The organism is Polaromonas aquatica, from assembly GCF_042659145.1.
Taxonomy (GTDB): domain Bacteria; phylum Pseudomonadota; class Gammaproteobacteria; order Burkholderiales; family Burkholderiaceae_C; genus Polaromonas; species Polaromonas aquatica.
On the sequence record NZ_JBHSRS010000015.1, the window covers coordinates 113,348 to 169,929 of the forward strand.

Consider the following 56,582-nt stretch of genomic DNA (forward strand, 5'->3'; position numbering starts at 1 on the left):
AACTTGCAATTCCCGCATCTGATGCTCCTTGCCCGGTTACCCAAAAACGCCATTCAGACAGCAGCCTCGAATGGCAACTGTCCACTCATTACATGCAATCCCGGCTCAAGTCCGCTAGTGTCGCGTGCCATACCCAAAGTATCGAATCGCCGCGCGACCGAGCGGCGTGACGCCCGTAACCATGGCGAAGGCCTGATGACTCTGCTCTAGCGGTCCAAAGCTGACCTCCAGGTATCCAGCGCCTCTCAGGACTTGAAGATCCTCAATGTCACTGGGCGCGAAAAATTGCATTGGCAATGCCCCGTCAACCAGGCGCTTGAGGATTTCCTGCGTCATAAAATTACCCGCTCCTTTCACGCAAATGGTCATTAGATAGATGGCCTGCCACTCCCTGGATTCTTGACCTGCATCAAGGTTTGTCCACCCTATCGCGAAAGCCACTTAACGTTTGAACACACAGATGCAGGGGCAGCAACGCAGGAGATATCTGAATGGAACATCCTCAAAGCGGGAGGGGTTTGGTGTGAGCGGCTTGCTCCAATGACCGTAATCAGCCCTCTCGGCGAATGATCGTTAAATGCCCGACGGGAGTTTGGATACCCTTAAGCGGCGTAGGCAAGTCACAAGAGCCCCAGTCATACGGCCATGTCACCAAAGTGCCGAATCGCGCATGTTCCGTAGCCGTTTCCGTGCATGTCGTCGTTGAGCGAACGTCCAGCACATAAACGCCAGCAACGCACCCAGAAACGTAAGTGCTACATCCACGCGTGAAAGTCGGTGTCCGACTATCGTGGCGCCCGCAAGGACGAGTGTTGCAGCACCAGAGATTACGGCGAGGATCAATACGGTAGCTCGAACCATGATGTGAATAACGGGATTTTCTGCTGGGTTTGGGTGAACGAGGGCGTACGTTGGGTTATGCCGCAGAAGGATTTATCCAGCAAGGTTACACATCCAAATTGGGGTTAACTTTGTGGATAACTGCTGGTACAAGCTGAAAACGTGGCGCCAGCATTGGCGCTCCTGGGTCATGCCTGTCGAATAAGCAGCCTCCAGTTTACCCATACAAAAGTCCCTTTGTTCTCCTTGTTCTCAGCAGGCCCCGGCATTTTGTGGCGTCAGGTAGAACTCAAAATAGCTACCGCGTTCACCGGCTTCATTCAGGAAAACACGCTGAGCTGTATCAAAAGCGCTGGGCCACTTTACAGCCAGGCTCGCCGTTTGAGGACTCAACTCAGCAGCATCACATGCATCGCGCCACGCGCGATGTGCCATCACAACCGCATGCGCGCCACCAAGGCCGCGCTCCAGCTCCTTGGCAAACAGCAGTTCAATCGCTATCTTCTGTCTAACTGGCAACTCCCTGGCACTGTGAAAGCGGACAAAATATGGTTGCTTCATGAGAACTCCCGTTGATGGCTTCAGCCGAGTCGCATGGACAGCGAGATTTTTTTCAGCCAGCGCTGGGTGACAAGACAGCAGGGCGGAGCGGTTCGCTACCGGGTCCTATGGCCGCCAGCGCCCCACCAAAGGCCTCGATCCGTCCGGCGCAACTGCCGTCGTCCACCTCGCGCGTTGTGAAGGCGGTGGCCAGCAGTGGTTCGCGTCCCAGCAGCGCACCGATCTCGGCAGCGGCATTCGACCCACCCTTACCGCCCATCACCGCCACTACGGCAGTCCTAGGCAACTGGTCGACGCGTTCGGCCACGAAACTGCGCATAGGTGCGGCCAGGCGATAAACCCATATCGGGGCAATCAATACCACGGCCTGGAAGTCTTTCGGGTCAGGCCCTACATAGAGTACAGGCGGCGTCAGGCGGAACAGCGAATCTGCGACGCATTTCAGCGTGCCTGGCACCCCCGCGCGGGACCGGGTTTCGGATATTTCACCCATGCGCCATCCCATCTGGCCGCATAACATTCGTGCCAGGCGACGTGAAGTTCCTGTATACGAATAGACGACTACAAGTACCTTGTCCATCTGAAACCCCTGTTGGTTCTACACTCCCGGTGTGCTCCCGCACAATGACCTCAAATCTCCTCTCGACCTTAATCCCGGTGGTTACCGCCGGGATTGATACAGATCAAGCAATCATCTATCTCACAGACCAGATGGAAAGGTTTCAGGTACCTCTCCATGGATCCAGCCGGCGTCCCTTTCGAGGGGCTCCAGCGCGCGCGTTTCGTCGATGTGGATCACGGCGTCGAACTGGTCCGCCAGGTGTGTATGAAAATAGTGGCTTTGTCGTTCCGTCTGGGGCTGGTAGATCACACCGATCGCGCGCTGCAGGCGCGGTTCTGCAAGCCACTCGCGCAGAGCGGCGTTGCCGCGCAGCCAAAGCCAGAATCGGGGCAGCCCTGTTTCGTGAAAGAGCGCTTCATAGCTACCGGGCAGGCCGTCTCGCACCCGTCTGCGTTGTGCCGATGCATCCCATTGCGTAGCCGCCGTCACGCTGCCGCGGTAGCTTGAAAAGCCAAGTAGCACAGTGTCTGAACCCCAATGTTGGCGTGCCAGCTGACCTACACTCCATTCGCCTCGTGCGCCCATCTCCGTGGCGGCTGCGTCGCCCAGGTGCGAGTTGTGGGCCCATACCGCAATACGCGGCGAAATGCCGTGGCCCTTCATGTGGCGTTCCAGGGCCTGCAGTGTCTCGACCATATGGCTGTCGCGCAGGTTCCATGACAAAATATGGCCATGGAACATGGTGCGGTAGTACTCTTCTGCGTTGCATACCAGCCTGGCGTTCTGTTGGGCAAAGAACGCCTCGTCGCTTTCCATACCTGGTAGGGGCGTGGTCTCGGCGAGACGGCAGTTCATTTCGCGCAGTTGCTGTATTACCTCGTCCTCGCAGCTAGGCCTAAGGCCATAGCTGGAGGCGTAACCATAAGCCTGGCTGTCCCTGTCGTAGTGATCGAAGCAGGCATAGCGCGACCGCGCCTGGGCGGCGGCCTGAGGATCGGCGACATCCAGGTAAGCCAGCACAGCTTCAATGGACGCAAACAGGCTATACAGGTCAATACCGTACAAGCCAACTTGCTGTGAACCCGGCAAGCCGCGGTTGTGCTCATGCAGCCATTCAACAAAATCCCGCACCACGGTGTTGCGCCACATCCAGGCAGGAAAGCGCTTGAAGCCCGACAGTGCTGCACTTGCGTTCCGGTCCTGCGACTGGCCGCGCACGTAGCGGTTGACTCGCCAAGCGTCAAGCGTTTGGTGATCTCGGCGCGTTCGACGTAGAACTCGTGCGTACTGTGCGAGGCTTCGCCCAGCAGAACGAAACGCGCGTTGCCTATCAGTTGCAGCAGGCCATCGTATTGGCCTGCACCGCCCGTCAGCGGTTTCAGATGCATGCGCAGGCGCTCCACCAGGGAGGCTGTCGCGTTGTCATGGGTTGAAGATAAGCCAGTCATTACAGGACCGCCGGGGGCGGGTCCAGTTCACGCTGGCGGTGTGCCTCTTCCAGCAGCGAGCACACCTCGTCGTCGCTTGCCTGAGGGAAATCCTGGTACCACAGGCTCACGGCACGAAAGGGCGAGAGCGCCACCACGCAGACCACCTCGTCCGCCACGTCGCGCAGGCTCTCGGTGGTGTCCTGTGCACCGACAGGTGCGGCAACCGTCAGGTAAGCCGGGTGTTGTTTGCGTATGGCCTGCACTGCGGCGCGCATGGTGGAGCCCGTAGCCAGCCCGTCGTCCACCACAATCACGTGGCGCCCGCGCACAGGTACCGCTGGGCGCTTTCTTCGATAGAGCAGCTCGCGTCGCTCGAGCTCGGCGCGTTCTCGTGCAATCACCTTGCTCAGTGCTTCCGGCCCCATGACCTCATTGGCCAGTGAATTCATGACGCACACGCCGCCACTGGCTATGGCGCCTATAGCGTATTCCTCATTTCCCGGGAGGCCGAGTTTGCGCACCACAAAAATGTCCATTGGAGCCCGGAGCGCTCGCGCAACTTCAAAGCCTACGGCCACGCCGCCGCGTGGCAGGGCCAGCACCAATAGGCCCGCCTTATTGCGATGACTTTCGAGCTGTTCCGCGAGTACGCGGCCTGCGTGATGGCGATCACGAAAAGGGGCATGACTGGTGGTCATGGCGCGTGCTTCAATCTGGTCAGGTATGTGCTGAACCATGCTGCGGCCAACTCCGCGACCTGATCCAGTGCGCCTGCTTCGCCGAAGAGGTGGGTGGCACCGGGTACGATGGCCAGGCTTTTTTTGCAGCGCAGGCGCCGGTGCGCTTCTTCGTTGATTTCAACCACGCCGTGATCGGCGCCACCGACAATCAGCAAGGTAGGCGCGGTGATGGCGTCAAGCACGGCGTTTCCCGCAAGGTCCGGCCGCCCACCGCGCGACACAACGGCCAATATGCCGTTCCCCAGGCGCGCCGCCGCTATCAGGGCTGCCGCACTTCCCGTGCTGGCGCCAAAGTAGCCCATCGCAGCATGCTGCAACTGCGCCTGGCTTGCCGCCCACAGCGTGGCGTCCTGCAGCCGTAAAGTTAACCGTTCGATATCGAAACGGTATTCACCAGTCTGCAGGTCGGCTTGTTCCTCCCCGGCTGTCAGCAAGTCAAGGAGCAGGGTGGCGATACTTGCATGCTGAAGACGCCTGGCAACCTGGCGGTTGCGGGCGCTGTGCCGCCCACTGCCGCTTCCGTGGGCAAAAAGCACCAGTGCTTCAAATGTGGGGGGCAGCAACAAGTCGCCATAGAGCACGGCATCCCGCGAGGGGATGCGCAACTCTATCGCTGGAGCTTCGTAAGCTGAATTGCTCATGCCGCATTTCCTCTCTTTCAGAGAAATCCTACCGCTGGGCGCGCCCGCGCAGCATTTCCAGCGTCTGGTACAGGGCGGGCTTGTTTCCCTCCCAGTCGTTGCAGAACATGGGGACTCGAGCTGGAGTTGCCTTTTCTGCCTTCCTTGAATGACAAGCCACTCAGGTTAGCGAGTGCCGGAATTTCCTGCCTGATCTGGATCAAGGAAATCTGAATCAAGACCCCGGCTATGTTGTTGCTGGCAGGATAGGTATGTGAAGCTGGTTTGCGATTTCTCAAATGCGTCTGGCCGCATGGACAGGAGAATCTGCATGTCCGCAGGTTGGGTCGGTTGCGGACGTTATTTTTGACCGGCTCCGGAGATGCCATCATGTATCAAAAAATTCTGGTTCCACTGGATGGCAGCCCTGCTGCAGAGCGGGGGCTGCACGAAGCAATCAAGCTGGCGACGGGCCAAAAAACAAGCTTGTATCTGCTGCACGTGGTAAACGATTTCGCGATGCTTGTGGAAATGTCCGCGGTCGTGAACTACCAGGAGATGTTGGAGCGCTCTCGTCAGTATGGCGAGGACCTGCTGGGCAAGGCGAAGGGCGCGGCGGCCAAGGCAGGCGTGCCAGCCGAGACACTGTTGCGTGAAGCCACGAACAAACGCATAGCCGAGGTAATCAACGATGAGGCGGTCAAGGCCGGTTGTGGGTTGATCGTTATGGGCACACACGGTCGCCGCGGGTTTAGCCGCTTGGCCATGGGTAGCGACGCTGAGTTGGTCGTGCGTTCCAGTCCGGTGCCGGTATTGCTTGTACGAATGGAGACCCCGACATCATGAAAACTGTCCTCTTGATGTGGCTGAAGCACTATACGCCGTGAAGGAATTCCCTCTTGCAACAACACTGCGTATTGCCGCAGTAACGGGTGAAATGATGCCGTTCTGTGGAACCTGGACGGAGACCTTCGCTTATTCCCTAGTCGCTATCGTCTGAAGCCGTACCGCGGATGACCAGAACCGGTACAGGTGCCAGTCTCAATATCTGCTCTGCGCCGCTGCCCAACAGCACACGCCCAATGCCCCGCCGGCCATGAGAGCCGACAACAACCAGGTCGGCATTCCAGAGCTTGGCTGCCTCGGCCACTGCCTCGCCCAGACGCTTACCAGGATCGTCGCACAGCACCTGGCTTGCCGCCACGCCGGCCGATTGGCTTACGGCCATGGCATCGGCCAAAATCTTGGCTCCACCTTCACGCATCATGCCGACAAGGTCGGCGGGGTAGTATCCATAAGGATCTATTCCGCCCAGATAGGCCATTTCATTTACCGCATGTAGCAGGCGCACGCTGGCGCCGGTTTCGCGTGCCATCTGCAAACCGGCGACAAGCGCCTTGGTCGAGGTTTGGCTGCCATCCACAGGAATCAGAATTCGTTTGAACATGATCGGTACTCCGGTTTGAACTTGCACTGCTGACAGTATTGCCCGTTCCAAACGGTGCCGTGTTGAGGTGTATCAAGCCATGGGTGCGCTGAAATGGACGGCGTCGTGAATTTTTGGGCTGCTTTTTGTGTTCAGTCCTGAAAAAATCAACGCCGGGTGATCAAGCACATCTATGAATACGTCTGGATATTCCGATTGAGGACACAAGATGTCACTTGAATTGGTTCATGCGTCTTCTGCGATTCGCATGACAACGCGCCCCTCGATGTCACCATGACGAATTCGATCGAAAACTGCATTGATGTTGTCCAGCCTGTCTTCGCTGCGTACCGTACGAATCCTGCCTTCGCCAGCGAACTCGAGCGCCTCCTGCAGGTCTTTTCTCGTGCCCACGATTGAGCCGCGTACCGTCTTCGCATTCAGTACCACATCGAAGATCGGCATCGCGAAGTCGCCTGGCGGCAGGCCTACCAGCGACATGGTGCCGCGTTTGTGCAACATGCCCAGCGCTTGCGAGAAGGCAGAGCGCGAGACGGCTGTCACCAGTACGCCGTGAGCACCTCGCAACGTGTGTTGCAGTTCCTTGGCCGGATCTTGCCGGACTGCGTTGATGACCATGTCGGCGCCCAGACTGGTCGCCAGTTATAGCTTGTTGTCGTCGATATCCACGGCGACGACATGAAAACCCATGGCCTTGGCGTACTGCACGGCGAAATGCCCAAGCCCGCCGATTCCGGAGATTGCCACCCAGTCGCCGGGTTTGCAGTCCAGAACCTTAAGCCCCTTGTAGACCGTCACGTCTGCACACAGGACTGGGGGCGATGTCGGTGAATCCGATGTTGGCCGGCAGATGCCCGACGTAGCCTGGATCGGCCAGCACATACTCGGCATAGGCGCCGTTGACGGTGTAGCCGATCATCTGTTGTGCGTCGCACAGTGTTTCCCATCCAGTGAGGCAGTGTTCACAGTAACCGCAGGCCGTATGCAGCCAGGGCACGCCGACACGGTCACCTTCCTTGACGTATTTGACACCCGCGCCTACGGCGGCAACATGCCCGACACCTTCATGGCCAGGAATGAAGGGGAGAGCGGGCTTGACCGGCCAGTCGCCCTCGGTGGCATGCAGGTCGGTGTGGCAAACGCCAGAGGCGACCACCTTGACGAGCACCTGGCCTGGCGGCACCTCGGGTACCGGCACTTCCTCGATCTGCAAGGGCTGTCCAAAGGCATGGACGACGGCAGCTTTCATCATACGCATGGCGGGCTCCTCAAAAATTGGGTAGAAATGAGCATGCGTTGGCCTTGGCATGCTCGCGACTACAATTGGAAAAACGCAATTCGTGCAGTTCGTTCTCCACATGATTCAGCGCATTGAGATGCTGATCGAGGCCGGCAGTCATTCCTTCAGCGAGAGCGGCACCGAGATCGCCTACTATGTCGATTTCCTGATCGAAATAGGCGCTGATAAGGCCTATATGCTCACGTGTCACACAGCGGAGAAAAGCGGCATCGGAACGAACGACCACGTGGAAGGCCGGTTTGCCTTCTCCGCTGCGAAAGAGGCTGCCGTCTGACAAGGCGAGCGAGAAGGGCGTGCGGACACGTTCACCCGGTGCATCTACCAGGGGTTGTAGATTCATCTTGGGCTGACTTGTTCGTTTACAACATCGTCAGTCCTGGCCAGGCGAGCCATGCTTTCTCCGGCGCGCCACCGCAATTCAGCCCTGAAAATTCCGTCTGGCTTGCCTTGACCCCGACTGATCCCGGCATTCTCCCCAGCGGCACTTACGCCATGGTGCACTAACTGTTCTGGTTTCGCCCGCATCATGCCGATATGCTCAATGCCTGTGCTTTCGCGTATTGATGCGCCCGCGTTACCAAGCACCACGGCTAGCGGAAAAAAAGATGACTGCGAATCGAAGCTTCATGGTGGTATGCGGCATTTTTCTTCCTTGCCAGCGGCCTGATAGGTACAAGGCTAGAGGTATATCGATGGTGGTCGCTTGCGCAAGATCAAATAACTGCGCTGTCTCTGTGCGCCCAATCGACATCGTCGGCGATTGATGCAGCGCAAAGCTGGAAGGTCCGCACAGGCGTAAGGTCATCCATACCATTTCCATGCCTTAAGGACTTTTTATGCAGACGCCAAAGTCAATATTGCTACATCTCGACGGTTCTGTACGCGCTGCAGAGCGCGTCAAGGCCGCCTGTTGGCTCGCTGATGACTTCGACGCACAAGTCATCTGCATGTCTTGCACGATGTCTGCGCTGATGCGTTACCCCTTTGCTCTGGAGGGCGCTGCTCAAGCCATATCGATCATGCAGGAACTGGACAAGGAATGCCGTGACAAGGCGTTTGCAACCTTTGTGGCTGCTGGCGCCGGGTCACCGCGCCTCACATGGGCCGAGCCTTTGGCCGACGCACCCTGGGGCTTCGTTCGCCGTGCGCTGTATGCTGATTTGATGATTCTGGGTCAGCGCGACCCGGATGATCCGGCTGCCGGCGAGCTGCCGGCCGACTTCTTGCCGAGTTTGCTCGTCGATAGCGGGCGGCCTGCGCTGATACTGCCCTATGCCGGAGCGATCGCGCCCATCGGGCGTACGGTGCTGGTCGCATGGAAGGAGACGCGAGAAGCGGCCCGCGCAGTGTCGGCAGCATTGCCCTGGTTGCGAAATGCAAACCATGTACATGTCGTTTGCTACGGTGAGTCGGCTCGTGAGTCCCTTCATGCGCTGCACGGCTACCTCGAAGTGCAGGGCATATCCGCAACGCTGCATCCGGGCGGCCCAGAGCAGGGTGATGCCGGCAGCAATCTGCTGTCGATGGCCGCGGACCTGGGGTCGGATCTTCTTGTCATGGGTTGCTATGGCCATAGCCGGGCGCGCGAATGGGTTTGGGGCGGCGCGACGCACACCATCTTGCAATCCATGACGCTACCGGTGCTGATGTCGCACTGAGCGCAGTCCTTCCGTACAGCATGCGTTGAAGGTAAAAACCTCCTTTACCAGTGATTGAGCTGGACTCCCTGGTTCAACTGGCTTTGGACCATTCCAAGCGGCGCATCACGATTGCAGATATGGTCCACGCCTTGGGCGATGGTAGCCTGAAGATGCTGATTCTCTTTTTTGCCTTGCCCAACAGCGTTCCTACTCTTCCTGGCACGTCAACAATCCTTTGTTTGCCCCTGCTATTCCTGACCATGCAGATGGCTCTATGTCAGTCGCCCTGGATGCCAGCCTGGCTGGCCAGACAATCTCTATCAAGAAAGGATTTCGCCACGCTTGTCTTGCGTCTGAAGACGCTGTCGACACGAATCGACAGGATCTGCATCCCACGACTGGGAAGGTATGTGGGCTGCGGTGCCATACGGGTGGCAGGTTTTCTGGGTATATTGCTTTCCGCGGTGCTGGTATTGCCTTTGCCGTTGGTGAATGTACCTTGCGGCATCGCATTGGTGCTGCTTTCACTCGGTAACTTATATAAGGATGGCCTTTTTTCGATACTGGGTTTCATCACTGGATTCGCCTCGCTTGGACTGGCAGCAGGTGTCGTGATTTTCTCCTGGCGTATCGGTCACCAGATTCTGTTGTCCTGGCGTTTCTAGGCATCAGAAGGAGCCAGACCTGGGTCTTATTTATCCGCATGGGGGAGCAGTTCCATATAGCCAAGCCACCATATCGGGATCCATCGCCAGGCGTCTATACAAGGCATGGTTTTTACAACTCCATGTCCATTGCATGCAACAGGACAGCCTGCAGCACAAAGCGCCGTTTGTCGGCTTCCGGGTTGTCGTCTCCGAGACAGGCTGCGATTCCGGCCGTTGGGTGCATTGGCGATGAAAGACCGTCGAAGACAGGTACATCGGCCCCGTAGGCCAGTTGCCGAACGTAATCGGAAGGCAATCCAAGGCATTCCACCGCGTCGTATAGCCGGCCAAGCATGTATGCGATTTTCTGAACATCTTGCGGGACGGCAAGGTCAGACAGGTCCAGGTGTACGTGTGCGACTTGTGCCCCCAGTTCGGTGACCGCGAGCTGAAATAGTGCTTGTGGCGCGTCAGTCTCCGACGTATAAAGCAGCGCGAAATTCTGACCTCGTAGCAAAGGCGGCGCCAAACCGGTTAAGGCATAGCGCTGCAGTACGCGCGCATTGGAGAAGACCTTGCTCGTGTATTCAGGCGGCAGCCCCCGGAAACCGTCGCAGCCAATGTTGAGAAGTTGTGCATTCACGATGCGTCAGCTTAATAAGAGCAGCCGCAGTTCCCTTGACATGAATCAAATACGTGACCTGTCAAGCCACATCTGACACAAAGCATTGACACAGTGTTACCGAGTGATGCGCACCATTGTTATGGTCTTGCCCGGCGCCCCCTAGCATGGGCTTTGTCACTTCATATCACCCACACAGGAGTTTGAGATGCTTGTTTCTGTTGCTGCCATTCCCGCCCCGTTGAAGTCCTTCGCAACGGCTGCTTCTACCCGCGCAACCAGTGCCCCCCATGCAATGCCCTGCATGCCCAGGCAAAAGCCGGGTCAAAAAATCTCCGACATGATGGCCCGGTTAAGCGGGCAAGTTGCCCCGCAACGCCGGATGGTTCATGCAGGCGATGTGATCTACCAGGCCGGCGAGCGATTTGGCCATCTCTACATTCTGAACTCCGGGTTCTTCAAGATTGTGAATCTCTCCGCTGATGGGCGCGAGCAGGTTGTCAGCCTCAAATTTCGCGGCGACTGGCTTGGTTTCGATGGCATAGCTGATGGTCATTACGTCTGCGACGCAGTTGCGATGGAGACCGGCGAGGTCTGGGGGTTCCGCTACGATGAGCTGCTTTGCGCCTGCGCCGTCCAGCCCATGCTGCTGGCCGTATTGCATGAGGCAATGAGTCGCGAAATCGCCCATGACCGGGACTCGCTGATGTCCGTTTGTACACTGCCGGCCGACGCCCGTGTTGCCGAGTTTTTGCGTCACTGGGTGGAGTCGCTGACAGAGCGCGGCATGCGCACGGACGAGATCACGCTTTGCATGACGCGCGCAGAGATTGGCAATTACCTGGGCATGACTCTGGAATCGGTGAGTCGTGCGCTTACCAGGCTGGCGCGCGACAAGATCATCGCCTTCGCCCGGAAAGGACGTCGCGAAGTGCGGATTCCCGACGCTGATGCCTTGTCGGCATTTGTTCAACGCTGCATCGCGCCAGTGCCCACATCAAAGCCATTACTGGTACATTGAATATCGCCTTGGCAGATGTTTTATGAACACTCAGCCTCCGGTTTTACGCCTGATCCATATGCTCTCTATCGCCTGCGCAAGTTCGGCGCGATTAAAGGGCTTGAGCAACAGTTCCCAGGCCGAAGGTGTGTCGCGGGCGGAGTCCAGCAACTCAGAGGAGAAGCCCGACATCAGAAGAATGGCGATGCCAGGAAAACGGTGTTGAACATGAGCTGCGAGTTCAGTACCACGCATGCCCGGGCCTAACGCAATATCGGTAAGTAGCAAATCGAACGGTGCGCTGGACCCCAACGCGCTCAGGGCTCGCTCACAGTTCACCGCGGTGGTCACTTTGCAATCCAGCAGGCCGAGAAACGCCTGTGTAATCTTGCTGACCTCGGGATCGTCCTCCACCAGCAGCACCCTCAAGCCACGAGGCACAGCCTGTTGGCAGAACTCCCGGACATCCGGGTCAACCGATGCACCACTCTTCCACGTGCTCGGGAGGTAAAGTGTCACGGCTGTTCCGGCACCGGGTTCGCTGTCAATGGTCACCACGCCCTTTGACTGTTTTACGAATCCATACACGGTACTCAGGCCCAGACCCGTACCGCGCCCCATGTCTTTTGTCGTAAAGAACGGCTCAAAGGCGCGTTCCTTGACTTCGTTCGACATGCCTGTACCCGTATCGGTGACCCTGATGGCAACAAAACACTCGCCATGCGCATCCGGCTCGTCCAATTGTTGGCGAGCCCATGTGGGCAGCGTGTCATGAACCTCCGCGCTGAAGCTGAGCGTTCCGCCCTCAGGCATGGCATCGCGCGCATTGATGGCTATATTAAGTAGCGCCGATTCAAGTTGACCGGGGTCTACCTGTATCGCGGGGCAGCAGGGCGGTGTAACCACCTCGATGCGTATGCGTTGGTCGAGTGTACGCCGCAACATCTCGGCCATCGATAGCAGCAGGGTATCCACGTCCACTGCGGTGGGTTGCAGCACTTGCCGGCGCGCAAATGCGAGTAGCTTGCTCGTCAGCTCGGCAGCGCGCCGACTGGCGCGCGCCGCTGCGTTGACCATTTGGGCTGCAGTGCGGTCCTTTGCGATGGTGCCGAGCTCCTCCAGTACCTGCAAGTTGCCCTGGATGACGGTCAGCAGATTATTGAAATCATGCGCAATACCTCCAGTCAGTTTACCCACGCTCTCCAATCGCTGAGCATGGATGAGGGCTTCCTCTGTCTGTGCCCGCTGAAGGCTGGTTGAAAGCAGGCTGGCCAGGGAACCCAGAAAGCGCAGTTCCTCATCGCCGAAGCGCTTCGGGTCGCGTGATCGCACGGCAAGGGTTCCAATGACGCGCCCGCGATCAAGCAGCGGCACCGCCATCGCGCTGACGAGGCCTGCGTCAAGGTAGGCCTTGGGTACGGTGAAGCGGCGCTCGGTGCGGTAATCCGTGATGATGACCGGCTGACCTTGGCGCAGGAGGAAGCCGGGGGATGTGCTGGGGTTGCTGGAGATGTAGGCACCGACCTCCTCGCCCCGTACCAGACCTGCTCCGCTGGCGACACGAAATTCCGCCCGATTTGGCTCGAGTAGCAACACCATGGCAGTCTCTACCTGGAGTGCTGCCGCGGCAATCACGGGCGCCTGGTCAAGTAGTATCTGCGTGTTTCGCATATCGACCGCAAGATGTCCGAACTGTGCCAAGTGCTCACTGTAACGCGCGCGTTGTATCGCTTCTTTGACGCGTGGGTACGCCCCGATGCCACGGATGGCCGCCACAACAAAGGGCAGTGCATGTATCTGCAACGGACTGAGGGCTATCTCTACCATGACCTCGCAGCCATCCTTACGCTTGGCCGTCAGCTCCATATGCGTACCCATGGGGCGCGGGACAGGCGCATGACCATAGGCTTCCCGGTAGGCCGCATGGCGAGGACGGTTCGTGTCGGGCACCAGCGTGTCCACGCTCATGCCGATCAGTTCCCCCATCGTGTAGCCGAGCAGCCCGGCGGCCATCGGGTTGGCCAGCGCAATGGTGCCCTTGTTGTCGACGAGCAGCAGTGCGTCCGGGTAGGCCGTGAATATCGCGCGAAAGACCGTTTTTTCATCTATACCGAGGGGAATGGCTGGAATGACCGGCACGGAATCCGAGGGGAGCGTCACGACAAGGCCCTTTCCACGGGCGGCACAAGAATATAGCCGGCACCTCGCACCGATTTAATGATGCCGGGATTATCGGCATCGACCTCGAGTTTCTTGCGCAATCGACCGATCTGTACGTCGATTGTCCGGTCGAAAGGCGCTGCTTCCCGGCCACGCGTCTGCTCAAGCAGGAAATCGCGCGAAAGAACCCTGCCCGGATGACGCGCGAGAACGCTCAGCAGTTCAAACTCCCCCGTGGTTAGCGCGACTTCCTGCCCCGCGTCATCGGTGAGACGCCGTGCGCCACAGTCCAGTTTCCAGCCGGAAAAGCACAGCAGGTCATGGGCAGAGGCGAGCGTCGCCATCGGGGTTGCAGGTGTCAGGCGTCTCAGGATAGCCTTGATGCGGGCAACCAGTTCGCGTAAATCGAAGGGTTTTGTCACATAGTCGTCAGCGCCGACCTCCAGGCCGACCACCTTGTCCACTGCATCGTCGCGACCAGTGACAATGACAAGGCCGCAGTGCCAGTGCTCACGCAACTGGCGTGCGATCGAGAATCCGTCCTCACCGGGCAGCCCCAAGTCCAACAGGACCAGTGCCGGTGCATCGGAAGCCATGAGAGCAATCAGAGACTCACCACTGTGCAACTGCGTGACCCGGTAGCCATGAGCATGCAGATAGTTCGCCAACAGGATGGTGATATCGACATCGTCATCCAGAACTGCGATGTGAATGAGGGCGTTCATTTTGAGTCACACACGTAGGCTGACCGCATAAACACTGGCTCGCGGACACTCCGACAATCCGACAATATACTGAAAAAGTATCCGTATTTGCAGATCTTTGGAGGTCATTTTCTGAATCCTTTTTCTTCGGATACCGCCAAGCTAACGTCTCCCGCAGCCAAGAGACAGCACCTCAACACTTCCTGGATGAAGGCAACCCTCATGTAATAGCTTACACCTGACCCACACTTTTGCGAAGAGGACCGCTTCCGCGGGAAACTGTGATCAAGCTCATCCGCACTCACACTTGGTCACAGTTGCGGGATTTATCCAGAGGGCGCAAGAAATGATCGCTCAGGTGAGATTGACGGGCAGGAGGCCTGGATGAGGACAACAGGATGACATGACTGGCGAGCCGGACCATCAATGCTTGAAGGGGTGATTTACTTCTCATTCGAGCGCTCGGCTTTTTTGAAGATGGTTTGCGCCAGGTCAATCCTGCTTATATCTTTGGAGTCATGCTGTGAACCTGTAAATCCATAAACAGGCGGAGTAGAAGCCATGAACATCAAATCCATCCTGATTCTTGCTGCGCTGGTGATCGGTGCTGCCAGCCACGCTGCGAACGAGCCCGCCGGTGCTCCTTCAACAGCCGCCGAAAAAGACGCGAAACAGCGGGATTCGGCCAACGTGACATCTGCACAGCGCGCATCGCAGAGCGCTCACCAAGCGGCCGTTGCAGCTGAAGCAGCTGCGCGCAAGGCGGAGCAATCTATTGGGGACTTTTCCCAAAGTGCCGCACAAACCATCAACAGGCTTGCACAAAAAACCGCCGAGATTGCGCGGCGTGCCCAGCAAAAAATCAGGGAGGCCACGCTGAAGTCCACCGGAGAAACCAGGGATGCCGCACTCAAGGCAGAGGACGCTGCGGAAAAAGCAGTGCTGGCGACCGAGGAGGCGGCAGGGAAGGCCGCTGATGCGGCGCGACAAGCGGCGACTGCAGCAAAGGAGGATGCTATCAAGGCCGCGCAAGCTACCCGAGAGGCGCTGCAGCGGGCGGGTGAGGCCACTCGGGCGGCAGCTCAGGCCACCAAAGAGTCCGCTGACAGGGCCATGGTCGCAGGCAGGAAACAAATGCAAAAGGGATCGGACGCCAAACAGTGACTTAAAACGGCAACAGCTAACTGAAAGCGGTGTCAGGAAATGCCTTGTGGATATGACGGCGATCAACCGCCACTTTTCTGTACAGCAGCGCCGTTCAGGGTGGCACAACTGGGGGGGCCTGTTAAGACAGATTGTGATCTGGTTGTGATGCGTACGCGCATCGGGCCATGATGCTGATGGTTCTCATTTTTCGAACAGGTGCTCCGTGACAACGACACAGCGCATTGCAGTGGTTACGGGCGGAACGGGCGGCTTGGGAGAGGCCGTGTGCAGACGGCTGGCCGACGACAGCTTTTCCGTTGTGGCCATGCATTCACCAGAAAACCTGCAGGTCGCTGCCTGGTTGGAGACGCAGCAGATACTAGGCTATCGCTTCACGGCGGTCGAGGTCGACGTTTCGCGTTTTGATGCCTGTGTCGCTGCAGTGGAATCCATCCACAAGCAGCATGGCCCCGTGTCGGTTCTGGTCAACAACGCAGGCATTACCCGCGATGCGGGTTTCCGGAAAATGACGCCGCAAGCGTGGGATAGCGTGCTGCGGACCAATCTCGACTCAATGTTCAATATGAGCAAACAGGTCATAGAGGACATGCTCTCTCTCGGATGGGGGCGCATTATCAACATATCGTCGGTCAATGGCCAGCGCGGCGCATTTGGCCAGGCCAATTACGCGGCATCGAAAGCAGGAATTCACGGTTTCACGAAATCGCTGGCTCTCGAATTCGCCAGCAAACACATCACGGTCAATACCATCTCTCCCGGCTATTTGCGTACGCGCATGGTCGAAAAGGTGCCACCCAATGTGTTACAGGAGCGAATTCTTCCTGAAATACCGGTAGGCCGACTCGGCGAGCCGGCGGAGGTCGCCGAGCTGGTCGCTTACCTTGCTTCGGAGCGTGCAGCTTTTGTCACGGGGGCCAACCTGGCGATCAATGGTGGTCAGCATATGTATTGACCTGATGCCGGCCATCCCTCATCCACATGAATGCCTGCTGTCGGCGTAGCTTTATTAAACGAATACGCATAGTTGTTTCGGCCAACGGGAATACAGGCTCTGTGGCTTGACCTCTGTCTGGTTGCCGCGTGATGGCGCAGCCAACACGCGGCAATGTTTACTGCACCGTCACTTTCTTCGAAGCGGATGTAGCTTTTTTCGGTAAGTCCAGGGTTAGCACGCCATCGGCATACCTGGCTTGCGCCTTGCTGTCGTCCACGTCCTGGGAAAGGCTGAAATTGCGTGAAACACTGCCGTAATAGCGCTCGCTACGTAGCATCTTTCCACCATCTCCTTTGGTTTCTTTTTCCTGCTTTATTTCCGCATCAATCTGCACAACATTGCCATCGATGCGAACATTGATATCCTCTTTTTTGACGCCAGGAAGATCTGCTTTGACCTGGTAGGCGTTGTCCTTCTCCGAAACGTCCAGACGCATCTGTAATGGTTGGACTCCCACGTCGAACTGGGTTGGGGAAAAGAATCTGTGCAGGGCTGATTCGAAGGATGCGGGAAAGCCGGGTTCAAGCACACGCAGATGGGTTGTCATGATGGTCCTCGTCATTTGGTTGGGTAATTTCAGAAAAAGCCAGTGCGTCAGGCGCTGACCTCCAGTTTGTCCACTACGCGGGAAACACCGCGCGCAGTGAATGCAGCACCGACGGCGGCATCATGTTCAGCCAGGGAATGCACCTTGCCGTTCAGTGTTACCACACCGCCGTCCACCTCGATGTCAATATGCTTGCCTTCACGCATGGCCTGTCGCGTCAGCGCCGCGGTGATATTGGCACCTATGTCCTTTGAACTCGCATGAGCCTTGATGGTGATCAGGTTAGTCAATCCCCGAACACCGACAAGCGGCCGGATGCAATGCTCGGCACTGGTGAACTGGTAGCTCCAGTCGACCTCGCCAGTCAAGGTTACCCAGCCATTCTCGACCTCTACCTTGACGCGCTCATCGGGCACCAATGAACTCCAGCGCAAAGCCGAGCTTGCAGCTTGTGCAATGTCGGAATCACTGCGTTTATGTTCAGCGGACAGTTTGACATCCAGTTCAAGGGCGATGCCGCGCACGCCGGCAACACGGCGCACAGCCCGTTCAACGGCGCGCTTTTCAGCGAAGGTGTCAAGGTGTCCGCTCAGGGTGACGATCCCGTTCTTGACCATGACACCAATACCGATGGGGTTGATAGACGGGTCCCACGCGAGTTCCGTAGTGACGTCTGCCTTTAGTTGAGAATCCGTTTTCATGAGTAGGCTCTCCTTGTGGAATATTGCATACCATTGCGGGACGCAATGGCCAACTCAACTTTATGCAAATGGCCGGTCATGTATTTGATATTGCGCAAACCAGTCGTGCAATGTGCTGCCCGCTGCGGGAAATTTGATGGGTCTGACGGACGGTGCTTGATGGCGTTTGCGATCCCTGGCTCGCATTTTTTTGCAGCCGGGTTTGACAATGATCAAGGCTGCCCGGCCGGGCCAAGCCGATCATTGTCTCCACTTCGAAAGGCATGAGCATGAAACCCGACTGGATACTGATCGCGAATGCAACCCATGCACGGCTACTGGAGCAAGAGAGGGGCAGCCCGATGGTGATACTCGAAAGCTTCGCGCACCCGAGTAGCAGGGAAAAAATCAGCGCCCTTGCCACTGATCGGGCTGGTCACGAAAGCACCGATCGCAGTTACGGCGGTGCAGTTTTCGAGCCACGCCACGATGCCAAGAGCAAGGAGCACACACTGTTTGCCCGGCAATTGGCAGATCAATTGGAGAAGGCTGCGACCCAGGGGAAATGCCGCTCGCTTGTCATATTTGCATCATCACCTTTCCTGGGCCAGCTCAAGGCCGAGTTGGGAGCGGTGACCAAGCGTCTTCTATCCACAACGCATGACCTGGACCTCACTAGTTTTGGCCTCAGCGAACTGGAGCTGCGCATAGGGCGCGTGCTCGCCCCCTGAGCGGCCCGCCATCGCCTACACATCGGGAAATATCCGGCGTCGACTTTGCCTGTTGCCTGCTCCCTGGCACAGGAAGTGGTGTGGGTATCTCCTTTACGCCCTCTTGAATACCAAATAGATCAGGCACCAGGCACGGCACAGCACGCAAGGTATGCCCAGCGGTGATATGGCGAAATCAAGCCATACCTGCGGGAAGAACCACCACGGAGAGCTCGCTCATCCGCAGAGCCCAAGGTGACCACACTGGGTGCAATAATCGCAGCCGTCCTTGCGGATCACGGCATGTGCACCACACTCACTGCATTTCTTTCCAGCCATCACCGGCGATGACAGGGCAGCCTCGACCAGAGGATCAACCACGGGTATCGATCCACCAGCGACCCGTGTGCCGGCGCGGCGAGCGATGATGTTCTGAACCGCGTAAGCAATGGCTGCCACTTCCGAGTCGTGCCATAGGGGAACGCGCGTGCCGTCGGCCTTTTCGTATGTTCCCAGGCGGACCGGGCCGCGGTCCCACGCCACCTTGCGCATGTCGCTGAGCGCACGTTCGAGAAAGCCGCCACGCGCCGCCAGCGAGAGCATGCGCATGCTGGCGGTAATCCATTGCTGCGATTCACCGCTCTGACCGACGGGCATGAAAAATTCGATGGCACGCTCAGCCATGCCTTCGCCCACGACGGCCGGTACGGGCAAGAAAGACACCACGATATACAGCGTCTTGCGCCCCTCCTGTGTCCAGTAATCGACCTTTTCAGCCACCGCCGCCAACGCGCCTTTGGGACGGCTCTCAATCACCGCCCGCATCGGGTCTGCCAACGGCATGGTGGTGGAGGCGGCGTGAGTTTCCAGCACTGAGCCGAGTATGGCATTCGGTCTGTAGGTGGCAAGGCCCTTGAGCTTTGCGAGCCAGGCCTGCTGATACAGGCCCTTGAAGTCCTCGTATGCATAGTCCGCCGGGACGTTAATAGTCTTGGAGATAGCCGTATCAACGAAGGGTTGCACCGCCTCCATCATGGCGATGTGGCTGGCTGCGGACATCTCCAGAGCTGAGACGAAGTAGGTGGGCAGTTGCTTTATATTGCCGCCGAGTTTGCGGAACAAGCGCCAGGCGTGATCTTCCACTGCGTAGTCGGTGGTGCCGCCGTCGGACTCGCGTTTCTTGCGCCGGTACACCCACGAGAATGGAGGCTCGATGCCGTTCGACGCATTGTCGGCAAACGCCAGGCTGACGGTGCCGGTCGGTGCAATCGACAACAGATGGCTGTTGCGGATGCCGTTCGCACGGATGAGCTGCTGCAGGGCTAGTGGCAAGCGACTGGCAAAGGTGCCGGCGGCAAGATAGCCTGTCGCATCGAACTTCGGAAACGCACCCTTTTCCTTTGCCAATTCCACCGATGCAGCATAGGCTGCATCGCGCATGCCTACGGCAATGCGCGCGGCCATCTCGCGGCCCTCCGGCAGGTCGTAGCGCAGGCAGAGCATGGCCAGTGCATTGCCCAGGCCGGTGAAACCGACTCCTATGCGGCGCTTGGCGGAGGCCTCGGCTTTCTGCTGCGGCAGCGGCCAGAAAGTGACATCCAGCACGTTGTCGAGCGCACGTACCTGGGTCGTCACCGACTTGGCGAAAGCCTCGAAATCGAAGTCCGGAGTACCACTGAAACCGAAGGGATGATGCACAAAATGCGTGAGGATGATGGGCCCCAGGTCGCAGCAGCCATAGGGCGGCAGCGGTTGCTCGCCGCAGGGATTGGTCGCCGCAATCTCCTCGCAGTAGCGCAGGTTGTTGTCCCGGTTGATATGGTCCAGAAACAGGATGCCGGGCTCGGAAAAATCATAGGCCGAGCGCATTACTGTGTCCCACAACGCGCGCGCCGCCACCGTCTGGTAAACCCACAGGCCGTCTGCACGCTGGAACGCGCCCTGCGAGATCAGTTGGGCGCCAGGTTTGGCCTTGTGCACCAGCTCCCAGGGATGTCCTTCGGCAAGCGCGTGCATGAAGGTGTCCGGCACGCCTACGGAGACATTGAAGTTGTTCCAACGACCCGGTGTACGCTTGGCTGTGATGAATTCGTGCACGTCGGGATGGTCGATGCGCAGCACACCCATCTGCGCGCCGCGCCGCGCACCAGCGCTTTCCACAGTGGCACACGACTGGTCGAACACATTGATATAACTGCACGGACCCGACGCCATCGACGCCGTGGTCTTGACCTCCGCACCGCGCGGTCGAATTCGCGAAAAATCGTAACCCACACCGCCACCGCGCCGCATGGTTTCGGCCGCCTCACGCAGCGCCTCGTAAATACCGGGAAAGCCTCCGTCGTCAGTGCCCTGGATGCAGTCACCCACCGGCTGGACAAAACAGTTGATAAGGGTTGCCTGTATGGAGGTTCCTGCAGCGCTCATGATGCGGCCAGCACCGATGGCGCCAACGCGCAGGTTTTCGAGAAACATCTCCTCGTGTTTTGCTCGTTCTGTCTCGGGCTCGACCGAGGCCAGGGCGCGCGCCACGCGCAGGTATACATCTTCCATGCCGGATTCGCCGGATTTGAGGTACTTCTCCTTCAGAACGTCCAGGCTGATGGGTTGGGTGACCGTCAGATCCTGAGACCGGCCAATACGATCACGTTTCATGTCCCGCGCTCCTTAGACAAGCTGTGCTGAACGGAATACCGCCCAGCAACCGATGCCCTGATTCTTGCACCGAACGAACCAGTTCGCCACTTGACGCCATCCACGGCCAGGTGGATGGTGCCTGGGTGAAATCAAGGCCATGAACAGACCTGGCGCCAGCCCCAAAGTCGACTCCGTCAGGCCAGTTGCTTGTGAATAGCTGCGTACTTCATGGACAGCCGCTCAACGACTCCGTAGCATTCCGGATCCCAGACCACTAATCGACAGGAGCGTTGTGCATAGGACCGCTGCATCACATTGGCGCGAAACCTACCGTCTGAGCGAACGTTACGAACTGGCCTTCTGGCAAATTAAGGGTTCGGGCAAGCATCACCGGATCCAGCGCACCACGAAAAACACAGGCAAGGCCTTCCGAGGCGCAAAACAGATACACGTTTTGTCCTATGAATGCGGCGTCCACGCCAGCATAGATACGCTGATCCTGCATGGAAAGGTTTGTCATCCGCTCCCCATGGGCAACATAAACGAGGTTCACCGGCGCCAAGGCGACAAAGTCTTGCGTTCCCGTGCGATCGCGAAGGTCCTCGGTGCTGCATGGAAGCAGGCGATGCCGTGCCGGTTCATAGACCCATGTTCCTTCTGCCGTTGTTACATAGATTTCGATCACCTTCACGTGTCGCCAATACGGAGCAGTTCTATTATCACCAGGGCGGTTGATCCCGAACGCAGCCCATAGCAAATCAGACAATATTTGAGGCTGCAGCGGCCTGGACTGGAATGTGCGTACAGAGCGACGCAATTTCAGTGCGCTCAAAAGTGGCATGCCGCCTTCCATGCGCGGCTTGGGCAGGACTCGCGGTGCATCATCCGGAATTCTTGCCCTGATGCGCGCCGCTTCCAAGTGTTGTGCCATCGATTCAAAAGGTGAGTCGATGGCATACGGGGTACTCACCTGGGGCACCAGTAATACAGGAATGGTACAGGCGCGAGATACGCGTTCTGCATCGCTGCCAAGCATCAGCTTCTGCAAACCGCGACGGCCATGCGTTCCCATGATTACGGCATCGTAGCCTTTGGCTGCTTCTTCACAAATTGCGTCTGCCGCTCGTCGAACCCTGGTTTCGCACAGAATCACACGAGCTTCAATACCGGCACTCGCGGCGATGATCCTGGCTTCTTCCAGCACTTCGTTACCGTGGCGGCGCAGCCCCTCCATATGAGTGAGGTACAGCGAAGGCGATGCCATTTGCATTTCACCAATCGCGGCATATTCATTCAGGATATACAGCAACGTCAGTTTGGTGGCTTTTCGATCTGCCAGGCCAATGGCGACGTGCAACGCATTCTCAGCAGTTGAACTTCCGTCGAATGGAACGAGGATGTTGCTGAACATTCTTTGCCTTTCCTATCGTGCCAGAACCTGGATACGCATGACCGAGGATGGCATAGACCGCGGATCCACCTTTGATGAAAGTCAAGTGCGAACCGGCAATGTGAGCCTGATTGGAAAATTTCTTTCGTCGCAGAAGTGGTCAGGGCGGAATTGAGGGGGTGAGAGTGCTTTCTCCAGCCGTTTCATTGGGACTTTCGGGGGCCTTCCGGGCATGCCTTCAAGACATTCGCTCACTGAATTTTCAGATCAGCTCAAGGTACCAGCACGGCAGCACCTAGCAGTCGACCCGCCCGCAAATCGTCCAGCGCTTCATTGGCGTTCTCCAGCGGATAGGTTGTCGTTACAACGCGCAAAGGCACCTTCAATGCGAAGCGGAGAAACTCCGCCGCATCGGCACGTGTGAGGTTGGCTACTGATAGTAATTGCCGCTCCTCCCACAGCAGCCTGTATGCGAAAGACGGGATGTCGCTCATGTGGATCCCGCCGCAGACGACGCGGCCACCCTTGCGCACCGCGCGTAGCGCGAGGGGTACCAACTCGCCGACAGGCGCAAAGATAATGGCAGCATCCAGAAGTTCGGATGCCGTCTCATCCGATCCGCCGGCCCACACTGCGCCTAACGAGCGGGCAAACTTCTGTGCCTGTATATCGCCGGTGCGGGTGAACGCGTGGACGTTCCTACCCTGGTGTAGCGCAACCTGGGTAATCAGGTGCGCAGCCGCGCCAAAGCCGTAAATGCCGAGTTTCAGGGCGTCATCGCCGGCCATACGCAACGATCTCCAGCCGATCAGCCCGGCACACATCAATGGCGCAACGTGAACCGCATCTGTCAGCACTGTCAACGGCAGGCAGAAAGCGGCTTCAGCGACCACATGCGTGGCGAAACCGCCATCGCGTCCGTGGCCGGTGAACAATGGCTGGTCGCAAAGGTTTTCGCGGCCCAAGCGACAGAAGGCGCAATGTCCGCAGGTGTGCGCGAGCCAAGGCACTCCGACACGATCGCCAGGGACCAGCTCAGACACACCATCTCCGATGCACTCGACAATGCCGACGATCTCGTGGCCAGGTACCAGCGGCAGATGCAGCAACGGTAGCTCCCCGTCAACGACATGCAGGTCGGTACGACACACCGCACACGCTTCGACACGCAGACGCACTTCACCCGGCCCCGGCTCGGGAACCGGGCGCTTCTCCAGGCGTAGCGCCTCGCCAGGTTTGTGCAGAACCATCGCGCGCATCATGGGCTGAATTCCAGTTTGGGGTCGGTGCGATCAATCCCTGCGGCATTGCACCATATCGATTCGAACAACCTATGTCTGTGTGCCGATGCCGTTTTTTTTTGCCAAGGGCAGGGCGTCAGGCTCCACATACCCTGATCAAAAGTGCAAACTCCACGCTACTTGATACACCAAAGTGCTTCAGAGGTATCCACATTTATTCAGGTTGCACCGGATGGTTATGTGCACCCGAACTGAGGCCCGACTGGCGGTCAGTGCGTGTTTGCCTGGTTTGCTGTGCCGTTCAGCGAGTTATGCAAGATCGCTTGCCAGGCCTCGAATGCCGGCTTCAGGCCATTCTCGGGTGCTGTATGGAGCAGATGAGTGCCGCAAGTCGCCATATCGACTTGCGTCTTGATCATCGCAGCAGCCAACTGCTGCCAATATTGGGTCGCGCCTTGCAGGTCAAAGCGCATCAACTCCGACTGAATGGCCAGCCAATCGGATGGTTCGCTCTGACTGCGCAGCTTCTGCGCGACCGCCTCATGATGCACCGAAGCATGATGCGCGGCTTGCTGCTGGATTTTCCGCATGGCTTCGGAGCCGCGAAATACGGCGCAGGCGCTTTCAGTTGCCAGAATAAGCTGTTGGCGACCAAGGTCGGCCAGCAGGTTCCAGGGCGCCGATCTGGCGGTCATAGTCTCGGTGGACGGGGCGGCGTGGGAAGTTTTTGTACTCATGAGGGCTCCTTTCGGGGTGGTTGGCGGTGACGGGATCAATGTCGCAGGGCTGGTGATCGCGCCTGCTCGTGAATGGATTGGCATGCGGTGCAATAAGGTGTTTCCGGTAGTGCCGAGAGCCGCCGCAGGTCGATCGCTTCGCCGCAATCAAGGCAACGGCCATAGCTCGAAGCTTTGCCGCGGCTGCCGTCTTCAAGGCGGCGGCGGGCCGCGAGAACTTGCGCCAGATCTTGGGCGGCATGCTCCGCTTTGGCTTCGCTGATCGTGGACAGTGACTGTTCCGTGGCCATATCCTTGAAGTCCATGACATCATGCGGCGCAGCTCGTTCCCCCTGGTCAGCCAGACTCCCTCCAGCGCGCAGGATGGCGCGTAATTCCGCCTCGCGTTGAGCAAGAAGCTGGCTGAATCGGGGGGCCAGGCTACTGTTGTATGTGTCCACAGGAATTTCCTCATTGGTCGTACTGAATGGTCCTACTTAAAGGTCATTTTCTGGCGCGCAAGCGTTCGGTCCTTGATCTGGCGCAAGTGATGGCGTGATCATTGCGTTAACCTGAAGTTATCAGGCGGGATGACCCATCGGAGTTCAAGGATATTCATGAGCGTACGCAATCTCGAAGCCCTGCTCCAGCCCGCTTCGGTGGCTGTGATCGGAGCCTCCGACCGTGAAGGCAGCTTAGGGGCGGTTGTGCTGCGCAACCTCAAGCTTGGAGGGTTTCAGGGACCAGTCTGGCCGGTCAATGCCCGGCATGCGAGTGTCGGAGGTGAGCAGGCCTGGCCAGATATCGAATCGCTGCCGCAGGCGCCTGACCTGGCCGTGATTTGCACACCGGCAACCACTGTGCCGGGGTTGATTGCTGCCTTGGGGCGCAAGGGAACACGTGCCGCCATGGTGCTCACGGCAGGCCTGAAACAGCCAGCAGGCGACGATGGTCTTTCGCTGGAGCAGCGCATGCTGGACGCTGCGCGGCCCTACCTGCTGCGCATTCTGGGACCGAATTGCATAGGCGCGCTGGTCCCTGGCGCCCACCTCAATGCAAGCTTTGCGCCGGGTAATGCGGAACCGGGCCGGTTGGCCTTTGTGACCCAGTCGGGCGCGCTGGCGACTGCCATGCTGGACTGGGCTAACAGTCGGGGTATCGGTTTTTCACATTTTATCTCGCTGGGCGACAGCGCCGATGTAGATTTCGGCGACGTGATCGACTACCTGGCCAGCGAGCCGGGGACCCGGGCCATTTTGATGTATGCGGAATCGATCAAGGCGGCGCGAAAGTTCATGTCGGCCGCGCGGGCGGCCGCGCGCAACAAGCCCTTGATCATGGTCAAGGCTGGACGGGCGCCTGATGGCGCCAGGGCCGCCGCTTCGCACACCGGTGCCCTGGCTGGCTCTGACGAGGTATTTGACGCTGCCGTCATGCGGGCCGGCATGCTGCGGGTGGACACGCTGGAGTCGCTGTTCGATGCCGCCGAAACACTAGCCCATATACGCCCCTGGTGCGGTGAGCGGCTGGTGATCCTCACCAATGGCGGCGGCGCCGGCGTGCTGGCGGCCGATGCGCTGGAGCTGGGCGGGGGCAAGCTGGCCCGCCTGGGCGAAGAAACTCTGACAGCCCTAGATCAATGCCTGCCAGCCTCCTGGTCGCACGGCAATCCGGTCGACATCATCGGTGATGCACCCGTTACCCGCTATCAAGACGCATTGCGCGTGTTGCTGGCTGCACCCGATGTGGACGCGGTGTTATTCATGCATGCGCCTACAGCAATCGTTCCTGCAGCAGCGATTGCATCAAGTTGTTTGCCGCTGATCCAGCAGTCCGCCAAGCCGGTGCTGAGTTGCTGGCTGGGCGGCGCAGCCGTGGCGACGGCGCGCGCCGCCTGCGGTTCGGCGGGCATTGCCAGCTACAACACGCCGGAACGCGCGGCGACGGCATGGTTACAACTGCTCAACCACGCACGCAACCAGGAAGCCCTTCAGCAGATCCCGTCCGCTGCGCTGGACGGCCTCATGCCCGATCAACAATGCGTTCAGTTGCTTCTGGAGCAGGCGCTGCGTGACGGCCAGGAGTGGCTCAACGCGGCACAAGCACAAATGTTGTTGCAGGCTTGCGGTATCCCCATCGTCGAGACTGAGCAGATCCAGGGCATTGAAGAAGCAGTCATCGTCGCCGATCGCATGGGTTATCCCGTCGTACTGAAGATTGTTTCGCCCCAGGTCATCCACAAATCGGACGTCGGCGGCGTGGCGCTTGGTCTGGCGACTGCGGACGAACTCAGGGCGGCCGCCATGAAGATGCGCCAGCAGGTGGCGCGCTTGCTGCCGCTGGCCGTGGTGCTCGGCTTCACCGTCCAGCCCATGGTTCGGCGACCCGGAGCTCATGAATTGATTGTGGGTATCGCCACCGATGCCGTGTTCGGCCCGGTTGTCCTGCTGGGCGAGGGTGGAACCGCTGTCGAACTGAGCAAAGCGCACGCGGTGGCACTGCCGCCGCTCAATGGCAATCTGGCCCGTGACCTGATTGTCAAAAGCCAGCTTGCTCCCATGCTTGCTGGCTACCGCGGCCGCCCACCCTCCGATGAACACGCGTTGCTGGCCACACTGTTGAAAGTCTCACAAATGGCTTGCGACCTTGGCTGGCTGGCGGAACTTGACATCAACCCGCTGCTGGTTGATGAACTGGGGGTTCTCGCACTGGATACCCGGGTCAGGCTGCGGCCGGCGTCGGCAGGAGAGGGTAGCCAGCTTGCCATACGCCCGTATCCGTCGGCGCTGGAAGAGCGTCTCCAGTTGGCGGGGCGTGACCTGCTGCTGCGACCGATCCGTCCCGAAGATGGTCAGCGCCTGATGGGCTTCTATGCCAAGGCATCTCCCTCCGACATGCGCCTGCGCTTTTTCATGGCGCGGCGCGAGGTGCCGCATTCCGAGCTGGCGCGCTACAGCCAGATCGACTATGACCGCGAGATGACCTTCATCGCGCTGGCACCCGGGGAGTGTGAGAACCCAACCATGGTGGCAGAAGTACGGGCTGTGTGCGATCCCGACAATCTGCAGGCGGAATTTGCGATTCAGGTGGCGTCCGACTGGCAAGGCAAGGGGCTGGGCCGGCGCTTGCTGGACAAGTTGACCTGCTACCTGCGCGAGCGGGGCACAAGTGAAGTCGTGGGGCAATGCCTGCCAGAGAACATCGGTATGGCATCGCTTGCCAGGCAGGCCGGATTTTTAGTCTCAAACGGCCCCTCAGACGACACGGTGGAATTGCGACTGCGACTGCAACTGCACTGATGGCCGGTTTCCATACAAGAGACATTACGACGACTTTTTGCCCTCGGTGCCTGCGTTCTAGAAGATACCGTTGCATGCTGATGTGACGCTGCTGAATATGGATGGAAGCCTGTCTGTATGGGCGCGCGATTGGCTCAATCAATGGAAAACCAGGCCAGTCTAAAGCACTGGGAAATCAGCACCTCTGGTCGCGATAGCTGCCAGACAACTGCCTGATGCATTGCGCCAAATCAATGCGTCAGCCGAACTCCAATCAGACAATTACCCGAACGCCAACAAGCAAATCACGCCAGACAAATTCGCAAAGCGCACTTTGTCAGTCAGATTGGGCAGCTTCTGATGACGTTCTTGCGACCCACGGAACCAAGCGACCTCATGTGCCAGGCAACAGCCGTTGCAGGGCGAAGCGTTAACCCTATCGATGGAGATTCAACATGTTACCGACCCTCGCAGCGCAATCGCGCAGAGTCAGGCTTTCGTTGGAGAGTCGTGCGGTTGAGCCGGAGGTTGGTGCGCTCATTGCGCCCTTGGCGCGCTCCATCAATGCCCAGGTATTGGAAACGCCGCTTTCCTGGGTTTTGCTGTCCGGTGATTCGGCATGGAAGATCAAGAAAAAAGTCAGCCTGCCTTTTGTAGACTACAGCACGCTTGAAGCCAGGCATCACTACTGCCTGGAGGAGTTCCGTCTGAACAAACAATTGGCGCCGGCCATGTATCTTGGTGTAGTTCCAATCGGTGGCTCACCCCATCTTCCCTTGCTCGACGGGCCAGGTCCTGTATTGGACTATGCGGTGCACATGCGCAGGTTGTCACCCGGATCGCTTTTTTCAGAAAGACTGGCGGCGCAAACATTGAGCATGTCCGACATTGAGGATCTCGCTGTCCTACTGGCAGAGCTGCATATGTGTGCCCCAAAGGCCGCCGTTGCGCGATTTGCAAATCCGGCGAGACGAGCTGGCAGCGCTCTCGCTGCGCTCAACGGCGTACGGCCAATCGCTACACCCGCTGCAGCAAGGAAGCTGGAACACTGGTTGATCACCGAAGCTGAATCACTCAGGCCATTCTGGGAAAAGAGGCATGTAGATGGGCACGTACGGGAATGCCATGGTGACCTTCATCTGGGGAATGTCGGTAGCCTTGATGCTCGAATAACCGTATTTGATCGCGTTGAATTTTCGCCGGCCCTTCGATGGATCGATGTTCTTGACGATATAGCCTTTCCCATCATGGACCTGTCAGCGCATGGCAGGGATGATTTTGCTTATCACCTTCTCAATACCTGGCTGGAGCATACCGGGGATCATGACGCGCTTACCGGACTTCGCTTTTCTGTAGTCTATCGAGCATTAGTGCGGGCACAGGTTGAATACCTCCGAGGATCATCCGGACTGGTGAGTGCAGGGCGCTACTTCAACACCGCACTGGCGTGGGCACACGGCGGTAATCCATGGCTATTCATAACAACCGGACTACCAGGTTCGGGCAAAACATTCTTTTCCGGGCAATTGATTGAGCGAGATGGTGCCATTCGGATCCGTTCCGATGTTGAGCGCAAGCGACTTTCTGGTCTGCATATGCTCGATCGATCTCTTGCCAATGGGTTGAGCATCTACAGCGACAGCTCCAGCGCTCGAACTTACGCACACCTGCGAAGCCTAGCAAAGAAAATAATGGATTCGGGTTTTGCGGTCATTGTTGACGCGGCATTCCTGCGCCAGGCCGATCGTCAAATTTTCAGGGAACTGGCAGTCGAGGCCGCCGTGCCATTTGTGATCATGGAATGCAAGGCATCCCAAAGCGTCCTCCAGCAGCGTCTGATAAAGCGCCGGAATGATGCGTCGGAAGCGACGGTAGATACCTTGAAAGAGCTTGCTTTGGTTGCCGAGCCCCTAACAAAGACGGAATCAGCGTTTTCATGTCGTCCACCAATCAGTATCCTTCCGAGTCGGCTGTAGATGAATCCCCGCCTGAGTTGGACCTGGGTGCATCGGCCATAGAGGGCCGTCCTGCGTTCCCATGAGTGGACGTCTTTGACTAGATGAGTCCACGCTGGGCTGTGACGCTTACGGCCTGAGCCCGGCAGTGAATCTGGAGCTTGTTGTATATGTGCTTTATGTGGGTATTGACGGTTTCCGTGCTGATCTTCAAACGATCCCCTATCTCGATGCTGGTGTAGCCCGCCGTAATATTTGAGAGTACAGCCTTTTCACGGGGCGACAGGGTCTCTTGTTTGTTGCTGGGGGAGGGGGCAATCCCCCCTTGTGACGGCTCAAGCTTTCTCAGGAGTTTTCGCGCAATATTGGGCGTAATGTATGCGCCACCGTTGGCGACCTGAAGCACCGCCTCTACGAAGTTCCCGAACCAGGAATTCTTCACAAGGTAGCCTACCGCCCCCAACTCAAATGCAAGTAGCGCGTACTGCTCATTATCCAGAACTGAAATAACAATAATCTCCGCTTTGGGGTGTACGGACTTTGTGTAGGCGATTAGATCGAGTCCATTGCCATTGGGCAGGGTGATATCGACCAACAGGACGTCAAATGTATGCATGGAAATCAGGCGCCTAGCGTCCCTTAGAGTGGCGGACTGCATGACGACGTCAGTACGCGCATCTTTATATAGTTCACCGGAAATCACTCTTCTGATCAATGCATCGTCGTCTACGAGCGCGACCCGTACTGGCCGACTGGGCTGACCTGCAAGGAAGTCAGGCCACAGGAAAACGTCTGACGAACGCCCGCCTTGCGAGCCTGATCGCCCATCCGGTGTGCTTTGATCTGGAGAGTTCATTGTTGTTTCCGGATGTCTATCTGTTTGGCTGCCCGTATAGTCGGCCGGCGCTCCTTTTGTTTTGGCCGATGCTTCCTGATGTTCTTGATTCTGTCTGGACAGGATTTATTTCGATTGCTTTTTATCAACTTATATGGATTTCGCGCAAGTTGCGATCTGACCGAAGCCATAAGCGCCGCCGGCAATTACATTGATACCTATTGACGTACTGCCTCAACATAGGGCGACGTCTGCGGATACTGGTAAATCGTGTCATTCAGGTAGCCTGCGACCGCTGCGATATCTGCTTCGCTCCATTGCAGTCCGGTGTTGCCTTGCCAAAGGCGAACCTGTGCGTTCAGGCTGGTCCAGTCATAGGCTCGCCTGTTGTTGCGCCAGTGCATCTCCGAAGTGTGACAAGTAATGCAATGCGTCGTGTACAACAACTCCCCACGAGTTTGCACCGGCACCGTTTGAGCATGCGCCACTAAGCTGCTGACCGCGATAACTACCAGCAAAAGATCTCGCTTGGATCTTTCTTTGGGTAATGGCATCATGATCTTCTCCAAGATTGACGTGAATCAGAAGCATCGCCGGGTTGTGGGAAATGGCATTTGATATATCGCAAGAACACGCGGGAACCGGCCAAAAGAGCTCTAAACCGACAGCGCCAATGCATTTGGTGAGGATGGGCGATTTTTCATGAAGCGACAAAGCACCTACGATGCGGAAAGCCGGCGAGATTAGTCAATTCCGCATGGTTCTGCGAAGCAACTCGAAGAAGAAATTGCTGCAGCCACGGATCACGTCCTTGAGTGGATCGTGGGTATTCCCAGGCGACAGGTTCAGTATTCGATCAACAACGGATGGGTCACCCTGACAGGACGTGTAGGACTGCACTACAAACGGCTTCATGCTCAGGAAGTCGTAGCCAAAATTTCTGGCGTTAAAGGCGTGACAAATCTCATTGATGTCCAACCGGACAAGGCCGTCTTAAGTTGAAACTGACGGAAACCCGCATGGAATAAGGAAAGGGTGGACGACTTCAGCAACCACCACCATGTCGCCAACGATCTAAGTGGTTGATTTATAAAGAAAAGGCAATTAACCCTGTCGGACCTCGCTACCTGCGAACCCGAAGCAACCTACGACAGCATTCAACCGGGGGAAGTAAAGACGGACAGGAGACGGATCAGCGGGAGCAACATCCGTCAGCATTTGCCGGCGTGGAGCAAACACAGACAGCATCCGCCGAAGCATCCGAAAGCTATGTGGCTTTGGGATTTCCCAATGCGTCCAGTTCCTTGGTCATTTGACACCTGTTAACCATGGTTTTTAGGGGTGCTGACGTAGGTTGCCCCCACAAATATGGTCACTAACGCTGCAGTCAACCAAAAAGGCCGTTTGCGGTAGTATCGCGGTGCTTCACACCGCTCTATTATTTAACATAATATACATCGTGGAACTATTGAGTAATGAAAGCACACCTCAGAATCCACATTCAGAAATCTTAAGTAATCTTTCGAACACTCCTTAAATAATCCTTGTACGTCTGACGCTCCCCCAAGCTAATTAGGGCAAGCCGAACAACGCTCATACACCGAAATTGGCAACGACGTGCCCACCCAAGGCCAGCGACGAAGCAAAAGTTGACGCGCAGCAAGAAGCCGGGGCAAACCCAGCCTGATTTTGCGAACCGTTCTAGCGCGGCGAATAACGCCGAATGGCTCCGCCGCACTTGAATAGCCGCTCTGTTACCACTGTCCTGGCGGGCGTTGGCTTCGTATCGATTTGGCGATGAGCTCCGCGACGTCCTTGCGATTGGCGCGTTGGGCGAACTGGATCGCTGTCATGCCTTGCTGGTTCTTGAGTTGCGGGTCCGCTCCTTCTTCAAGCAATAGCTTGACTGCCTCAGCTGGGGTCGTCTCAGAAAACGGAAAATAAAGCACGCTAAGCAGGTTGCAACGGCCGCAGCGGCCTGAACTTGCCCGCGCCGATCTTGGCGCTGCTGCGCCAGAGGTAATCGCCGGTCAGGTTGATGTGCTCCCAGCCGAGCGGCGACAGGTACTGCAACAGCGCGTCATCGACGGCGTGGCCGTTGCCCCGCAGCGCGTGCGCAGCCCGTTCCAGATAGACCGTGTTCCATAGCACGACGGCCGCCGTCACCAGGTTGAGGCCGCTGGCACGGTAGCGCTGCTGCTCAAAGCTGCGGTCGCGGATTTCACCCAGACGGTTGAAGAACACGGCGCGGGCCAGCGCATTGCGGGCTTCGCCCTTGTTCAGCCCAGCGTGCACGCGACGGCGCAGCTCCACGCTTTGCAACCAATCCAGGATGAACAGCGTGCGCTCGATACGCCCCAGCTCGCGCAGGGCCACGGCCAGGCCGTTCTGGCGCGGATAGCTGCCGAGCTTGCGCAGCATCAGCGAAGCCGTCACCGTGCCCTGCTTGATCGACGTGGCCAGCCGTAGAATTTCATCCCAATGGGCGCGAATAGCCTTGATGTTCAGTCTGTCGCTGCTAATCATCGGCTTGAGCGCGTCGTAGACGGTGTCGCCCTTGGGGATGAACAGCTTGGTGTCGCCCAGGTCGCGGATGCGCGGCGCAAAGCGGAAGCCCAGCAGGTGCATCAGGCCAAATACATGATCGGTGAATCCTGCCGTATCGGTGTAGTGCTCCTCGATGCGCAGGTCGGACTCGTGGTACAGCAAGCCGTCGAGCACATAGGTCGAGTCGCGCACGCCGACATTGACCACCTTGGTGTGGAATGGCGCGTACTGGTCGGAGATGTGGGTGTAGAAAGTCCGCCCAGGACTGCTGCCATATTTCGGGTTGATGTGGCCAGTGCTCTCGGCCTTGCTGCCGGTTCGGAAATTCTGGCCGTCCGACGATGACGTGGTGCCGTCGCCCCAGTGCTCGGCGAAGGGATGCCGGAACTGCGCATTGACCAGTTCGGCCAGCGCCGACGAATAGGTTTCGTCGCGGGTATGCCAGGCTTGGAGCCAGGCGAGCTTGGCGTAGGTCGTTCCGGGGCAGGACTCCGCCATCTTGGTCAGACCCAGGTTGATGGCGTCGGCCAGGATCGTGGTCAGCAGCAGGTTCTTGTCCTTGGCCAGGTCGCCCGATTTCAGGTGCGCGAAGTGCCGGGTGAAGCCTGTCCATTCGTCTACCTCCAGCAGCAGTTCGGTGATCTTGACGTGCGGCAGGATCATTGCTGTCTGGTCGATCAGCGCCTGCGCGGTGTCGGGCACCGCCGCATCGAGCGGCGTGATCTTCAGGCCCGACTCCGTGATGATGGCGTCCGGCAGCTCGTTGGCCAGCGCCATGCGGTTGACGGTGGCGAGCTGCGTTTCCAGCAGCGTCAGCCGGTCATGCAGGTACTGGTCGCAATCGGTGGCCACGGCCAGCGGCAATTCGCTGGCCTGCTTGAGGCTGGCGAATTTCGCGGGTGGCACCAGGTAGTCCTCGAAGTCCTTGAACTGGCGCGATCCCTGCACCCAGATGTCGCCGGAGCGCAGGGCGTTTTTCATCTCCGACAGCGCGCACAGTTCGTAGTAGCGCCGATCGATGCCGGTGTCGGTCATCACCAGCTTCTGCCAGCGCGGCTTGATGAAATCGGTTGGCGCGTCGGCGGGCACCTTGCGGGCGTTGTCGCTGTTCATGTTGCGCAGCACTTCGATGGCCTCCAGCACATCCTTGGCAGCGGGCGCGGCCCGCAGCTTGAGCACGGCGAGGAATTCCGGCGCGTAGCGACGCAGCGTGGCGTAGCTCTCGCCGATGCGGTGCAGGAAATCGAAGTCCTCGGGCTGCGCGAGCTTCTGCGCTTCGGTGACGCTCTCGGCGAAGGCGTCCCAGGACATGACGGCCTCGATGGCGGCAAACGGATCGCGGCCCGATTGCTTGGCCTCGATCAGTGCCTGACCGATACGCCCGAACAGCCGCACCTTGGCGTTGATCGCCTTGCCGGACGCCTGGAACTGCTGCTGATGCTTGTTCTTGGCGGCGTTGAACAGCTTGCCCAGGATGCGGTCGTGCAGGTCGATGATTTCGTCGGTGACGGTGGCCATGCCTTCAATGGCGAGCGCCACCAGGGTCGCGTAGCGCCGCTGCGCCTCGAACTTGGCCAGGTCGGCGGGTGTCATCTGGCCGCCCTCGCGGGCGATCTTGAGCAGCCGGTTTTGGTGGATCAGCCGCTCGATGCCGGTAGGCAGATCGAGCGCCTGCCATGCCTTGAGTCGTTCGATGTGCTCCAGCATATGCCGCGAATTGGGCTTGACGGGTGACTGGCGCAGCCAGGCCAGCCAAGTCGTCTTGCCGTTGTCCCGGCGCTTGAGCAGATCGTCGAGGCGGCGGCGATGCGCGTCCGACAGTGGTTCGGCCAAGGCGTAGTAGATGCGCCGGTTGGCGCGGGTGATCGCTTCGGCGCTCGCCCGCTCGACGGCGTTGAGGGCAGGCAGAATGACCGACTGCCGCCGCAGATGCTCGATCAAGGCGCTGGCCAGCACAATGCCCTTGTCGGTTTGCATGGCCAGCTCGGTCAGCGTGTGGACGGCCTGCCGGTAGTGGCTCATGGTGAAGGGCTGGAAGCCGAACACCGTTTGCAACTCGACCAGATGCTCGCGCCGGGTCTGCTCCCGCTGCCCGTACTCGCCCCAGCTTTCGACACTGACCTTGAGCTGGTCGGCGACCAGTTTCAGCAAGGGCGGAAACGGCGGCTCATCGACGCCAAGGAGGATGCCGGGAAAGCGCAGGTAGCAGAGCTGAACTGCAAAGCCCAAGCGGTTCGCAGGCCCGCGCCGTTGCCGGATGATGGAGAGGTCGGTATCGCTGAACGTGTAGTATCGGATCAAGTCGTCCTTGGTATCCGGCAACGCCAACAGGCTTTCCCGCTCGGCGGCGGACAGAATGGAACGACGTGGCATATTTACTGATCCGCTCTCAAGTATTGATACAGGGTCTCCCGGCTGACACCAAACTCGCGGGCCAGCTTCGCTTTTTGTTCGCCGGCGGCGGCCCGCTGCCGCAGATCGGCTACCTGTTCGGGCGACAGCGCTTTCTTGCGGCCCCGGTAGGCTCCGCGTTGCTTGGCGAGCGCGATGCCTTCCCTCTGCCGCTCGCGGATCAAGGCCCGCTCGAATTCAGCGAACGCCCCCATGACCGACAGCATCAGGTTCGCCATCGGCGAATCCTCGCCGGTGAAGGTCAGGCTCTCCTTGACGAACTCGATGCGCACGCCGCGCTTGGTGAGCTTTTGCACGAGGCGGCGCAAGTCATCGAGGTTGCGCGCCAAGCGATCCATGCTGTGAACCACCACGGTGTCGCCTTCGCGCACGAAGGCCAGCAGCGAATCAAGCTCGGGCCGCTGGGTGTCCTTGCCCGACGCCTTGTCGGTGAACACCTTGCCGACTTCGACGTGTTCAAGTTGCCGTTCCGGGTTCTGGTCGAAGCTGCTGACCCGGACGTAGCCGATGCGTTGACCCTGCAAGATGCCTCCCTGGACGAAAATGTCAGGAAGAAATCTATGACCTTTTTCAGCTAGTGTCAATAAATAACACAACCGACTCTATTCTGACGTTGTGAGGCAGTCTACCCTGACATCCGGTTAGGGTATGCTTCAACCTGACGGCGGCGAACCGCAAGCGTTCAGTTCGGCGCTCGTTTCGGTCGCGTTGCTGGCCCGCGCCTGGAAGCGTTGATAACACTCCAGCCCGCAGAAGTGCTCGACGTACTCCGCACCTTCCGGTGTGAAGGCGGCATCGAGCGGGATTTCCTTGCAGCACACGCAGCAACTGGTGGCGGTCGGATCATTTGTATTCATGGTGGCGCCCCTCCATTGACTGACAAAGGCGGCGAATGCCGCCGCCGGCATCGGCTTGGCGAACAGGAAGCCTTGTCCTGTGTCGCAGTTCGCTTGTCGCAACAGATCAAGACTTGCCGATGTTTCCACGCCTTCGGCCACCACATCCATGCCCAGCCCGTGCGCAAGCTGAATCACGGTGTGCACGATAGTCTGGTCGCGGTGGTCGTTGGCGAGTCCGGCGACAAACGATTGGTCGATCTTGAGCGTGCTGATTGGGCAGCACTTCAGATGTTGCAGACAGGAATAACCCGTCCCGAAGTCGTCGGCGGCGAAGCGCACACCGATCTGTCGCAAGGCTTCCAGAGCGGGGAAGATCGCAGGATTACCGAACGCAACCGATTCGGTCAGTTCGATTTCAAGATACTCGGTGGGCAACTCCGCATCAGCCAGCACGCCCTTTACCCACCCGTCGAAGTCCGGTCCCACCTGGCTCGCCGAAACATTGACGGCCAGCCGGAACGGTTGCCAATTCAATGACAGCCAACGCTGCATCTGGCGGCAAGCTTCGCTCAGCACCCAAGCGCCGATTTCCGGCATCAGGCCGGACGATTCGACCAGGGGCAGGAACTGGCCCGGCGGCAACATTCCGAGTGTCGGATGACGCCAGCGCAACAGGGCTTCCGCGCCGACAATCTGGTCACTGCGCAAATCGACAATCGGCTGGTAGTGCAGCTCAAGCTGCCCGCGCACAACCGCATGCGCCAACTCGGTCGCCGTCCATCCGGCGGGCAGTGATGTGCTCATGATCTTTCCTTGAAGACCCGCAAAAGCCGCGTCACGGATAGGACGAACAAGCCGGTCAGCGCCATCGCTGCGACGCCCCAGTGCTCGCCGATGAAGGCACCGGCGGTCGTGCCGGCCAGCACAACGGCAAGAATCGGCAAATGGCAGGGACAGGTAAGCACGGCCAGCGCGCCCCACAGGTAGCCGGTGAACGGCTTGTGTGTCTCGGTCGGCAAGCTCTCGGGGCTGTTCATGGCAGACTCTCCGCGTGCTGTGCCGGCTCGGTCGGCATAGTGGCCAACTGCACTTCCAGATCGGCCAGCGCTTCACGCCGGCGTTCGACGAAATTACGCAGCACGGCAAGCTGCGCGGCCGCTTCGTCGCCGTCCGCAGCATCCAGTGCCCGGCACAGCCGCGCCAGCGCGTCGAGGCCGATGCCGGCCTCGAAGGCAGCCCGCACGAAGCACAGCCGTTGCAAGGCCGCATCGTCGAACAGGCCGTAGCCGCCCGGGGTGCACGCCACCGGCCGCAGTAGTCCGCGCAGCAGGTAGTCGCGCACGATATGCACGCTCACCCCGGCATTAAGGGCAAGCCGCGACACCGTGTAGGCGTTCATCGAACACCTCCTTTTTCTCACCCGGCGCAGCAGGAAAGCTGCTTCACGTCCTTGTTGAAGGTCTGCGCCGCGAGCTTCAAGCCTTCGACCATCGTCAGGTAGGGAAACAACTGATCGGCCAGTTCTTGCACCGTCATGCGGTTGCGGATCGCCAAGGCGGCCGTCTGGATCAGTTCGCCGGCCTCCGGCGCGACCGCCTGCACACCGATCAAGCGCCCACTGCCGGCATCGGCCACCAGCTTGATGAAGCCGCGCATGTCGAAGTTGGCGAGCGCACGCGGCACGTTGTCCAAGGTCAATGTGCGGCTATCGGTCTCGATCCCGTCGTGATGCGCTTCCGCCTCGCTGTAGCCCACGGTCGCCACTTGCGGATCGGTGAACACCACGGCCGGCATTGCGGTCAGGTCCAGGGCTGCATTGCCGCCGGTCATGTTGATCGCGGCACGGGTGCCGGCCGCTGCCGCCACATAGACGAACTGCGGCTGGTCGGTGCAGTCGCCGGCCGCGTAGATGTCCGGCGTGCTGGTCCGCATACCGGCGTCGATGACGATAGCGCCTTGCGGGTTGAGCGCGACGCCTGCCGCGTCCAGCGCCAGGCTGCGTGTGTTCGGTGCCCGACCGGTGGCGATCAGCAGTTTGTCGGCGCGCAATTCACCGTGTCCGGTAGTCAGCACGAATTCGCCGTCCACATGGGCGACCTGGCTGGCTTGCGTGTGCTCCAGCACCTCGATGCCCTCGGCACGGAAAGCGGCTGTCACTGCCTCGCCGATGGCCGGGTCTTCCCGGAAGAACAAGGTGCTGCGCGCCAGGATCGTCACTTTGCTGCCCAGCCGGGCAAAGGCTTGCGCCAGTTCCAACGCGACCACCGACGAGCCGATCACGGCAAGGCGTTCGGGAATGGTGTCGCTGACCAGCGCTTCGGTGGAAGTCCAGTAGGGTGTGTCTTTCAGGCCGGGGATCGGCGGCACGGCCGGACTCGCGCCGGTGGCGATCAGGCAACGGTCGAAAGTCACCACACGCTCGCCGCCGCCATCGAGCTGCACGGTCAGGCTGTGGCCGCCCCTAAAACGGGCTTCGCCGTGCAGCACGGAGATGGCGGGATTGTCATCCAGGATGCCTTCGTATTTGGCGTGGCGCAGTTCATTGACGCGCGCCTGCTGCTGGGCCAGCAGCCGCTCGCGCAAGATCGTCGGCGGAGCAGGCGGCATACCGCCATCGAACGGGCTTTCGCGGCGCAGATGGGCGATGTGGGCGGCGCGGATCATGATCTTGGACGGCACACACCCGACATTGACGCAGGTGCCGCCGATGGTGCCGCGCTCGATCAGCGTGACGTGCGCGCCTTGCTCGACGGCCTTCAGCGCCGCCGCCATCGCGGCCCCGCCGCTGCCGATAACGGCAATATGCAATCCGCCACCGTCACCACCAGCCTTGTCGCCGCTACCTAGCCATTCGCGCATCTTGACGAGCAAGCCGCCGCCGACCGGAGGCACGGGCGCGTCGGCGAGCGTGGCCCGATAACCGAGTCCGGCCACGGCGGCAGTCAACGCGTCCGGCGATGTGTCGGCCTCGACGGCGAGCTTGGCGCTGCCCTTGGTATAGGAGACATCCGCCGACTGCACGCCGGGGACTTTCTCCAGGGCTTCCTTGACATGCACTGCGCACGAGTCGCAAGTCATGCCGGTGATTTTGAGGGTGGTCATTCATCGTTCCTTTTCTGTGTTGGACGCTGGCTCATGCCGTCAGCCGTGTTTTGTTGGGAGTTCGCAGCCGTCCGGGCCGCAACGGCGATGCGCTGGCGACACGAAATCCCAGATCGACACGCCGATCATCAGGGCTAGGCCGGTGTATACGAGGCGGGCTGTCCACCAGTTGCCAAGCAACCAGACGGTTCCGGCGAACACGATGGCTGGCCCGATCATGCCGAGCAGGCTGCGGTGCCATTGCCGATGACTCAGCCAGCCCAGTGCGTTCGCCAGCAAAGCGACGACGGCGAACAGCGGCAGCAGCGTAGAAATGAACAACCCTTCGTATTCCTGTAGAAAGCCCAGGCCGATGGCCGCACCCAAGCTGGCGATCGCCGGAAAACAGGCGGCGCAGCCCATCGCGGAAACAACGCTGCCAAGCGCGCCAGCCTTGTCGGCAATGCGTGTGATCAGTCCCATGATCGCCCCAGATTCGGGTTCAGTGGCTCACTGCTTGACGCTGGACGGATAGCCGGCGTCTCCGGTTGCCTTGGTCAGCTTCTGCACGCTGGTCTTGGCATCATCGAAGGTGACAACCGCTTCGCGTGTCTCGAAGGTCACGTCAACCTTGCTGACGCCTTCGACCTTGGAAATCGCCTTCTTGACGGTGATCGGGCAGGCGGAGCAGGTCATGCCCGGTACGGACAGCGTGACGGTCTGGGTGGCGGCCCACACGGGGGCAAAAACGGCGGCGAGGGCGAGGGAGGCAAACAGTTTCTTCATGGTGAACTCCGATCAGTAGAAAAATGGCATGACATAGGGAAATCCGAGCGCGACCAGAACCAGCACGGCCACGACCCAGAAAATGAGCTTGTAAGTAGCTCTCACTTGGGGAATCGCGCAGACCTCACCCGGTTTGCAGGCTTGCGCAGGGCGGTAGATGCGCCGCCAGGCGAAGAGCAGCGCCACCAGCGCCGCACCGATAAAGATGGGGCGATAGGGTTCCAGCACCGTCAAGTTGCCGATCCAAGCGCCGCTGAACCCCAAGGCGATCAGAACCAGCGGCCCGAGGCAGCAAGCGGAGGCGAGGATGGCGGCCAGCCCGCCGGCGAAGAGCGCGCCGCGCCCGGTTTGTGGTTCAGACATGCGTTTGTCCTTTCGAATTGGAATGGGATAGCGTAACCTTACTTCCGTACTCATGTACGGAGTCAAGCGACATGCAAAATATTTCTGAGAATCTGACCATTGGCGTTTTTGCCAAGGCGGCCGGGGTCAACGTGGAGACCATCCGCTTCTATCAGCGCAAGGGCTTGCTGCTGGAGCCGGACAAGCCTTACGGCAGCATCCGCCGCTATGGCGAGGCCGATGTAACGCGGGTGCGGTTCGTGAAATCAGCCCAGCGGCTGGGCTTCAGCCTGGACGAGATTGCCGAGCTGTTGCGGCTCGACGACGGCACCCACTGCGAGGAAGCCAGCAGCCTGGCCGAGCACAAGCTTCAGGACGTGCGCGAGAAAATGGCTGACCTGGCGCGCATGGAGGCCGTGCTGTCTGAGTTGGTGTGCGCCTGCCATGCGCGGCAAGGGAATGTTTCGTGTCCGCTGATCGCGTCGCTACAGGGCGGAGCAAACCTGACGGGTTCGGTTATGCCTTAGCGTGCTTTATTTTCCGTTTTCTGAGACGACCCCCAGCTGAACCATACATGCTGGCCATCATCAACGGCGTGGTGCCGTTGGGCGATTCCGCATCTATGTAGGCACTGTTTTCAAGCAGCAGCTTGATCAGGGGCAAATTGCTGTTGCTGGCCGCGTAATGCAGTGGGGTCCAGCCGGTTTTATTGACATCAGCACCTTTTTCGACCATTTGGCTGGCCAGATCCAGCTGGCCTTTCAAGGCTGCGAGCATGAGCGGACTTTCGCCCTGCCTATTCAATATGTTCAGGTTTATGTTGGGCGCATCTACCAGCGCTTTTGCGACTTTGGGCGATGGCTCCTTGATGGCGATAAGCAGGCCGTGCTGACCTTGCGGATCCAGGGTGTTCGGGTCAAAACCTCGCGCCAGAAGTTGCCGCACCTCGGCCGCATCGTCCATCCTTATCGCACGAAAAAAGTCGTCATAAGAACCTGCAAATGAGATATTTAATCCAATTAAAACAAATAGGTATATAGGATATTTAAAGTAATTTCTAAAGATATTATTCATGCCTTGACACCCTTGAAAAGCCGCTCAAAGTTGAGACTCGTGGCGCTGGCAATGGTTTCAAGGCTTGCCTGTTTTAGCTCTGCGATCAGCTTGGCGACGTAGGGCACATAAGACGGGTTATTGGTTTTCCCCCGATAAGGGACGGGCGCCAGGTAAGGGCTGTCAGTCTCTATCAGGATGCGGTCCATGGGCACAAACTGGGCGACTTCCCGCAAATCAGCTGCAGTTTTGAAGGTCAGAATGCCTGAAAAAGAGATGTAGAAGCCAAGGTCGAGTGCTGCGCGGGCCACGGCCTGGCTTTCGGTAAAGCAGTGAAAAACACCGCCGGCACGGCCTGCGGCATCGGCGCCCTCACCCTCTTCCTTCAAAATCGCCAGGGTATCGTCGGAAGCGCTGCGGGTGTGGATGATCAGCGGTTTGCCGACCTGGCGGGCCGCACGGATATGCACCCGGAAACGTTCACGCTGCCATTCCATGTCGGTGATGCTGCGCTCGCCAAGGCGGTAGTAGTCCAGCCCGGTTTCACCTATGCCGACGACTTTGGGCAAGGCCGAGCGGCGTACCAGGTCTTCAACGCTGGGTTCCGTCACGCCTTCATTGTCGGGATGCACACCAACACTGGACCAGAAGTTGTCATAGGCCGTGGCCAGCGCGTGGACGTCCTCAAACTCTTCCAGGGTGGTGCAAATACACAGGGCCCGATCGACCCTGGCATCACTCATGGCCTGGCGTATCTGGGGCAACTGGGCCTTGAGCTCCGGAAAGCTCAGGTGGCAGTGGGAGTCGGTGAACATCAAAAGGCTGGCCTAAGCGGGTAAATCAAATATGAAAAGTGGCTGTAGCCCAATAGAAATGAGCGCAGCCAGCTATAAAAAGAATAGTAAATATTGGCGGGCAGCCGCGTTGCCGCAGCAACGGCTAAATGGTCTGCGTCGGCCGGTCTGATGCCAGATGGGCACCAAGTATTTCTTCTATCTTCAGTTTGAGCAAACGCGATTTCTCATCACTGGGGAAACGCACACCGACACCCTGGGTGCGGTTGCCTGCGGCCCGGGCGGGCGTGACCCATGCGACCTTGCCAGCCACCGGGTAGCGCTGCGTGTCTTCCGGCAGCGTCAACAGCACATACACATCAGCGCCAAGCTGGTATTCGCGGGAAGTCGGGATAAACACCCCGCCCTCTTTGAACAGCGGGATATAAGCCGCATACAGTGCCGCTTTTTCCTTGATTGCCAATTGCACAACACTGGGCCGGGCGGCTGCGCCTGGAGTGGCGGGTGAACTTGCGGGGGGCGTTGTGCTCATGGCTCTAGTTTATCGGTTGCGATGCCGGGCTGCCTGCATTTAAAGCCTCTTTTTGAGGACTTACCTGGATGTCAGGGCGAGTTTGGCCCGGCTGGCCAGCGACTCAAGCATCAATCCCGGGTTGTAGGGATGCTCCACGGTGCGGGCCGTCAGCGCCAATTCTTTAGCCCAGGTGGCCAGTGCGTACATGCCCGTTTTGGCGCTGGCAGTTGGCGGCAGGTCTTCAAGGCTGAAAAACCGGGGCTGCGCGCCAGCCTTTACAGCCCATACATCGTGGCAAAGCTTTTGCAGGGCATCCACGGCTTGCGCGGGCGCCCAGTCAGCCAACACGGTCACGTCACCGCGGGCCATGGCTTTGGGCAGGGCCTGCCAGCTTTGGGCGATGTGGCCGGCCTGGTTGTTTTGTATCCATGCCAGCGCATCGGCAGGGCGTCCACCTGCGGCGACCAGCAAGGTTTTGAGGTCTTGTTCCGAAGGCGGTTTGAGGGCTTTTTTATCGCTGCCCTCGCCTGCCCTTGGGCTGCTCATGGCCTGCAGCCAGGCCAGTCCTTCCTCAAAATCCGGCCAGTGCATGGTGTGCCCGAGGCAACGACTGCGTATGGTCGGCAGCAACTGGTGCGCGGCCTCCGTGGCAAGGATGAACTTGACCGCGCCGGGCGGTTCTTCAAGTGTCTTGAGCAAGGTGTTGGCGGTGATGCCATTCATCCGCTCGGCCGGGAAAACCAGCACCACTTTGGTCGTGCCGCGGGAGCGGGTGAACTGGGTAAATGACACCGCTTCACGTGCGGCATCAACCTTGATTTCCTTGCTGGGTTTGCGCTTTTTGCTGTCAAGGTCGTCCTGGGTCTTTTCGTCCAGTGGCCAGCCCAACTCAATGGACAGGGTTTCCGGCAGCAGCATGCACAGGTCGGCATGGGTATGCACTTCCACCGCATGGCAACTGCCGCACACACCGCAGGCGCCGTCGGGCGTAGGGGCCTCGCACAACCATGTTCTGGCGAGCTCCAGCGCCAGCTCAAACTGGCCGAGACCAGAGGGGCCGCTCAACAGCCAGGCGTGGCCGCGCTGGCTCAGCAGGCTTTTGAGCTGGGTTTTCAGCCAGGGGGCAAGGGATGGTGTACTCATGAAAGCCAGCCTTTGGAGATAAAGACCTGCTTGACATCGTTCCAGACGGCTTCACGGGTTTGCGATGCGTCAATTCGCGCAAAACGCTGCGGATCGGCCTGAAGGCGGTCCTCATAACCACCGGCGACGCGGCGGAAAAACTCGACTGGTTGAGCCTCGAACTTGTCCGGAAGACGCGCCCCGGCCAGCCGCTGTGCGGCCTCTTCAGGGGACAGGTCGAACCAGACGGTGAGATGGGGCTGCAACAGGGTTTCGCTGCTTTCTTTCGATTGACGGGAGTTTTCGCCCTGCACCCACGTTTCAAGCGTCCGCAGGACATCCAGCTTAAATCCCCGGCCACCGCCCTGGTAGGCAAATGTTGCATCGGTAAAGCGGTCGCACAAAACCACTTCACACCGATCCAGCGCCGGCGCAATGACGCTCACCAGATGGTCACGTCGTGCCGCAAAAATCAGAAGGGACTCAGTCAGGGGATCCATGGCATCGTTCAACACCAGGGCGCGCAGCTTTTCTGCCAGCGGCGTGCCACCGGGCTCACGGGTCAGGGTCACGGTACGGCCTGCAAGCCTGAAGGCATCGGCCAGCGCAGCGATGTGTGTGGATTTGCCGGCGCCGTCTATGCCTTCAAAACTGATAAACAGGCCTTCTAGCGAAGACGATCGCAGCGAAGCGCCGCCCCGAGCAAGGTCAGCCCCCTCGGGAGGCAGCGGAGTATGTGAGGCGACGAACGTGGGGGCCAAATTCGCCGACAGGCCGCCCCTAGGCGAAACAGCCCCCAAGGAGGGCAGCGCAGTACGCGAAGCGACCAGCGTGGGGGCCATATCTATTGACCTCTGATGTATTTGTTGACGGCGCGGTTGTGCTCGTCAAGGTTGCTGCTGAACTGGCTGCTGCCATCGCCGCGGGCCACAAAATACAGGGCCTTGGTTGGTGCTGGCTGCACTGCGGCGAGCAATGCAGCTTTGCCAGGCATTGCAATGGGCGTGGGGGGCAGGCCAGCACGCGTGTAGGTGTTGTAGGTGGTATCGGTTTGCAGGTCGCGCTTGCGCAAATTGCCGTCAAACTTGTCGCCAAGGCCGTAAATCACGGTAGGGTCGGTTTGCAAGGGCATGCCTATACGAAGCCGGTTGATAAAAACGCCGGCAATCTGCGCCCTGTCGGACGCTTTCCCGGTTTCTTTTTCCACAATGCTGGCCAGGATCAAGGCCTGCTCCGGGGTTTTCAGCGGCGTATCAGGGCTGCGCAGTGCCCAGGCGGCCTCGACCCGTTTGTCCATTGCCCTGGCGGCCCGCTTGAGCACCGCGACATCACTCGCGCCTTTGGCATAGGTATAGGTGTCAGGAAAAAACCTGCCTTCAGGGTGAATGCCTGGCCTGCCCAGCTTTTCCATAATGGTTTCAGGGCTTAATCCTTGTGTATCGGGCACCAGCTGCTCTGCTTTTTGTAGTGCTGCACGGACCTGGTTAAAGTTCCAGCCCTCCACAAGGGTGACATTTTTCAGGGTTTCCTCGCCACGGACCAGCATGCTCAGCAGTTTGCGCGGCGTCGTGCCTGGTACGATTTCGTAGCTCCCGGCCTTGATCTGCCGGGCCTGGCCGGATAAACGAAACCACAATTGCAACAGCAGGGTGGGCACGTCCGCACCACTGGCCACAACCACTTCGGCTACTGTATTGGCCCGGGTGCCGGGTTCAATCTCAAGGTCTACCACTTGCGCGCCGGGCTGCAGCTTCAGGGGCATGGGCTCGTGCAGCCACCAGGCGGCGGCACCGGACACGAGCAAAAGCAGTACCAACAAGCTTGTAAAAATGCGACGCAAAACCCAACTACCTTTCCAGCTACTTCCAGCCCGGTGCGGGCAAAAACCACAAGCCTATGATAATTCAGCCCATGCATACACCCACACAAGATAAACCGGCCGTGCAGCCAGGCGCAAACCCTTCGCTGCCCGTGCTATCCGGCGTAACAGAACTGGCTCATCTGGGCGTGATTCGTGTGGCTGGCGAGGAGGCTGTCAAGTTCCTGCAGGGCCAGCTGACACAGGATGTTGCATTGATGAGCCTGACGGAAGCCCGTCTGGCTGCGTTCTGCAATGCCAAGGGCCGCATGCGGGCGAGTTTTGTGGTGTTCAAACGCAGTGACGAAGAAATACTCATGGTCTGCAGCCGTGACATCCTGGCGCAAACGCTCAAGCGGCTGTCGATGTTTGTGCTGCGGGCCAAGGCCAAATTGACGGACGCAAGTGCGGATTTTTCGCTGTTTGGCCTCACTGGAAGTGCTATTGAATCAATAGCTGGATCCGTCCAGGCACCATGGGCCAAGCAGGATATCGGTGCCGCAAACCTGGTATTTTTGTATCCCGGGGCAGGCCAGGCACGCGCCTTGTGGTGTGCGCCAGCCGACACAGCAGCGCCCGAAGCCGAAGCGGCGGCACTGCCGCCCGGTGTTTGGGCCTGGCTGGAGGTGCAATCAGGCATCGCCATGATCACCCAGCCCCTATTTGAAGCTTTTGTACCCCAGATGCTTAACTACGAATCCGTGGGCGGCGTCAACTTCAAAAAAGGTTGTTACCCCGGCCAGGAGGTCGTTGCGCGGAGCCAGTTTCGCGGCACGCTCAAGCGCCGCGCCTACCTGGTGCAGGGCGCTGCTGAGCCCGTTGTCGGGCAAGAGGTTTTCCACACCCATGACGCCGAGCAGCCTTGCGGCCTTGTCGCCGCCAGCGCAGCGAATCCGGCCGGTGGATTTGACGCGATTGTGTCCATGCAGACCTCGGCGGCGAGCGATGCGGGCAACGGACGCCTCACCTTGGGACATGCCGATGGGCCGGCATTGACTTTGCTGCCATTGCCCTACCCCTTGCTCGAAGATATCTGAGTTTTACGAAACCAGGAACAGGGGAACGACTCCATGTGTCTTGTCGCGTTTGCCATCAACGCCTCGGAGCGCTGGCCGCTGGTGATCGCATCCAACCGCGATGAATTTTTTGACCGCCCGACCTTGCCGTTGGCACGTTGGCAAAGCGAATCGGGCCACACCATTATTTCAGGGCGTGATGAGCGGGCCGGGGGGACCTGGCTCGGCATGACCCCGGGTGGGCGTATCGCCCTGCTGACCAATGTACGGGAACGGCCGGCTTTATCGCAGCCGCCCGCCCCAAGGTCCCGCGGCGGACTGGTCATGCGCTGGCTCGAAAATGACATGGATGCAAGTCAGTTCATGACGCATACAGACAGCACAGCGTATGCGGGATTCAACCTGGTCGTTGGAGACTGGTCCACAGACAGCTGGACCTGGCTCAGCAATCGTTCTTTTGACTCCGGCCCGGGTGGCGCCGCCGGAAATCGACCTCAGCGCTCGGGATGGCATTCGCGGGCATTGGCCCCCGGGGTTTATGGACTGTCCAATGCGGCGCTGGATACGCCTTGGCCCAAGACGCTTGCTCTGAAGGCGGCGCTGACTGATGCATTGGCTGGTGCTACTTCACAGGAGGCCGGCGCGATGGATACGCCCTTATGGACTGCCCTGGCCAGCCGCCATCGCGCGGATCCCGGGAACCTGCCCGATACCGGGCTGCCTGTTGCGATGGAACAAGCTTTATCTAGCGCTTTTGTGGACTCACCCGAGCGCGCCTATGGAACCCGCTGCAGCACGCTGCTGGTCGCCAGCGCAGCTGAAAACCAGCAGGACAAACATCGCTGGACAGTGCGAGTGGAAGAGAAAACGCATCTTCAACCCGTGAAGGGCAAAGCTACCCAGGAGCAAAGCAACGTTAGAGCCAGCCAGGTTTTTCACTGGCAACGCACAAGCGTTGTGCGCTAGATCCTGCAAACATCACAGTCGTGCCTGGTAAGCCGTGGGGACCTGCTTGCGGATCGCCTCTTTCTCGGCAGCCGGTGCTGCATTCAGTGCCGCCTTGAATGATTCCAGCGCCTTGGCGTCGTCCTTTTTCTGGGCCGCATAAATATTGCCCAGCTTGAGGAATGAGTCTGCCTGCAGGTTTGGCCAACTCTTGACCCGGAACTCCAGGCTCTTGATCGCCATGTCATAGTCCCCTTTTCGAATGCCCAACACATAGGCGGCATTGACAAGGTCAAAGTCGTAGGTGCCTTCATCGAGGTATTGCTTGGCAAGCAGGGCGGCCTCTGGCTCCTTGCCCATGCGACTGAGCAAAATCACCTTGAGGGAACGCACCGAAGCGGCCTTTGGCTGGAGTTTTTCACAACGCAGCAAAAACTCCATGGCCTTGTCGTTATTGCCCATTTGCGCATAGCCCCGGGCAATATTGGACATGATGGCCACCACGTAGGGCCTGGACACCACAACCGACTCCCACACCCAGACAGCATTTTTCCAGTCCCCCCATTTGGCCAGTTCATCGGCGACCATTGGCGTGATCTTGCGATAGTGGGTATTGATGGCAACAGCGTCTTTTGTAAGCGTCAGGATTTCCTTCTTCGTCTTATCCCATTTCGGATTGTTGTAATCCCCCGACTGGGAAATTCCCAGGGACATTTTTACGGCCCGGACGATTTTTTGCTCCACGGCCGCTGCTTGCTGGCTGATGTAGGCCGCCAAAACCAGGCAAGCCATCATGACAACTGCAAGGATTTGCGAATATGCAGGTTTCCAGGGCAAGCGCATCGCCGCAGCCGGACCTCGAATCTGAAGCCTTGCATCGGAGGCCCCAAGCAGGGCCAGGCTCAAGGCAAACAGGCATCCGGTACTGGCAAGCCGCCACGGAAAACCGATGTTGCTGACAATCAGGAATGCCAGCAGGCTCGCCAGCGCAATAACACGCATGGGCGCTTCAGCCAGTCCCTCGGGTGACCTGTTCCGGATGGTTTTCCAGGCTGCAAACAACAGGTAACCGATCAGGGCAAGCAGGAAAAGCAAACCCGTTAAACCGTACTCCGCGAGCAACTGAAGGACTTCGTTGTGTACGTAATAGTCGGTTTCAAGCTGGGAGCCTTCGGTTTGGTAAAGCGGCAGCATCGCCTCCCACGCACCAGCACCTACGCCTGTTAACGGTTTGCTTTCGATAATTCGGGCTGTGGCCTTCCACATGATGAAGCGGATGCCTAAAGAGCCATCATCGGCAGAAATAGAAGCGGTTCTTTTGAAGGCCCGGTCAAAGGCACTTGTTCCAATTCCAAGTACTTCCGCATCTTTCAGCAATCTGGGATTGTTGGTACTCAAAATACCGAGTCCGACAACAGTCGCAACCAGAACACCACTGGCCAGAATCCGCTTCCCCGCATCCCAGTTTATGAAAGTGAACTGCTTGCGGTAAAGAACCGCCGTGACAGGCAGTACAACACCAAGCAAAATCCACATCGAACCCAAAGCGCCCCGCGTCCCGGTCATCATCAACGCAACGATATTGAACCCAAGCGTGAACGCCATCAGCGTGATACGCGCCGATCCTCTGGCCTGGGCCAGCAAATAGGCTGAAAAAGGAATGGTGCAGACTACAAATTCCGCAAAGAAGTTGCGATTCACAAAAGTCGAAGCTGGATTCGGCCCTTGCGGGAAATAAGTGAAATCAATCCAGAATTGCAAGGCTGTCCACAACGAAGCAATAACCGCGCCCCAGTGAATTCCCTCCATCAGATATGGAATGCGGGCACGCGACAAGGTATTGATACCCAACCAGAGGATCAGGCTGAAAATGAACCAGCGGATTGCTTCAACACCGCCCAGGTAGGTGTGCGACCAGACCATGCTGCCCAAGGCATATGCCATCAGCGCAAGTGGCAGCCACACCAGTGCGTGCCAGCGCAGGCCGTCACGCCGGTTGCGCTGCTGCCAGAAGAACAGCAAGCCGGCCGAGAGGGCCGCAAACGACACCACAATCGACTTCAGGGTGTCCTGCAGCATTTCTTCGTTGGGCACACCAATCGCGGGAGCCAAAAACATCATGAAAGCCAGAATGACAACTGTCCAGTCACCCCGCTCCACCTCTGCAGGCAACAATGCTGAAAGGGCACCTTTTGCCGAAGTTCGCCCTTTTGCACCGATTGCGGCGTTGTTTGCCTTTACAGCGCCAGGGATGTCTGCGGTTGACGGCGCCGTGACGCCCTGATTTTCCAAATTGCCAACATTGCCAGATCTGTTGCGATTAATACGTTTTTTCTTGGCCATGGAGATAAATAGTCTTTCTGGTGCCTGGGGAACACTTGGGTCCCACGCGAATTGCGACCCGCTATTGTCGCTGCTTGGCAAAAGCGACAAAGCCCTTGCAGTGAGTGCTGCCGGCCAGATTAAAGTCGTTTGGACATTTCGATATGCGGGATGCCGACCTCGTCAAACGGCTCCCCCACTGGGGAAAACCCCGCGCGCCCATAAAAGCCCTGGGCGCTGCGCTGCGCATGCAGCACGATTTCGGTATCACCACGATCCCGGGCGGCTTGCATCAAAGCGTGCAAAATATCACGCCCGAGGTGTGATCCACGCAACACCCGATTGACCGCCATACGTCCAACTTTGCTGACGCGAAGTGTGTGGTTCAGCAAGCGCCCGGTAGCCACTGCTTGCCCTAGACCGTTATAGGCCACCGCATGCAGCGCCGTATGGTCCGCCTCGTCCCATTCCATGTCCATGGGAATGCCCTGCTCCTGAACAAACACCTCCGTGCGCACTTTGGCCGCATCCGGCCCAAGTTCTGCCCATGGGCCGACACGGATATTGCCCATGGATGCGCCCTCTTCAAACCGCATCAGGACATTGCGCAATGCATCCGGCACGGACTGGGCCTTTTGCGTCAGCGGATCGGCAAACACATAAATCAGTTCGCCGGTGATCAGGCGCTCATCGTCCCTGAAAATCGCGCCAGAAAAAACCATGGAGGAATTGCCAATACGTGTGCACTTGAGCGCCACATCGATCCGGTCATCAAAATGCGCCGAACCGTGGTACTCAATACTGGCCTTTTTGACATACAGGTCGCCGCCAAGTTGCTGCATGGCCTCCTCGTAAGGCAGTGCCAGCGCGCACCAGTAATCGGTAATCGCCGTGTCAAAGTACATCAGGTAATGCGCGTTGAACACGATTTTCTGCATGTCCACCTCCGCCCAGCGCACACGCAGAGGGTGAAAAAATCGAAAGTCTTGTCTGGTCATGTTTAAAAACAGATTAAAGATTAAAAGCCAAACGGAGGGCCCGCGCCGCGTCTGAGTGAGCCTGCCGCGCCTCGGGTATCACTCGCCCCATTTTGATGAATTCATGGGTGACCCCCCGGTAAATTTCAAGATCGACCGTAGCGCCGGCGGCGCGCAGCTTGTCGGCATACATCACGCCTTCATCCACAAGCGGGTCGCATTCTGCAAGCCCGACCCAGACCGGGGCCACGCCATCCACATCGGGCGCATTCAGCGGTGCAAAACGCCAGTCATCGCGATCAGCAGGACTGCGCAGGTATTGACTAAAAAACCACGTGATTTGCGCTTCACTGAGCACAAAACCCTGTGCAAACCTCTGATGTGAGGCCGTGTTCTGGTGTGCTGCGCAGCCGGGGTAAAAAAGCAGCTGCAACATCAACTCAAGCCCGGCATCCCTGGCCAGGATGGCGCACATGGCAGCCAGTGTGCCGCCCGCGCTGTCACCGCCCACCGCCATGCGCGCGCCATCCAGCCCCAGTGCTGGCGCGTGGGCCGCCAGCCATTGCAAGGCATCCCAGGCGTCGTTTGCTGCTGTGGGGAATTTATGTTCAGGCGCAAGACGATAGTCGAGCGAGACGACGGCGCAACCTGAAAGGTGACTTAACTGCCGGCACAGCACATCATGGGTGGCGATGCTACCAATCGTGAAGCCGCCTCCGTGAAAGTACAGCAGCACAGGCAAGCTTCCGGCAGATGGGCTGGATATGGGCGATATCGCGTCAGGCACATAAAGCCGTGCATCAAGGAGGTGGCCGTCCCGCGCCGGTATCTGGAAGTCTTTCACGTGCGGCAGCACCGGTTTGGGAATTTCCAGCACGCCTGCGCCTGCTTCATAGGCCGCCCGGGCCTGCTCAGGTGCCAGCGTCTCAAGAGATGGGCGGCCCGCACGTGCCATTCGGCTGAGCACATCCTGCATCGCGGGGGTCAGCAGTGTCAGGGGCGTTCTCATTTATCGGCCTGAAACCAGTCCGGACACCAGTTCAATCAGCCTGCTCGCCAGATCGAGCTCCATGTACCGGCCACCACGGGCGTTTCGCAGTTGGTTAATCCGTACCATGAGGGTTTGCTTGCAGGTCATTCGGGTCTTGAGCCATTAAAGTAGTGTCATTCGATTCGGGCAATCACGCCAATATCGTACAACGCGGAAAACAGCACGCCATGGCTTTTATTTATTACATCACCCAGGTCCAGTTTGAATTCGGCGCCATCAGGCTGCTTAAGCAGGAATGCGAACGTGTCGGCATCACGCGGCCCCTCATCGTGACGGACCCAGGCGTCAAGGCAGCCGGCATTTTGGAAAAGGCTCTGGATGCCTTGCCGGGGCTGAAGGTCACGGTGTTTGACCAGACACCGTCGAATCCGACCGAAACGGCCGTGCGTGCTGCGGCGGAGTTGTACAAGGCCGGAAGCTGCGACGGGTTGATTGCCGTAGGCGGTGGTTCAGCCATCGATTGCGCCAAGGGCGTGGCGATTGCGGCCACACACGAAGGTCCCCTGACGACTTACGCCACGATTGAAGGTGGATCGCCCAAAATCACCGAGCGCACCGCACCGCTCATCGCCGTGCCCACCACCAGCGGCACCGGCAGCGAAGTGGCACGTGGCGCCATCATCATCGTGGATGACCATCGCAAGCTGGGTTTTCATTCATGGCATTTGGTACCAAAAACAGCGATCTGCGATCCCGAACTCACCTTTGGGCTGCCTGCCAAATTGACGGCGGCAACAGGTATGGATGCCATAGCGCATTGCATGGAAACCTTTATGTCTGCCGCGTTCAACCCGCCCGCAGACGGCATTGCACTCGACGGCCTGGAGCGCGGCTGGGCGCACATTGAACGAGCCACACGCAACGGAAGCGACCGCGAAGCACGCCTTAACCTGATGAGTGCATCGATGCAGGGCGCCATGGCATTCCAGAAGGGCTTGGGCTGTGTGCACAGTTTGAGCCACAGCCTGGGCGGCGTGGACCCGCGCCTGCACCACGGCACCCTGAACGCCATGTTCCTGCCTGCGGTCATAGGCTTTAATGCAAGCACCGAGTCGATCCAGAAAGACAGACGACTGGAGCGCATGGCCAAAGCCATGGGGCTGGGCTCAGCCAACGATATCCAGGATGCGATTCACGACATGAATGCGCGCCTGGGCCTGCCCAAAGGGCTGGCTGAGATGGGTGTGCGAAAGGAAATGTTCGACAAGATCATCACGGGCGCTCTGGCTGATCATTGCCACAAAACCAACCCTCGGCTGGCATCTATTGCCGATTACGAGGCCATGCTGGAAAACTCAATGTAAGTTGAGAGCCCCGCTACCGAGACGGCGCGCCGCTGTCAAACAAGCCCGGCTGCGCACCAAAACGTGCGCCTTCAGTTTCAAGCATCTTCAACTTGGTGGACACGCCCCCACCGGCTGAAAAACCACCAGAATGATTGGCTGCAGCCAGGACACGGTGGCAAGGCACAACGGGGGCAAAGGGGTTGTGGCCCAACGCCTGCCCTACCGCACGTGATGCGCCCGGCTCAGGGTAATCGTACTTTCGGTGCAAATTGACACGGTTACAGCTGAAAACTAGGCTGCGCGCGGGCTGCAGCCATTCCCACTTTCAATTAAAGTCGCCAGATCGTCCATTCACGGGTGTTTCATGGCCAACTATGAATTCCGGTATGTAGGCGCCGACAGCCTGCCGAGTCGCCTCTCTGAGTTTGATGTTCAGCAGTATTTCCGGCTTTCGGCCGCAGATATCGCTGCCATAAATGAACGATTTCGAGCAGATCGCCGCACTGCCGTATCGGTGCTGCTGGTGTTTCTGCGTGCTTGCGGGCGGCCCCTCGATCGGTTTTCAGCACTTCCCAAGACTTTGCTTGCATATATTGGCGAAGCGTTTGGCGTCCAGCCGCCTACGATTGCAACGCTCCGCTCGCTCTATGCCCGGCGTCAAACGCTGTATGAGCATCAACTTTGGCTGAAGAACTACCTAGGCCTCAAGGACGTTGACCAGGCTGGTAGCGACCTCCTAGTCAGGTATCTCAGCGCCCAGGCCAATGAGGTCAATTCTGTCGATGAACTGGTCACTGCCGCCACCCATTGGCTCTATGAGAAAAAGTTGCTCATCCCCGGTGACCGGCAGGTACGCGATCTTGCCCGCCAATGCCACGCCAGTGTCGATGCAGCCATCCTGAAGGCCATCAAGGCGGCCATCCCCAGCGGCACCATCACACGCTGCCAAGCGGTGGTTTTTGGGCTGCACAAGGAGGGTTCTTTCACGGTGCTGGAGTGGCTCAAGACGCCGCCCAAGCGCCACAGTCCTACCACCCTGGCAGAAACCCTCGAAAAAATTCAGTTCCTCAAGGGTCTTGAGGTGCATAACTGGACATTCGAGTCCATCCCGCTGGAGAAACAGCGCGGCTACGCGCAGGCAATCCAGGCACGTCGCCCGGCCAAGACGAGGGAGCTAAAAGAGTCATCCCAGACCATCGAGTTGGTGTTCTTTTTGCGTATCAGTCTGCTGGAACTCACGGACATGGTGATCTACCAGTCCGGCCGGCGGGTGTCCGACCTGGTGCGCCAGGCTTACGACAAAACCCAAACTCGCCAGGCGCGCTCGTCCGTCGAGTATCGCGAACGCTTGGTATCCATCAAAAGCGTGGTCGACGATACGAGCCGCTCTGCCGACGAACGTTTGGCCTCCATCAGTGCGCTGGTAGCTGACGTGGCGCAGGCCGCCAATAACAGCCACGCCGCCAGCGTTCGTCAGATTCTTACCGAAGAGCCCACGCGGGTGCGGGCCCTGCTCAGCAGCTTGCAAGATCTGAACTTCCAGGGGCGTCCCAATGACAACAGTCTGAAGCTGCTCACCTCCCTTAAAGACATCTACGCCGGGAAACTCACAGAGTTGCCGCAAGATCAAGTGTTCCCCATCGACAAGCCCTGGCGGGAACTGGTCGATGACCCTGATCGTAAAAAAGCCCTCAAAGCCATGGAGGCGTGCGCCATGCTGGGCTTGCGTAAAAGCCTGCGCCGCGGCTCGGTTTGGATTGATCACAGCTTCTCCTATCGAGAACGCGACCAGATGTTGATCTCCCCGGCTGATTGGGCCAAGGACCGGGAGCGTCATCTGTCCATTCTCAACCTGCCGGCTGACGCGGACACCTTCTTGAGGCCATTGCTCAAGCACATCGAGGCCGGCCTGCAGGCCGTGGCTGACGCCAAACAGCAAGGCAAACTGAGTGTCGATGCGCAAGGCACGCTGCACTTGCCTGCGCTGCAGGCATTGCCGGAAGAGATTGATCCCAAACGAACGCGCGACCTGATGTTCAAACAGATCGGAGATGTGCAATTTCCAGATCTGCTGCTGGAAATGGATGCGCAAACCAATTTCAGCGAAATCTTGCTGGCACGCCGGGCCAAGGATGAACGGGAATTGGTGGCCTTGTATGCGGCATTGATCGCCCACGGTACTGAAATCGATGCAAAAAGCGTGGCAGCCATGACGCCACAACTCGATCCCGACCAGGTTTCCGTAGCGATGCGGGCTCTGGAGGCATCCGGCCGACTGCGTCGGGCGAATGCGTGCGTGGTCGAATTCCAGGGCAAGCATGCCATTGCCGAGCTCTGGGGGAGCGGCAAAACGGCGTCCAGCGACATGATGAGCCTCGATGCCTCCAAGCATCTTTGGAACGCCAGGGTGGATCCCCGCCGGCGCACCCATGCGGCGGGCATGTATACCCATGTGCTGGACCAGCACGGCATTATTTATGACCAGCCGATAGTGCTCAATGAGCGTCAGGCGGGGCCGGCCATTGAAGGCGTAGTCCGCTACAACGACAGTACCGACCGGGTGCGCCTGTCACTGTTGGCCGTCGATACGCATGGCTACACCAATCCGGCCATGGCCATTTCCAAGTTACTGGGGTTTGACTTATGTCCCCGATTGCGCGATCTGGCCGAGCGTAAGCTGTTCCTACCGCGCGTTCTGGAGGCACCCGAGGGCTTGGACCAGGTGTTGGTACGCGATGTGTCTTTAGGCGCGATCCGTAAAGGCTGGGACGTGTTGCTGCGTCTGGCGGCGTCTATTCGTAGCGGTCATGTCAGCGCCAACGTGGCCTTGCAGCGCTTCGGCAGCGCCGCGCAGGGTGACCCTGTGCATCGGGCTGCCGACCAGCTCGGACGGCTGCTGCGGACACTCTTTTTGTGCGACTACTTCAGCAATACGGCATTTCGCCGGGAGATCCACACCATCCTCAACCGGGGCGAGTCGGTGCATCAACTGCAGCGTGCAGTCTATTTTGGCAAGGTTTCCCCTGAGCGGGGGCGGCGTCGCGACGAGATGATTGCGATTTCCGGCTCACACACGTTGCTGACGAACCTGGTAGTGGCCTGGAATACTCACCGAATGCAGGAAACCGTAGACAAGTGGCGACGCGCCAATCAGAAGATCGAGGACGCGTGGCTGGCTCGTATGGGCCCGGCGCACTTTGCGCACGTGAATTTC

The 56,582-nt window shown here is 58.8% G+C and carries 54 protein-coding genes and 2 pseudogenes (2 of these 56 running past the window's edge); 16 read left to right on the top strand and 40 right to left on the bottom strand.

All coding sequences use genetic code 11. From position 1 onward, the window contains the following. From ACFQND_RS06880 to ACFQND_RS06905, 6 genes are all read right to left on the bottom strand, one after another. Positions 1-18 carry the 5' portion of an ATP-binding protein gene (locus tag ACFQND_RS06880; RefSeq protein WP_371436094.1) on the bottom strand. The gene continues 651 nt to the left of window position 1, outside the view, so 18 of the gene's 669 nt are visible here — the first part of the coding sequence; its start codon is at positions 16-18; its stop codon lies beyond the left edge, outside the window. A 1,074-nt stretch (positions 19-1,092) separates the two neighbouring features. Continuing rightward, a complete protein-coding gene (locus tag ACFQND_RS06885; protein WP_371436092.1) occupies positions 1,093-1,401 on the bottom strand; it encodes a hypothetical protein in 309 nt (102 codons plus the stop codon). Between the two features lie 52 nt (positions 1,402-1,453). After that, the gene (locus ACFQND_RS06890) at positions 1,454-1,894 is read right to left on the bottom strand and encodes a flavodoxin (RefSeq protein WP_371436091.1); all 441 of its coding nucleotides are present in this window, start codon (positions 1,892-1,894) and stop codon (positions 1,454-1,456) included. A gap of 207 nt (positions 1,895-2,101) precedes the next feature. Beyond that, on the bottom strand, positions 2,102-3,181 hold the full coding sequence (locus tag ACFQND_RS06895; protein WP_371436090.1) for an erythromycin esterase family protein: 1,080 nt from the start codon (positions 3,179-3,181) through the stop codon (positions 2,102-2,104). A gap of 229 nt (positions 3,182-3,410) precedes the next feature. Next, positions 3,411-4,091 (bottom strand): phosphoribosyltransferase, encoded by a 681-nt coding sequence (locus tag ACFQND_RS06900; RefSeq protein ID WP_371436089.1) that lies wholly within the window; start codon positions 4,089-4,091, stop codon positions 3,411-3,413. Then, complete coding sequence (locus tag ACFQND_RS06905) at positions 4,088-4,774, bottom strand: dienelactone hydrolase family protein (RefSeq protein WP_371436088.1); 687 nt, start codon at positions 4,772-4,774, stop codon at positions 4,088-4,090. The genes ACFQND_RS06900 and ACFQND_RS06905 overlap by 4 nt, the downstream gene beginning before the upstream one ends. Before the next feature lie 369 nt (positions 4,775-5,143). On the opposite strand from ACFQND_RS06905, the gene ACFQND_RS06910 reads away from it, so the two are divergent. Next, positions 5,144-5,599, top strand: a complete 456-nt coding sequence (locus ACFQND_RS06910) for a universal stress protein (RefSeq protein WP_371436087.1) — start codon at positions 5,144-5,146, stop codon at positions 5,597-5,599. A 136-nt stretch (positions 5,600-5,735) separates the two neighbouring features. Here ACFQND_RS06910 and ACFQND_RS06915 read toward each other — a convergent pair whose 3' ends face one another. From ACFQND_RS06915 to ACFQND_RS06925, 3 genes and pseudogenes are all read right to left on the bottom strand, one after another. Beyond that, complete coding sequence (locus ACFQND_RS06915; protein WP_371436086.1) at positions 5,736-6,200, bottom strand: universal stress protein; 465 nt, start codon at positions 6,198-6,200, stop codon at positions 5,736-5,738. 225 nt (positions 6,201-6,425) lie between these two features. Beyond that, positions 6,426-7,458, bottom strand: a pseudogene (locus ACFQND_RS06920) (zinc-dependent alcohol dehydrogenase). A gap of 10 nt (positions 7,459-7,468) precedes the next feature. Next, on the bottom strand, positions 7,469-7,840 hold the full coding sequence (locus tag ACFQND_RS06925; RefSeq protein WP_371436085.1) for a hypothetical protein: 372 nt from the start codon (positions 7,838-7,840) through the stop codon (positions 7,469-7,471). A 496-nt stretch (positions 7,841-8,336) separates the two neighbouring features. On the opposite strand from ACFQND_RS06925, the gene ACFQND_RS06930 reads away from it, so the two are divergent. Both ACFQND_RS06930 and ACFQND_RS06935 read left to right on the top strand, forming a co-directional pair. Beyond that, positions 8,337-9,158 carry a universal stress protein gene (locus ACFQND_RS06930; protein WP_371436084.1) on the top strand — a complete coding sequence of 274 codons (822 nt, stop codon included), beginning with the start codon at positions 8,337-8,339 and terminating at the stop codon, positions 9,156-9,158. Between the two features lie 50 nt (positions 9,159-9,208). Then, positions 9,209-9,805, top strand: coding sequence for an exopolysaccharide biosynthesis protein (locus ACFQND_RS06935; RefSeq protein ID WP_371436083.1), 597 nt, complete (start codon positions 9,209-9,211; stop codon positions 9,803-9,805). Positions 9,806-9,917: 112 nt separating this feature from the next. Here the strand turns inward: ACFQND_RS06935 and ACFQND_RS06940 are convergent, their stop codons facing one another. Continuing rightward, the gene (locus ACFQND_RS06940; protein ID WP_371436082.1) at positions 9,918-10,430 is read right to left on the bottom strand and encodes an ornithine carbamoyltransferase; all 513 of its coding nucleotides are present in this window, start codon (positions 10,428-10,430) and stop codon (positions 9,918-9,920) included. 283 nt (positions 10,431-10,713) lie between these two features. Between ACFQND_RS06940 and ACFQND_RS06945 the strand changes: the two genes are divergently transcribed. Beyond that, entirely contained in the window at positions 10,714-11,430 is a 717-nt protein-coding gene (locus ACFQND_RS06945) for a Crp/Fnr family transcriptional regulator (RefSeq protein ID WP_377412720.1), read from the top strand. A 30-nt stretch (positions 11,431-11,460) separates the two neighbouring features. On the opposite strand, the gene ACFQND_RS06950 is transcribed toward ACFQND_RS06945, so the two are convergent. Together ACFQND_RS06950 and ACFQND_RS06955 are read right to left on the bottom strand one after the other, a co-directional pair. Further along, on the bottom strand, positions 11,461-13,569 hold the full coding sequence (locus tag ACFQND_RS06950; RefSeq protein WP_371436081.1) for an ATP-binding protein: 2,109 nt from the start codon (positions 13,567-13,569) through the stop codon (positions 11,461-11,463). Then, positions 13,566-14,294: a winged helix-turn-helix domain-containing protein gene (locus ACFQND_RS06955; RefSeq protein WP_371436080.1), complete on the bottom strand. Its 729-nt coding sequence runs from the start codon at positions 14,292-14,294 to the stop codon at positions 13,566-13,568. Before ACFQND_RS06955 ends, ACFQND_RS06950 begins: the two co-directional genes overlap by 4 nt. Positions 14,295-14,834: 540 nt before the next feature. Between ACFQND_RS06955 and ACFQND_RS06960 the strand changes: the two genes are divergently transcribed. After that, on the top strand, positions 14,835-15,437 hold the full coding sequence (locus ACFQND_RS06960; protein ID WP_371436079.1) for a hypothetical protein: 603 nt from the start codon (positions 14,835-14,837) through the stop codon (positions 15,435-15,437). Between the two features lie 205 nt (positions 15,438-15,642). Continuing rightward, positions 15,643-16,392, top strand: a complete 750-nt coding sequence (gene phbB, locus ACFQND_RS06965; RefSeq protein WP_371436078.1) for an acetoacetyl-CoA reductase — start codon at positions 15,643-15,645, stop codon at positions 16,390-16,392. Positions 16,393-16,549: 157 nt separating this feature from the next. Here phbB and ACFQND_RS06970 read toward each other — a convergent pair whose 3' ends face one another. Both ACFQND_RS06970 and ACFQND_RS06975 read right to left on the bottom strand, forming a co-directional pair. Continuing rightward, entirely contained in the window at positions 16,550-16,981 is a 432-nt protein-coding gene (locus ACFQND_RS06970) for an Hsp20/alpha crystallin family protein (RefSeq protein WP_371436077.1), read from the bottom strand. A gap of 47 nt (positions 16,982-17,028) precedes the next feature. Next, positions 17,029-17,682, bottom strand: a complete 654-nt coding sequence (locus ACFQND_RS06975) for a BON domain-containing protein (protein ID WP_371436076.1) — start codon at positions 17,680-17,682, stop codon at positions 17,029-17,031. A gap of 269 nt (positions 17,683-17,951) precedes the next feature. Here ACFQND_RS06975 and ACFQND_RS06980 point away from each other — a divergent pair, with 269 nt between their 5' ends. Continuing rightward, positions 17,952-18,392 carry a host attachment protein gene (locus ACFQND_RS06980; RefSeq protein ID WP_371436075.1) on the top strand — a complete coding sequence of 147 codons (441 nt, stop codon included), beginning with the start codon at positions 17,952-17,954 and terminating at the stop codon, positions 18,390-18,392. A 216-nt stretch (positions 18,393-18,608) separates the two neighbouring features. Here ACFQND_RS06980 and ACFQND_RS06985 read toward each other — a convergent pair whose 3' ends face one another. The 5 genes from ACFQND_RS06985 to ACFQND_RS07005 all read right to left on the bottom strand — a co-directional run bounded on the left by ACFQND_RS06985 (position 18,609) and on the right by ACFQND_RS07005 (position 24,816). Next, complete coding sequence (locus ACFQND_RS06985; protein ID WP_371436074.1) at positions 18,609-21,026, bottom strand: adenosylcobalamin-dependent ribonucleoside-diphosphate reductase; 2,418 nt, start codon at positions 21,024-21,026, stop codon at positions 18,609-18,611. A gap of 292 nt (positions 21,027-21,318) precedes the next feature. Further along, entirely contained in the window at positions 21,319-22,419 is a 1,101-nt protein-coding gene (locus ACFQND_RS06990) for a universal stress protein (RefSeq protein WP_371436073.1), read from the bottom strand. Between the two features lie 251 nt (positions 22,420-22,670). Then, positions 22,671-23,669, bottom strand: coding sequence for a zinc-dependent alcohol dehydrogenase family protein (locus ACFQND_RS06995; RefSeq protein ID WP_371436116.1), 999 nt, complete (start codon positions 23,667-23,669; stop codon positions 22,671-22,673). Between the two features lie 239 nt (positions 23,670-23,908). Then, complete coding sequence (locus tag ACFQND_RS07000; protein WP_371436072.1) at positions 23,909-24,376, bottom strand: phasin family protein; 468 nt, start codon at positions 24,374-24,376, stop codon at positions 23,909-23,911. Between the two features lie 35 nt (positions 24,377-24,411). Next, the gene (locus tag ACFQND_RS07005) at positions 24,412-24,816 is read right to left on the bottom strand and encodes a TraR/DksA family transcriptional regulator (RefSeq protein ID WP_371436071.1); all 405 of its coding nucleotides are present in this window, start codon (positions 24,814-24,816) and stop codon (positions 24,412-24,414) included. Between the two features lie 156 nt (positions 24,817-24,972). Here ACFQND_RS07005 and ACFQND_RS07010 point away from each other — a divergent pair, with 156 nt between their 5' ends. After that, positions 24,973-27,654 (top strand): bifunctional acetate--CoA ligase family protein/GNAT family N-acetyltransferase, encoded by a 2,682-nt coding sequence (locus tag ACFQND_RS07010; protein WP_371436070.1) that lies wholly within the window; start codon positions 24,973-24,975, stop codon positions 27,652-27,654. A 434-nt stretch (positions 27,655-28,088) separates the two neighbouring features. After that, complete coding sequence (locus ACFQND_RS07015; RefSeq protein ID WP_371436069.1) at positions 28,089-29,609, top strand: bifunctional aminoglycoside phosphotransferase/ATP-binding protein; 1,521 nt, start codon at positions 28,089-28,091, stop codon at positions 29,607-29,609. A 79-nt stretch (positions 29,610-29,688) separates the two neighbouring features. Here ACFQND_RS07015 and ACFQND_RS07020 read toward each other — a convergent pair whose 3' ends face one another. Then, positions 29,689-30,291, bottom strand: coding sequence for a LuxR C-terminal-related transcriptional regulator (locus tag ACFQND_RS07020; protein ID WP_371436115.1), 603 nt, complete (start codon positions 30,289-30,291; stop codon positions 29,689-29,691). 11 nt (positions 30,292-30,302) lie between these two features. Here ACFQND_RS07020 and ACFQND_RS07025 point away from each other — a divergent pair, with 11 nt between their 5' ends. Continuing rightward, positions 30,303-30,638, top strand: a complete 336-nt coding sequence (locus tag ACFQND_RS07025) for a hypothetical protein (RefSeq protein ID WP_371436118.1) — start codon at positions 30,303-30,305, stop codon at positions 30,636-30,638. Between the two features lie 3 nt (positions 30,639-30,641). Here ACFQND_RS07025 and ACFQND_RS07030 read toward each other — a convergent pair whose 3' ends face one another. After that, positions 30,642-30,980: a c-type cytochrome gene (locus tag ACFQND_RS07030; protein ID WP_371436068.1), complete on the bottom strand. Its 339-nt coding sequence runs from the start codon at positions 30,978-30,980 to the stop codon at positions 30,642-30,644. Between the two features lie 229 nt (positions 30,981-31,209). On the opposite strand from ACFQND_RS07030, the gene ACFQND_RS07035 reads away from it, so the two are divergent. After that, the gene (locus ACFQND_RS07035) at positions 31,210-31,425 is read left to right on the top strand and encodes a BON domain-containing protein (RefSeq protein ID WP_377412772.1); all 216 of its coding nucleotides are present in this window, start codon (positions 31,210-31,212) and stop codon (positions 31,423-31,425) included. Between the two features lie 948 nt (positions 31,426-32,373). On the opposite strand, the gene ACFQND_RS07040 is transcribed toward ACFQND_RS07035, so the two are convergent. The 9 genes from ACFQND_RS07040 to merT form a co-directional block, all read right to left on the bottom strand. Further along, the gene (locus tag ACFQND_RS07040) at positions 32,374-35,343 is read right to left on the bottom strand and encodes a Tn3 family transposase (RefSeq protein ID WP_011239983.1); all 2,970 of its coding nucleotides are present in this window, start codon (positions 35,341-35,343) and stop codon (positions 32,374-32,376) included. Positions 35,344-35,345: 2 nt separating this feature from the next. Beyond that, positions 35,346-35,906: a recombinase family protein gene (locus tag ACFQND_RS07045; RefSeq protein WP_011239984.1), complete on the bottom strand. Its 561-nt coding sequence runs from the start codon at positions 35,904-35,906 to the stop codon at positions 35,346-35,348. A gap of 129 nt (positions 35,907-36,035) precedes the next feature. Beyond that, positions 36,036-37,025 (bottom strand): DUF3330 domain-containing protein, encoded by a 990-nt coding sequence (locus ACFQND_RS07050; protein WP_345785313.1) that lies wholly within the window; start codon positions 37,023-37,025, stop codon positions 36,036-36,038. Then, positions 37,022-37,258 (bottom strand): broad-spectrum mercury transporter MerE, encoded by a 237-nt coding sequence (gene merE, locus ACFQND_RS07055; RefSeq protein ID WP_316851969.1) that lies wholly within the window; start codon positions 37,256-37,258, stop codon positions 37,022-37,024. Before merE ends, ACFQND_RS07050 begins: the two co-directional genes overlap by 4 nt. Beyond that, complete coding sequence (gene merD / locus ACFQND_RS07060; RefSeq protein ID WP_316851968.1) at positions 37,255-37,620, bottom strand: mercury resistance co-regulator MerD; 366 nt, start codon at positions 37,618-37,620, stop codon at positions 37,255-37,257. The genes merE and merD overlap by 4 nt, the downstream gene beginning before the upstream one ends. Positions 37,621-37,637: 17 nt before the next feature. Continuing rightward, complete coding sequence (gene merA, locus ACFQND_RS07065) at positions 37,638-39,323, bottom strand: mercury(II) reductase (RefSeq protein WP_316851967.1); 1,686 nt, start codon at positions 39,321-39,323, stop codon at positions 37,638-37,640. A gap of 39 nt (positions 39,324-39,362) precedes the next feature. Beyond that, positions 39,363-39,785: an organomercurial transporter MerC gene (gene merC, locus ACFQND_RS07070; protein WP_316851966.1), complete on the bottom strand. Its 423-nt coding sequence runs from the start codon at positions 39,783-39,785 to the stop codon at positions 39,363-39,365. Positions 39,786-39,812: 27 nt separating this feature from the next. Next, positions 39,813-40,088, bottom strand: a complete 276-nt coding sequence (gene merP / locus ACFQND_RS07075) for a mercury resistance system periplasmic binding protein MerP (RefSeq protein ID WP_316851965.1) — start codon at positions 40,086-40,088, stop codon at positions 39,813-39,815. A gap of 12 nt (positions 40,089-40,100) precedes the next feature. Beyond that, positions 40,101-40,451 (bottom strand): mercuric ion transporter MerT, encoded by a 351-nt coding sequence (merT, locus tag ACFQND_RS07080; protein WP_316851964.1) that lies wholly within the window; start codon positions 40,449-40,451, stop codon positions 40,101-40,103. 71 nt (positions 40,452-40,522) lie between these two features. On the opposite strand from merT, the gene merR reads away from it, so the two are divergent. Beyond that, positions 40,523-40,957 (top strand): Hg(II)-responsive transcriptional regulator, encoded by a 435-nt coding sequence (merR, locus tag ACFQND_RS07085; RefSeq protein WP_316851963.1) that lies wholly within the window; start codon positions 40,523-40,525, stop codon positions 40,955-40,957. Here merR and ACFQND_RS07090 read toward each other — a convergent pair. From ACFQND_RS07090 to mltG, 6 genes are all read right to left on the bottom strand, one after another. After that, positions 40,947-41,504 (bottom strand): ankyrin repeat domain-containing protein, encoded by a 558-nt coding sequence (locus ACFQND_RS07090; protein ID WP_377412737.1) that lies wholly within the window; start codon positions 41,502-41,504, stop codon positions 40,947-40,949. The two genes, merR and ACFQND_RS07090, sit on opposite strands and share 11 nt — an antisense overlap. After that, the gene (locus tag ACFQND_RS07095; protein ID WP_371436066.1) at positions 41,501-42,298 is read right to left on the bottom strand and encodes a TatD family hydrolase; all 798 of its coding nucleotides are present in this window, start codon (positions 42,296-42,298) and stop codon (positions 41,501-41,503) included. Before ACFQND_RS07095 ends, ACFQND_RS07090 begins: the two co-directional genes overlap by 4 nt. A 124-nt stretch (positions 42,299-42,422) precedes the next feature. Continuing rightward, on the bottom strand, positions 42,423-42,809 hold the full coding sequence (locus ACFQND_RS07100) for a PilZ domain-containing protein (protein ID WP_371436065.1): 387 nt from the start codon (positions 42,807-42,809) through the stop codon (positions 42,423-42,425). 60 nt (positions 42,810-42,869) lie between these two features. Next, positions 42,870-43,934: a DNA polymerase III subunit delta' gene (locus ACFQND_RS07105; protein ID WP_371436064.1), complete on the bottom strand. Its 1,065-nt coding sequence runs from the start codon at positions 43,932-43,934 to the stop codon at positions 42,870-42,872. Further along, positions 43,931-44,599, bottom strand: coding sequence for a dTMP kinase (gene tmk, locus ACFQND_RS07110; protein WP_371436113.1), 669 nt, complete (start codon positions 44,597-44,599; stop codon positions 43,931-43,933). The genes ACFQND_RS07105 and tmk overlap by 4 nt, the downstream gene beginning before the upstream one ends. Before the next feature lie 158 nt (positions 44,600-44,757). Beyond that, entirely contained in the window at positions 44,758-45,753 is a 996-nt protein-coding gene (mltG, locus tag ACFQND_RS07115; protein ID WP_371436063.1) for an endolytic transglycosylase MltG, read from the bottom strand. 71 nt (positions 45,754-45,824) lie between these two features. Here mltG and ygfZ point away from each other — a divergent pair, with 71 nt between their 5' ends. Together ygfZ and ACFQND_RS07125 are read left to right on the top strand one after the other, a co-directional pair. Then, positions 45,825-46,808 (top strand): CAF17-like 4Fe-4S cluster assembly/insertion protein YgfZ, encoded by a 984-nt coding sequence (gene ygfZ / locus ACFQND_RS07120; RefSeq protein WP_371436062.1) that lies wholly within the window; start codon positions 45,825-45,827, stop codon positions 46,806-46,808. 33 nt (positions 46,809-46,841) lie between these two features. Further along, a complete protein-coding gene (locus tag ACFQND_RS07125) occupies positions 46,842-47,753 on the top strand; it encodes an NRDE family protein (protein ID WP_371436061.1) in 912 nt (303 codons plus the stop codon). A 12-nt stretch (positions 47,754-47,765) separates the two neighbouring features. On the opposite strand, the gene ACFQND_RS07130 is transcribed toward ACFQND_RS07125, so the two are convergent. From ACFQND_RS07130 to ACFQND_RS07140, 3 genes are all read right to left on the bottom strand, one after another. After that, complete coding sequence (locus ACFQND_RS07130) at positions 47,766-50,075, bottom strand: O-antigen ligase family protein (RefSeq protein ID WP_377412745.1); 2,310 nt, start codon at positions 50,073-50,075, stop codon at positions 47,766-47,768. A 119-nt stretch (positions 50,076-50,194) separates the two neighbouring features. Then, entirely contained in the window at positions 50,195-51,052 is an 858-nt protein-coding gene (locus ACFQND_RS07135; RefSeq protein ID WP_371436059.1) for a YbgC/FadM family acyl-CoA thioesterase, read from the bottom strand. A gap of 13 nt (positions 51,053-51,065) precedes the next feature. Then, positions 51,066-52,040 carry an alpha/beta hydrolase gene (locus tag ACFQND_RS07140; RefSeq protein WP_371436058.1) on the bottom strand — a complete coding sequence of 325 codons (975 nt, stop codon included), beginning with the start codon at positions 52,038-52,040 and terminating at the stop codon, positions 51,066-51,068. 209 nt (positions 52,041-52,249) lie between these two features. Between ACFQND_RS07140 and ACFQND_RS07145 the strand changes: the two genes are divergently transcribed. Continuing rightward, positions 52,250-53,386: an iron-containing alcohol dehydrogenase gene (locus tag ACFQND_RS07145; protein ID WP_371436057.1), complete on the top strand. Its 1,137-nt coding sequence runs from the start codon at positions 52,250-52,252 to the stop codon at positions 53,384-53,386. 13 nt (positions 53,387-53,399) lie between these two features. On the opposite strand, the pseudogene ACFQND_RS07150 reads toward ACFQND_RS07145, so the two are convergent. Further along, positions 53,400-53,612, bottom strand: a pseudogene (locus tag ACFQND_RS07150) (methylated-DNA--[protein]-cysteine S-methyltransferase); the annotation flags it as partial. A gap of 120 nt (positions 53,613-53,732) precedes the next feature. Between ACFQND_RS07150 and ACFQND_RS07155 the strand changes: the two are divergent. Then, positions 53,733-56,582 carry the 5' portion of a Tn3 family transposase gene (locus ACFQND_RS07155; RefSeq protein ID WP_371436056.1) on the top strand. The gene runs 84 nt beyond the window's last position, so 2,850 of the gene's 2,934 nt are visible here — the first part of the coding sequence; it begins with the start codon at positions 53,733-53,735; the stop codon falls past the right edge of the window.

Bases quoted from the DNA above. Each gene is read 5' to 3' on its own strand.
- ACFQND_RS06885 (WP_371436092.1), bottom strand. From the start codon at position 1,401: ATGAAGCAACCATATTTTGTCCGCTTTCACAGTGCCAGGGAGTTGCCA.
- ACFQND_RS06890 (WP_371436091.1), bottom strand. From the start codon at position 1,894: ATGGGTGAAATATCCGAAACCCGGTCCCGCGCGGGGGTGCCAGGCACG.
- ACFQND_RS06900 (WP_371436089.1), bottom strand. From the start codon at position 4,091: ATGACCACCAGTCATGCCCCTTTTCGTGATCGCCATCACGCAGGCCGC.
- ACFQND_RS06905 (WP_371436088.1), bottom strand. From the start codon at position 4,774: ATGAGCAATTCAGCTTACGAAGCTCCAGCGATAGAGTTGCGCATCCCC.
- ACFQND_RS06910 (WP_371436087.1), top strand. From the start codon at position 5,144: ATGTATCAAAAAATTCTGGTTCCACTGGATGGCAGCCCTGCTGCAGAG.
- ACFQND_RS06915 (WP_371436086.1), bottom strand. From the start codon at position 6,200: ATGTTCAAACGAATTCTGATTCCTGTGGATGGCAGCCAAACCTCGACC.
- ACFQND_RS06925 (WP_371436085.1), bottom strand. From the start codon at position 7,840: ATGAATCTACAACCCCTGGTAGATGCACCGGGTGAACGTGTCCGCACG.
- ACFQND_RS06930 (WP_371436084.1), top strand. From the start codon at position 8,337: ATGCAGACGCCAAAGTCAATATTGCTACATCTCGACGGTTCTGTACGC.
- ACFQND_RS06945 (WP_377412720.1), top strand. From the start codon at position 10,714: ATGCCCAGGCAAAAGCCGGGTCAAAAAATCTCCGACATGATGGCCCGG.
- ACFQND_RS06955 (WP_371436080.1), bottom strand. From the start codon at position 14,294: ATGAACGCCCTCATTCACATCGCAGTTCTGGATGACGATGTCGATATC.
- ACFQND_RS06960 (WP_371436079.1), top strand. From the start codon at position 14,835: ATGAACATCAAATCCATCCTGATTCTTGCTGCGCTGGTGATCGGTGCT.
- ACFQND_RS06970 (WP_371436077.1), bottom strand. From the start codon at position 16,981: ATGACAACCCATCTGCGTGTGCTTGAACCCGGCTTTCCCGCATCCTTC.
- ACFQND_RS06975 (WP_371436076.1), bottom strand. From the start codon at position 17,682: ATGAAAACGGATTCTCAACTAAAGGCAGACGTCACTACGGAACTCGCG.
- ACFQND_RS06980 (WP_371436075.1), top strand. From the start codon at position 17,952: ATGAAACCCGACTGGATACTGATCGCGAATGCAACCCATGCACGGCTA.
- ACFQND_RS06985 (WP_371436074.1), bottom strand. From the start codon at position 21,026: ATGAAACGTGATCGTATTGGCCGGTCTCAGGATCTGACGGTCACCCAA.
- ACFQND_RS06990 (WP_371436073.1), bottom strand. From the start codon at position 22,419: ATGTTCAGCAACATCCTCGTTCCATTCGACGGAAGTTCAACTGCTGAG.
- ACFQND_RS07000 (WP_371436072.1), bottom strand. From the start codon at position 24,376: ATGAGTACAAAAACTTCCCACGCCGCCCCGTCCACCGAGACTATGACC.
- ACFQND_RS07010 (WP_371436070.1), top strand. From the start codon at position 24,973: ATGAGCGTACGCAATCTCGAAGCCCTGCTCCAGCCCGCTTCGGTGGCT.
- ACFQND_RS07015 (WP_371436069.1), top strand. From the start codon at position 28,089: ATGTTACCGACCCTCGCAGCGCAATCGCGCAGAGTCAGGCTTTCGTTG.
- ACFQND_RS07025 (WP_371436118.1), top strand. From the start codon at position 30,303: ATGCATCGTCGTCTACGAGCGCGACCCGTACTGGCCGACTGGGCTGAC.
- ACFQND_RS07030 (WP_371436068.1), bottom strand. From the start codon at position 30,980: ATGATGCCATTACCCAAAGAAAGATCCAAGCGAGATCTTTTGCTGGTA.
- ACFQND_RS07040 (WP_011239983.1), bottom strand. From the start codon at position 35,343: ATGCCACGTCGTTCCATTCTGTCCGCCGCCGAGCGGGAAAGCCTGTTG.
- ACFQND_RS07050 (WP_345785313.1), bottom strand. From the start codon at position 37,025: ATGAGCACATCACTGCCCGCCGGATGGACGGCGACCGAGTTGGCGCAT.
- merE (WP_316851969.1), bottom strand. From the start codon at position 37,258: ATGAACAGCCCCGAGAGCTTGCCGACCGAGACACACAAGCCGTTCACC.
- merD (WP_316851968.1), bottom strand. From the start codon at position 37,620: ATGAACGCCTACACGGTGTCGCGGCTTGCCCTTAATGCCGGGGTGAGC.
- merA (WP_316851967.1), bottom strand. From the start codon at position 39,323: ATGACCACCCTCAAAATCACCGGCATGACTTGCGACTCGTGCGCAGTG.
- merC (WP_316851966.1), bottom strand. From the start codon at position 39,785: ATGGGACTGATCACACGCATTGCCGACAAGGCTGGCGCGCTTGGCAGC.
- merP (WP_316851965.1), bottom strand. From the start codon at position 40,088: ATGAAGAAACTGTTTGCCTCCCTCGCCCTCGCCGCCGTTTTTGCCCCC.
- merT (WP_316851964.1), bottom strand. From the start codon at position 40,451: ATGTCTGAACCACAAACCGGGCGCGGCGCGCTCTTCGCCGGCGGGCTG.
- merR (WP_316851963.1), top strand. From the start codon at position 40,523: ATGCAAAATATTTCTGAGAATCTGACCATTGGCGTTTTTGCCAAGGCG.
- ACFQND_RS07090 (WP_377412737.1), bottom strand. From the start codon at position 41,504: ATGAATAATATCTTTAGAAATTACTTTAAATATCCTATATACCTATTT.
- ACFQND_RS07095 (WP_371436066.1), bottom strand. From the start codon at position 42,298: ATGTTCACCGACTCCCACTGCCACCTGAGCTTTCCGGAGCTCAAGGCC.
- ACFQND_RS07100 (WP_371436065.1), bottom strand. From the start codon at position 42,809: ATGAGCACAACGCCCCCCGCAAGTTCACCCGCCACTCCAGGCGCAGCC.
- ACFQND_RS07105 (WP_371436064.1), bottom strand. From the start codon at position 43,934: ATGAGTACACCATCCCTTGCCCCCTGGCTGAAAACCCAGCTCAAAAGC.
- ygfZ (WP_371436062.1), top strand. From the start codon at position 45,825: ATGCATACACCCACACAAGATAAACCGGCCGTGCAGCCAGGCGCAAAC.
- ACFQND_RS07125 (WP_371436061.1), top strand. From the start codon at position 46,842: ATGTGTCTTGTCGCGTTTGCCATCAACGCCTCGGAGCGCTGGCCGCTG.
- ACFQND_RS07130 (WP_377412745.1), bottom strand. From the start codon at position 50,075: ATGGCCAAGAAAAAACGTATTAATCGCAACAGATCTGGCAATGTTGGC.
- ACFQND_RS07135 (WP_371436059.1), bottom strand. From the start codon at position 51,052: ATGACCAGACAAGACTTTCGATTTTTTCACCCTCTGCGTGTGCGCTGG.
- ACFQND_RS07140 (WP_371436058.1), bottom strand. From the start codon at position 52,040: ATGAGAACGCCCCTGACACTGCTGACCCCCGCGATGCAGGATGTGCTC.
- ACFQND_RS07145 (WP_371436057.1), top strand. From the start codon at position 52,250: ATGGCTTTTATTTATTACATCACCCAGGTCCAGTTTGAATTCGGCGCC.